General features: G+C 39.3%; 62 protein-coding genes (1 of these 62 only partly in view). 44 read left to right on the top strand and 18 right to left on the bottom strand.

Features of this window, described 5'->3' with window-relative positions; all coding sequences use genetic code 11:
* On the top strand, positions 1-998 hold the 3' portion of the coding sequence (gene gcvP, locus ABD769_RS21700; protein ID WP_344853452.1) for an aminomethyl-transferring glycine dehydrogenase. The gene continues 1,879 nt to the left of window position 1, outside the view; 998 of the gene's 2,877 nt are visible here — the last part of the coding sequence; the start codon falls outside the window, past its left edge; its stop codon occupies positions 996-998.
* A gap of 328 nt (positions 999-1,326) precedes the next feature.
* Here gcvP and ABD769_RS21695 read toward each other — a convergent pair whose 3' ends face one another.
* The gene (locus tag ABD769_RS21695; protein WP_344853451.1) at positions 1,327-1,776 is read right to left on the bottom strand and encodes a hypothetical protein; all 450 of its coding nucleotides are present in this window, start codon (positions 1,774-1,776) and stop codon (positions 1,327-1,329) included.
* A gap of 297 nt (positions 1,777-2,073) precedes the next feature.
* Between ABD769_RS21695 and ABD769_RS21690 the strand changes: the two genes are divergently transcribed.
* Positions 2,074-2,661, top strand: coding sequence for a YceI family protein (locus ABD769_RS21690; protein ID WP_344853450.1), 588 nt, complete (start codon positions 2,074-2,076; stop codon positions 2,659-2,661).
* Between the two features lie 316 nt (positions 2,662-2,977).
* Here ABD769_RS21690 and ABD769_RS21685 read toward each other — a convergent pair whose 3' ends face one another.
* Positions 2,978-3,745, bottom strand: coding sequence for an MBL fold metallo-hydrolase (locus ABD769_RS21685; RefSeq protein WP_344853449.1), 768 nt, complete (start codon positions 3,743-3,745; stop codon positions 2,978-2,980).
* 113 nt (positions 3,746-3,858) lie between these two features.
* Between ABD769_RS21685 and ABD769_RS21680 the strand changes: the two genes are divergently transcribed.
* The 11 genes from ABD769_RS21680 (at position 3,859) to ABD769_RS21630 (ending at position 13,526) form a co-directional block, all read left to right on the top strand.
* Complete coding sequence (locus ABD769_RS21680) at positions 3,859-5,184, top strand: sulfatase-like hydrolase/transferase (protein WP_344853448.1); 1,326 nt, start codon at positions 3,859-3,861, stop codon at positions 5,182-5,184.
* 102 nt (positions 5,185-5,286) lie between these two features.
* Positions 5,287-6,987 (top strand): single-stranded-DNA-specific exonuclease RecJ, encoded by a 1,701-nt coding sequence (gene recJ / locus ABD769_RS21675; RefSeq protein WP_344853447.1) that lies wholly within the window; start codon positions 5,287-5,289, stop codon positions 6,985-6,987.
* 81 nt (positions 6,988-7,068) lie between these two features.
* Entirely contained in the window at positions 7,069-7,809 is a 741-nt protein-coding gene (gene lptB / locus ABD769_RS21670) for an LPS export ABC transporter ATP-binding protein (protein WP_316824582.1), read from the top strand.
* Positions 7,810-7,999: 190 nt separating this feature from the next.
* Positions 8,000-9,517 (top strand): GH3 auxin-responsive promoter family protein, encoded by a 1,518-nt coding sequence (locus tag ABD769_RS21665; RefSeq protein WP_344853446.1) that lies wholly within the window; start codon positions 8,000-8,002, stop codon positions 9,515-9,517.
* Between the two features lie 296 nt (positions 9,518-9,813).
* The gene (locus ABD769_RS21660) at positions 9,814-10,221 is read left to right on the top strand and encodes a hypothetical protein (RefSeq protein ID WP_344853444.1); all 408 of its coding nucleotides are present in this window, start codon (positions 9,814-9,816) and stop codon (positions 10,219-10,221) included.
* On the top strand, positions 10,222-10,848 hold the full coding sequence (locus tag ABD769_RS21655; protein WP_344853443.1) for a DUF2306 domain-containing protein: 627 nt from the start codon (positions 10,222-10,224) through the stop codon (positions 10,846-10,848). It begins immediately after the preceding gene.
* Positions 10,849-10,871: 23 nt separating this feature from the next.
* A complete protein-coding gene (locus ABD769_RS21650; protein ID WP_344853442.1) occupies positions 10,872-11,756 on the top strand; it encodes a YARHG domain-containing protein in 885 nt (294 codons plus the stop codon).
* Positions 11,757-11,774: 18 nt separating this feature from the next.
* Positions 11,775-12,209, top strand: coding sequence for a YkvA family protein (locus ABD769_RS21645; protein ID WP_344853441.1), 435 nt, complete (start codon positions 11,775-11,777; stop codon positions 12,207-12,209).
* The gene (locus ABD769_RS21640; RefSeq protein ID WP_344853440.1) at positions 12,190-12,510 is read left to right on the top strand and encodes a DUF2752 domain-containing protein; all 321 of its coding nucleotides are present in this window, start codon (positions 12,190-12,192) and stop codon (positions 12,508-12,510) included. Before ABD769_RS21645 ends, ABD769_RS21640 begins: the two co-directional genes overlap by 20 nt.
* A gap of 8 nt (positions 12,511-12,518) precedes the next feature.
* Positions 12,519-13,010, top strand: coding sequence for a CCC motif membrane protein (locus ABD769_RS21635; RefSeq protein ID WP_344853439.1), 492 nt, complete (start codon positions 12,519-12,521; stop codon positions 13,008-13,010).
* 105 nt (positions 13,011-13,115) lie between these two features.
* Complete coding sequence (locus ABD769_RS21630) at positions 13,116-13,526, top strand: BrxA/BrxB family bacilliredoxin (RefSeq protein ID WP_025145566.1); 411 nt, start codon at positions 13,116-13,118, stop codon at positions 13,524-13,526.
* A gap of 244 nt (positions 13,527-13,770) precedes the next feature.
* Here the strand turns inward: ABD769_RS21630 and cdaA are convergent, their stop codons facing one another.
* Both cdaA and folP read right to left on the bottom strand, forming a co-directional pair.
* On the bottom strand, positions 13,771-14,562 hold the full coding sequence (gene cdaA / locus ABD769_RS21625; RefSeq protein ID WP_025145565.1) for a diadenylate cyclase CdaA: 792 nt from the start codon (positions 14,560-14,562) through the stop codon (positions 13,771-13,773).
* A 205-nt stretch (positions 14,563-14,767) separates the two neighbouring features.
* Positions 14,768-15,619, bottom strand: coding sequence for a dihydropteroate synthase (gene folP, locus ABD769_RS21620; protein WP_344853438.1), 852 nt, complete (start codon positions 15,617-15,619; stop codon positions 14,768-14,770).
* A 99-nt stretch (positions 15,620-15,718) separates the two neighbouring features.
* Here folP and ABD769_RS21615 point away from each other — a divergent pair, with 99 nt between their 5' ends.
* From ABD769_RS21615 to ABD769_RS21595, 5 genes are read left to right on the top strand one after another with little or no spacing between them, the layout of a single operon-like run.
* Positions 15,719-16,264 carry a DUF1599 domain-containing protein gene (locus tag ABD769_RS21615; RefSeq protein WP_344853437.1) on the top strand — a complete coding sequence of 182 codons (546 nt, stop codon included), beginning with the start codon at positions 15,719-15,721 and terminating at the stop codon, positions 16,262-16,264.
* 40 nt (positions 16,265-16,304) lie between these two features.
* Positions 16,305-17,456, top strand: a complete 1,152-nt coding sequence (locus ABD769_RS21610) for a BT_3928 family protein (protein WP_344853436.1) — start codon at positions 16,305-16,307, stop codon at positions 17,454-17,456.
* 1 nt (position 17,457) lies between these two features.
* Positions 17,458-18,513 carry an ABC transporter permease gene (locus tag ABD769_RS21605; protein WP_344853435.1) on the top strand — a complete coding sequence of 352 codons (1,056 nt, stop codon included), beginning with the start codon at positions 17,458-17,460 and terminating at the stop codon, positions 18,511-18,513.
* 3 nt (positions 18,514-18,516) lie between these two features.
* Positions 18,517-18,963 carry a DinB family protein gene (locus ABD769_RS21600; RefSeq protein ID WP_344853434.1) on the top strand — a complete coding sequence of 149 codons (447 nt, stop codon included), beginning with the start codon at positions 18,517-18,519 and terminating at the stop codon, positions 18,961-18,963.
* Positions 18,964-18,983: 20 nt separating this feature from the next.
* The gene (locus ABD769_RS21595) at positions 18,984-19,487 is read left to right on the top strand and encodes a shikimate kinase (protein ID WP_344853432.1); all 504 of its coding nucleotides are present in this window, start codon (positions 18,984-18,986) and stop codon (positions 19,485-19,487) included.
* A 238-nt stretch (positions 19,488-19,725) separates the two neighbouring features.
* Here ABD769_RS21595 and crtD read toward each other — a convergent pair whose 3' ends face one another.
* Entirely contained in the window at positions 19,726-21,213 is a 1,488-nt protein-coding gene (crtD, locus tag ABD769_RS21590) for a 1-hydroxycarotenoid 3,4-desaturase CrtD (protein ID WP_344853431.1), read from the bottom strand.
* Positions 21,214-21,252: 39 nt separating this feature from the next.
* Between crtD and ABD769_RS21585 the strand changes: the two genes are divergently transcribed.
* Positions 21,253-22,245: a virulence RhuM family protein/type II toxin-antitoxin system death-on-curing family toxin gene (locus ABD769_RS21585; protein WP_344853430.1), complete on the top strand. Its 993-nt coding sequence runs from the start codon at positions 21,253-21,255 to the stop codon at positions 22,243-22,245.
* Position 22,246: 1 nt separating this feature from the next.
* Here the strand turns inward: ABD769_RS21585 and ABD769_RS21580 are convergent, their stop codons facing one another.
* Together ABD769_RS21580 and ABD769_RS21575 are read right to left on the bottom strand one after the other, a co-directional pair.
* On the bottom strand, positions 22,247-23,950 hold the full coding sequence (locus ABD769_RS21580) for a M28 family peptidase (RefSeq protein WP_344853429.1): 1,704 nt from the start codon (positions 23,948-23,950) through the stop codon (positions 22,247-22,249).
* A gap of 44 nt (positions 23,951-23,994) precedes the next feature.
* On the bottom strand, positions 23,995-24,453 hold the full coding sequence (locus ABD769_RS21575; RefSeq protein ID WP_344853428.1) for a DoxX family protein: 459 nt from the start codon (positions 24,451-24,453) through the stop codon (positions 23,995-23,997).
* 213 nt (positions 24,454-24,666) lie between these two features.
* Here ABD769_RS21575 and ABD769_RS21570 point away from each other — a divergent pair, with 213 nt between their 5' ends.
* The 3 genes from ABD769_RS21570 to ABD769_RS21560 all read left to right on the top strand — a co-directional run bounded on the left by ABD769_RS21570 (position 24,667) and on the right by ABD769_RS21560 (position 26,929).
* The gene (locus ABD769_RS21570) at positions 24,667-24,777 is read left to right on the top strand and encodes a hypothetical protein (protein WP_025145553.1); all 111 of its coding nucleotides are present in this window, start codon (positions 24,667-24,669) and stop codon (positions 24,775-24,777) included.
* A gap of 198 nt (positions 24,778-24,975) precedes the next feature.
* Complete coding sequence (gene rlmD / locus ABD769_RS21565) at positions 24,976-26,415, top strand: 23S rRNA (uracil(1939)-C(5))-methyltransferase RlmD (protein WP_344853427.1); 1,440 nt, start codon at positions 24,976-24,978, stop codon at positions 26,413-26,415.
* Between the two features lie 100 nt (positions 26,416-26,515).
* Complete coding sequence (locus ABD769_RS21560; RefSeq protein ID WP_344853426.1) at positions 26,516-26,929, top strand: hypothetical protein; 414 nt, start codon at positions 26,516-26,518, stop codon at positions 26,927-26,929.
* Between the two features lie 149 nt (positions 26,930-27,078).
* Here the strand turns inward: ABD769_RS21560 and ABD769_RS21555 are convergent, their stop codons facing one another.
* A complete protein-coding gene (locus ABD769_RS21555) occupies positions 27,079-27,783 on the bottom strand; it encodes a head GIN domain-containing protein (RefSeq protein ID WP_344853425.1) in 705 nt (234 codons plus the stop codon).
* A gap of 195 nt (positions 27,784-27,978) precedes the next feature.
* On the opposite strand from ABD769_RS21555, the gene ABD769_RS21550 reads away from it, so the two are divergent.
* The 11 genes from ABD769_RS21550 to ABD769_RS21500 all read left to right on the top strand — a co-directional run bounded on the left by ABD769_RS21550 (position 27,979) and on the right by ABD769_RS21500 (position 35,516).
* Positions 27,979-28,485, top strand: a complete 507-nt coding sequence (locus ABD769_RS21550; RefSeq protein WP_344853424.1) for a phosphoribosyltransferase family protein — start codon at positions 27,979-27,981, stop codon at positions 28,483-28,485.
* Positions 28,486-28,757: 272 nt separating this feature from the next.
* The gene (locus tag ABD769_RS21545) at positions 28,758-29,381 is read left to right on the top strand and encodes a 1-acyl-sn-glycerol-3-phosphate acyltransferase (RefSeq protein ID WP_344853423.1); all 624 of its coding nucleotides are present in this window, start codon (positions 28,758-28,760) and stop codon (positions 29,379-29,381) included.
* Positions 29,378-30,475 carry a glycosyltransferase family 2 protein gene (locus tag ABD769_RS21540; RefSeq protein ID WP_344853422.1) on the top strand — a complete coding sequence of 366 codons (1,098 nt, stop codon included), beginning with the start codon at positions 29,378-29,380 and terminating at the stop codon, positions 30,473-30,475. Before ABD769_RS21545 ends, ABD769_RS21540 begins: the two co-directional genes overlap by 4 nt.
* Positions 30,445-31,119 (top strand): carotenoid biosynthesis protein, encoded by a 675-nt coding sequence (locus tag ABD769_RS21535; RefSeq protein WP_344853421.1) that lies wholly within the window; start codon positions 30,445-30,447, stop codon positions 31,117-31,119. The genes ABD769_RS21540 and ABD769_RS21535 overlap by 31 nt, the downstream gene beginning before the upstream one ends.
* Before the next feature lie 32 nt (positions 31,120-31,151).
* A complete protein-coding gene (locus tag ABD769_RS21530) occupies positions 31,152-31,358 on the top strand; it encodes a DUF2683 family protein (RefSeq protein ID WP_344853420.1) in 207 nt (68 codons plus the stop codon).
* A gap of 79 nt (positions 31,359-31,437) precedes the next feature.
* Positions 31,438-31,620 carry a type II toxin-antitoxin system YoeB family toxin gene (locus ABD769_RS21525; protein WP_344853537.1) on the top strand — a complete coding sequence of 61 codons (183 nt, stop codon included), beginning with the start codon at positions 31,438-31,440 and terminating at the stop codon, positions 31,618-31,620.
* A gap of 16 nt (positions 31,621-31,636) precedes the next feature.
* Positions 31,637-32,488, top strand: a complete 852-nt coding sequence (locus ABD769_RS21520) for a 4-hydroxy-3-methylbut-2-enyl diphosphate reductase (protein ID WP_344853419.1) — start codon at positions 31,637-31,639, stop codon at positions 32,486-32,488.
* A 158-nt stretch (positions 32,489-32,646) separates the two neighbouring features.
* Positions 32,647-33,321, top strand: coding sequence for a fatty acid desaturase (locus tag ABD769_RS21515; protein ID WP_344853418.1), 675 nt, complete (start codon positions 32,647-32,649; stop codon positions 33,319-33,321).
* A gap of 208 nt (positions 33,322-33,529) precedes the next feature.
* Entirely contained in the window at positions 33,530-33,877 is a 348-nt protein-coding gene (locus ABD769_RS21510) for a hypothetical protein (protein WP_344853417.1), read from the top strand.
* A 107-nt stretch (positions 33,878-33,984) separates the two neighbouring features.
* Entirely contained in the window at positions 33,985-34,995 is a 1,011-nt protein-coding gene (hemH, locus tag ABD769_RS21505) for a ferrochelatase (protein ID WP_344853416.1), read from the top strand.
* Between the two features lie 14 nt (positions 34,996-35,009).
* Complete coding sequence (locus ABD769_RS21500; protein ID WP_344853415.1) at positions 35,010-35,516, top strand: gluconokinase; 507 nt, start codon at positions 35,010-35,012, stop codon at positions 35,514-35,516.
* Here the strand turns inward: ABD769_RS21500 and ABD769_RS21495 are convergent.
* Entirely contained in the window at positions 35,494-36,720 is a 1,227-nt protein-coding gene (locus tag ABD769_RS21495; protein WP_344853414.1) for a 3-deoxy-D-manno-octulosonic acid transferase, read from the bottom strand. The genes ABD769_RS21500 and ABD769_RS21495 overlap by 23 nt on opposite strands.
* A 136-nt stretch (positions 36,721-36,856) precedes the next feature.
* Here ABD769_RS21495 and ABD769_RS21490 point away from each other — a divergent pair, with 136 nt between their 5' ends.
* Genes ABD769_RS21490 through ABD769_RS21470 form a run of 5 tightly spaced genes read left to right on the top strand, consistent with a single transcriptional unit; the run spans position 36,857 to position 41,571 of the window.
* On the top strand, positions 36,857-38,170 hold the full coding sequence (locus ABD769_RS21490) for a UDP-glucose dehydrogenase family protein (RefSeq protein ID WP_344853413.1): 1,314 nt from the start codon (positions 36,857-36,859) through the stop codon (positions 38,168-38,170).
* Positions 38,171-38,214: 44 nt separating this feature from the next.
* A complete protein-coding gene (locus ABD769_RS21485; protein WP_344853412.1) occupies positions 38,215-39,234 on the top strand; it encodes a UDP-glucuronic acid decarboxylase family protein in 1,020 nt (339 codons plus the stop codon).
* A 1-nt stretch (position 39,235) separates the two neighbouring features.
* Entirely contained in the window at positions 39,236-40,258 is a 1,023-nt protein-coding gene (gene galE, locus ABD769_RS21480; protein ID WP_344853411.1) for a UDP-glucose 4-epimerase GalE, read from the top strand.
* Complete coding sequence (locus tag ABD769_RS21475) at positions 40,259-40,816, top strand: hypothetical protein (protein ID WP_344853410.1); 558 nt, start codon at positions 40,259-40,261, stop codon at positions 40,814-40,816.
* 17 nt (positions 40,817-40,833) lie between these two features.
* Positions 40,834-41,571 carry a tyrosine-protein phosphatase gene (locus ABD769_RS21470; RefSeq protein WP_344853409.1) on the top strand — a complete coding sequence of 246 codons (738 nt, stop codon included), beginning with the start codon at positions 40,834-40,836 and terminating at the stop codon, positions 41,569-41,571.
* 197 nt (positions 41,572-41,768) lie between these two features.
* Here ABD769_RS21470 and ABD769_RS21465 read toward each other — a convergent pair whose 3' ends face one another.
* Together ABD769_RS21465 and ABD769_RS21460 are read right to left on the bottom strand one after the other, a co-directional pair.
* A complete protein-coding gene (locus ABD769_RS21465) occupies positions 41,769-42,998 on the bottom strand; it encodes an ABC transporter permease (RefSeq protein WP_344853408.1) in 1,230 nt (409 codons plus the stop codon).
* Positions 42,999-43,157: 159 nt separating this feature from the next.
* Complete coding sequence (locus ABD769_RS21460; protein WP_113950214.1) at positions 43,158-43,511, bottom strand: HesB/IscA family protein; 354 nt, start codon at positions 43,509-43,511, stop codon at positions 43,158-43,160.
* A gap of 92 nt (positions 43,512-43,603) precedes the next feature.
* Between ABD769_RS21460 and ABD769_RS21455 the strand changes: the two genes are divergently transcribed.
* The 3 genes from ABD769_RS21455 (at position 43,604) to dnaA (ending at position 47,850) form a co-directional block, all read left to right on the top strand.
* Complete coding sequence (locus ABD769_RS21455; protein WP_344853407.1) at positions 43,604-44,134, top strand: DUF7935 family protein; 531 nt, start codon at positions 43,604-43,606, stop codon at positions 44,132-44,134.
* 211 nt (positions 44,135-44,345) lie between these two features.
* Positions 44,346-45,896 carry an acyl-CoA mutase large subunit family protein gene (locus ABD769_RS21450; RefSeq protein WP_344853406.1) on the top strand — a complete coding sequence of 517 codons (1,551 nt, stop codon included), beginning with the start codon at positions 44,346-44,348 and terminating at the stop codon, positions 45,894-45,896.
* Positions 45,897-46,419: 523 nt separating this feature from the next.
* The gene (gene dnaA / locus ABD769_RS21445; protein ID WP_025145530.1) at positions 46,420-47,850 is read left to right on the top strand and encodes a chromosomal replication initiator protein DnaA; all 1,431 of its coding nucleotides are present in this window, start codon (positions 46,420-46,422) and stop codon (positions 47,848-47,850) included.
* 131 nt (positions 47,851-47,981) lie between these two features.
* On the opposite strand, the gene ABD769_RS21440 is transcribed toward dnaA, so the two are convergent.
* The 5 genes from ABD769_RS21440 to ABD769_RS21420 form a co-directional block, all read right to left on the bottom strand.
* Positions 47,982-48,530, bottom strand: a complete 549-nt coding sequence (locus ABD769_RS21440) for an NUDIX hydrolase (RefSeq protein WP_344853405.1) — start codon at positions 48,528-48,530, stop codon at positions 47,982-47,984.
* A gap of 39 nt (positions 48,531-48,569) precedes the next feature.
* Positions 48,570-48,959, bottom strand: coding sequence for a hypothetical protein (locus ABD769_RS21435; RefSeq protein ID WP_344853404.1), 390 nt, complete (start codon positions 48,957-48,959; stop codon positions 48,570-48,572).
* Between the two features lie 199 nt (positions 48,960-49,158).
* Entirely contained in the window at positions 49,159-49,935 is a 777-nt protein-coding gene (locus ABD769_RS21430) for a TPM domain-containing protein (RefSeq protein WP_344853403.1), read from the bottom strand.
* A gap of 3 nt (positions 49,936-49,938) precedes the next feature.
* A complete protein-coding gene (locus ABD769_RS21425; protein WP_344853402.1) occupies positions 49,939-50,382 on the bottom strand; it encodes a TPM domain-containing protein in 444 nt (147 codons plus the stop codon).
* 83 nt (positions 50,383-50,465) lie between these two features.
* A complete protein-coding gene (locus ABD769_RS21420) occupies positions 50,466-51,047 on the bottom strand; it encodes a LemA family protein (RefSeq protein WP_187593073.1) in 582 nt (193 codons plus the stop codon).
* A gap of 493 nt (positions 51,048-51,540) precedes the next feature.
* On the opposite strand from ABD769_RS21420, the gene ABD769_RS21415 reads away from it, so the two are divergent.
* From ABD769_RS21415 to ABD769_RS21405, 3 genes are read left to right on the top strand one after another with little or no spacing between them, the layout of a single operon-like run.
* On the top strand, positions 51,541-53,082 hold the full coding sequence (locus tag ABD769_RS21415) for an NAD(P)/FAD-dependent oxidoreductase (RefSeq protein ID WP_344853401.1): 1,542 nt from the start codon (positions 51,541-51,543) through the stop codon (positions 53,080-53,082).
* A 33-nt stretch (positions 53,083-53,115) separates the two neighbouring features.
* Positions 53,116-53,583, top strand: coding sequence for a DinB family protein (locus ABD769_RS21410; protein ID WP_344853400.1), 468 nt, complete (start codon positions 53,116-53,118; stop codon positions 53,581-53,583).
* Between the two features lie 41 nt (positions 53,584-53,624).
* Positions 53,625-53,984 carry a CoA-binding protein gene (locus tag ABD769_RS21405; RefSeq protein WP_344853399.1) on the top strand — a complete coding sequence of 120 codons (360 nt, stop codon included), beginning with the start codon at positions 53,625-53,627 and terminating at the stop codon, positions 53,982-53,984.
* On the opposite strand, the gene ABD769_RS21400 is transcribed toward ABD769_RS21405, so the two are convergent.
* On the bottom strand, positions 53,981-55,090 hold the full coding sequence (locus ABD769_RS21400) for an acyloxyacyl hydrolase (RefSeq protein WP_344853398.1): 1,110 nt from the start codon (positions 55,088-55,090) through the stop codon (positions 53,981-53,983). The two genes, ABD769_RS21405 and ABD769_RS21400, sit on opposite strands and share 4 nt — an antisense overlap.
* Entirely contained in the window at positions 55,090-56,046 is a 957-nt protein-coding gene (locus ABD769_RS21395) for a lipid A deacylase LpxR family protein (RefSeq protein ID WP_344853397.1), read from the bottom strand. The genes ABD769_RS21400 and ABD769_RS21395 overlap by 1 nt, the downstream gene beginning before the upstream one ends.
* Positions 56,047-56,907 lie beyond the last annotated feature (861 nt).

Here is a 56,907-nt window from a genome sequence, read left to right as displayed (position 1 = left end):
TTGAAGATTTAAAAGCTAAAGCAGAATTACACAAAGACAATCTTTCGTGTTTAATGGTAACTTATCCGTCTACGCACGGGGTGTTTGAAGAAAGCATTATCGAAATTTGCGAAACCATCCACGCTAATGGCGGACAGGTTTATATGGATGGTGCAAACATGAACGCACAGGTGGGTTTAACAAGCCCGGCTAATATTGGCGCCGATGTTTGTCACTTAAATTTACACAAAACTTTCTGTATCCCTCACGGTGGTGGTGGTCCGGGTATGGGCCCTATTGGTGTAGCTAAACACCTGGTGCCTTATCTTCCTGGTCATGCCGTGGTTGATATCGATAAAGGAAAATCAATTTCTGCAGTTTCATCTGCGCCATGGGGTTCGGCTTCAATCCTGATCATTTCTCACGCATACATCGCGATGATGGGTGCTGAAGGTTTAACCAATGCCACTAAATATGCGATTCTAAACGCCAACTATATGAAAGCGCGTTTAGAGCAACATTACCCGGTACTTTATTCAGGTGCTCAGGGCCGTTGTGCACACGAGATGATTTTAGATTGCCGTGCTTTTAAAGCATTCGGAATCGAAGTGACTGATATTGCAAAACGTTTAATGGATTATGGTTTCCACGCACCAACCGTATCATTCCCGGTTGCAGGCACTTTAATGGTTGAGCCTACAGAATCGGAGCCTAAACATGAGTTAGACCGTTTCTGTGATGCCTTAATCGCTATTAAAAACGAAATTTCTTCGGTAGAGAACGGAACTTTAGATAAAACAGATAATCCTTTAAAAAATGCTCCTCATACGGTGTCGGTAATTACCGCTAACGAATGGGATCATGCTTATAGCCGTCAAACTGCTGCTTTCCCGCTTCCATATGTGTTAGAGCGCAAGTTCTGGCCGTCGGTTGGTCGTGTTAACGATAGTCATGGCGATAGGTCATTGATCTGTGCCTGTCCTCCGGTAGAGAGTTATTTAGAAGAGATCGTACCGTAAGGCTCCTTTTTTCGTCATTGCGAGGAGGAACGACGAAGCAATCTATTTGGATAGATCATCTGCAAGTTTTATAAATTTATTTTATAAGGCTTGCAGATTTTTTTTTTGGAAATGAATGTCGGTTTTTCATCGGAGGCTGCAGCCCTGCCATTCGCCTCAATCTTTTTGTGGGTACTGCTTTCGTTACCATCATTGCGAGGAGGAACGACGCCGCGATCTTTAAAGACGGAGGCAAAACAAAAAGGATTTTCGCTGCTATCAGGTTTAAGAATGGAGGGCTTGAAGCGGTATTTAACTTTGAGGAAGCAATAAAGATCTTCTATATCAGCTATTTATACATGCCTTCCGAATTAATATTGTAGCCTAATATTTTAATCTGGTTATTTTCGGCAGTTAAAGTGATCGTTTCTTTCGATTGAAATTTTGTTCTTTCTACGATATAATAAAGTACATAATTAGCTGTAGCATTAGAGCCTTTTACCACTTTGGATTCCCAGTGATCTAATTTTTTACTTTTTATTTCACCAAGTTTATTTGTGGTGGCAACTAAAAATTCGTTAAGTTTTTCAGGTTTGGTAACAGCTGTAAAGCGGGGACTAAAAAATGGAGTTAGTTTGCCAAATTCTTTTTTCTCCAGCACCTTGTAAAACTCATTCGTTACTTTTTCAGCATCTTTTTTATCTTCTTCGCGGTTTAGGTAAGTACTGTTAAAATTGCAGCCGGTTAAGATTAATAACAAACACGACAGGTACAGCGCAACATAAATTTTATTTTTCATAAGTGCTTTTAGCGTTTATTTTTTAAATATAATATTTTTTGTCAACCGGTAATAGGAACCAAATTAAGTATTATAAATATTAATTACGCTCTTTTTCAGGCTACAGCAGGGAAACTTTTTGCCTAAAACCTTTTACCTTCCACCTTTTCCGTTAACCCGATTAAACCTTAACATAATCCTTCAGTCAATAGAATGATTTTAAATAAATCCGATTATTTTTGAAAAAACTTAACATAGGTCAACAACAAGAGATCGGTAGTTAATCTATATTTGTATCAAATTTTAAAAAACCAGAAAATGAAATTAAAAATCAGCTCAATTTTTTTATTAGTGGCAGTAGTAGCGTTGTCAGCTTTTAAAAACCCTACCAAACCAGTAACTTATACTGTAGATGCAGCAAAATCAACCATTACCTGGGTTGGTAAAAAAGTAACAGGTTCTCACAACGGAACTGTAGCTTTACAATCAGGTAGCTTAGCCGTTAATGGCAAAAGTGTAACTGGCGGTACTTTTGTAATCGATATGACTTCAATTAAAGATGCTGATGGAAGCGCTAAATTAGAAGGTCACTTAAAAGCAGACGATTTCTTTGGTACAGCTAAATTCCCAACTTCAACTTTCGTAATCACTAAAGTTGCCGGTTCAGGTGCTAACGTAACCGTATCAGGTAATTTAACCATCAAAGGTATCACTAAACCATTAAGCTTCCCTGCAACTGTAACTGTTAATGCAGATGGTACAGCTTCAGCTTTAGCTGGTAAAATTGTTGTTGACAGAACTAAATATGACATCAAATACGGTTCAAAATCATTCTTCGATAGCATTGGCGACAAAGCAATTGATGATAACTTTGAATTAACTGTGAAATTGGTAGCTAAGAAATAAACCCCACCCAACCCTCCCCTACATGGGAGGGCTAAAAGGTATAAGCCTCGGCATTCGTCGGGGCTTTTTTTGTTTTATGCCAGCTGAAGCAGGCAGCGATGAATAATCATAGCGTAAATTAGATGACGATAAATTCATTGTGGTTCGGCTTTAGCCAACCACAACTTAAGAAAATAATAAATCGGTTTTTGAGCCTTAATTCATACTAAATCCTCTATGAACCTGTTCGCACTAATGACTAATGACTAATGACTAATGACTAATGACTAATGACTAATGACTAATGACTAATGACTAATGCCTAATGACCAATAAACTACCTTATTTTAAACCCACCCTCTACAGCATCTACAAAACCAGTTGCAGCGCTTTTGCCATGATAGAATAAACATTCCCAGTTTTCTTCGGCAGCTCTTTTACCAAATTCTTTTCGTAATTCCATTGCCTTGCGGCCATCGAAATCGTATTTAGCAATAAAATTTTTAACCAGTTCTTCAGGTTCAGGTAAAACATCACCACCGAAAAATACTTTTTGATTACCTTCTGTTAAAAGGAAAACCTGGTGATTAGGACAGTGTGCACCTGTAAATTCGTATGCAATGGTTTCATCCAGCGCACCATCGCCTTCAACAAACTTTAACTGCGCATTGCGCTGAACGAAATCAAAAATATCGGTGTGGTAAGACGAAGAAGTGCTGCTGAAAGCGGTTTCCCATTCACCACGGTTAATTACATATTCTGCATCAGGGAAACTCAATTCAACCTTATCGTTTCCTTGTTTGTGAATCATACCACCAGAATGGTCGTAATGTAAATGCGACATCAAAACTTTGGTTACATCAGTGGGGTCGAAACCTGCGTTGCGGATGTTTTTATGTAAAATCAGCTCGCCGTGGTCATCACTAAATCCTAAACCCGTATCAAAAAGTACGAGGTCGTTTTTCAGCTCAACCAAAAAAGGCTGAACATTGATGAATAATGAAGCAGGTCTGTCTTTATAATTGTGTATAGCAGGGTCGAAAGGCACAAATTTCTTTGATGCATCAACTGAGTAGGTTCCTTCGAATAGGGTATGAACTTGCAAAATATAAGTCTTTTAATGTTTCTACAAAGGTAACAATCTAAACTTGTGTATTTGTTTCGGTAAAAGCTTGGATACTTCCTTTTTTTGTAAAATATGATGCTTAAATTTCAGGCATGAATCTCCGAATCTTAATTTTTCTGCTTACTTGCGGCTTCGCATTACAATTAAAGGCACAGCAAAAACCAAACGTAATTATTGTATTGGCCGATGATATGGGTTATGCCGATATCTCTTGTTATGGAAGTCCGCTGATAAAAACCCCTTTTTTAGATGGAATGGCAGCAAAAGGAATAAAAGCCACCAACTTTGTAACCACTTCGCCAACCTGTACACCCTCAAGGGCATCATTGTTAACCGGAAGGTATTGCAGCAGGATGGATCTGCCATGGCCAATTGGTCCCGGCGATAAACGCGGCATACCCGAAGATGAAATTACCATTGCGCAGATGCTTAAACAATCAGGCTATGCCACTGCTTTGGTTGGTAAATGGCATTTAGGTGATTACGGGGTTTCACTGCCGAATAAAAAAGGTTTTGATGAGTTTTACGGCCTTTTATACAGTCACGATTACAGGGCGCCCTATGTAAAAACCGATACCACGATCAAGATTTTCAGAAATACCAAGCCAGAGATTTATAAACCACACGATAGCATTTTAACCAGTTCTTATACCCGCGAATCGATTAAGTTCATTAAAAAAAGTGCTGCAGCAAAGAAACCGTTTTTCCTTTACCTGGCGCAGAATATGCCGCATTTGCCCGTAGCTTTTGCTGCTCAAAAAAGCAGAAAAACATCTTCTGCAGGTGGCAAACTGGGAGATGTGATTGAAGATATGGATGCAGGTCTGGCAGAAATCTGGAAACAGGTAGTTGCTTGCGGACAGGCCGATAATACCATTTTTATCTTCACCAGCGATAATGGTCCGTGGATTAATGCACCACAGCGCATGTATGATGATGGGTTTACCAAATTTTACCATGTAGGCTCTGCCGGGATTTTCAGGGGCTCGAAAGGCATTTCTTACGAGGGTGGTCACCGTGTGCCGTTTATTGTGTATTGGAAGGGCCATACGCTTAACAATACCCAGTTAACCAGGCCGATTTCTAATCTCGATGTTTTCCCAACACTGGCCGAGTGGACCAAAACTAAACTTCCGCAGAAAGTATATGATGGCGAGTCGATCTCGGGTTTGCTCACCAATAAAAATGATCATAAAATGCACCGCCCGATTTATTACCACAATTATGTTTTGGAAGGAGTAAAAGATGGCGATTGGAAACTTCGGATTACTAAAAAAGATAACCAGGAAGTACCCGAACTCTACAATTTATCATGGGATCCGGCAGAACGCGTAAACTTAATTGATGATGTAAAATATGCCGATCAGAAAGCACATTTAATGAAACTTTACGCCGCATACCCTGGAAATTCAAAGTAAAACTTAACGTTTTGTATTTAAGGGAGTTGTTCGTTACTCCATTAAAGTTTGCCGCCATCATATCCAATTAAAATGTATATTTACTGTTCGGAGACAGAATAAATGGAAAAAAGATGGGTGCTGGCATCGGACTGTAATGATGGCACGATAACAAAAATAGCAGAACAACTTAACATAGACCGCTCACTTGCCCAAATACTCGTACAGCGGAATATTTGTGACTTTGATCAGGCCAAAGATTTCTTCAGGCCCGACCTCGGTCATCTTCACGATCCTTTTTTGATGAAGGATATGGATGTTGCTATCGCACGTATCGAAACTGCATTGGCCAATCACGAAAAAATATTAATCTATGGCGATTACGATGTAGATGGTACCACTTCGGTTGCGCTGGCTTTCAGTTTCTTTTCGCAACTCACTAAAAATATAGAATATTATATTCCTGACCGTTATCTGGAAGGTTACGGCATTTCTAACGCTGGGATAGATTATGCCAATGAAAACGGATTTTCTTTAATTATTGCCTTAGATTGTGGCATAAAATCGATCGATAAAATTGATTATGCCAATAAACTCGGTGTCGATTTCATCATCTGCGATCACCATTTACCTGGAGATGAAGTGCCTCAGGCCATTGCCGTTTTAGACCCTAAACGTGCTGATTGCCCATATCCTTTTAAAGAACTGGCTGGCTGCGGTATCGGTTTTAAACTGGCGCAGGCTTATGCCCAGAAACACCAGCTCCCTAGAGAAACTTACCTCCAGTATTTAGATTTAGTGATGGTGAGTATTGCTGCAGATATTGTTCCGGTAGTGGGCGAAAACAGGATTTTGGCTTATTATGGCTTAAAGAAATTAAATTCCAATCCATGCGAAGGTTTAAGGGCTTTGATGGAGGTTTCGGGCAAAACCGAAAATTACAGCATTACCGATGTGGTTTTTACACTAGGCCCGCGGATTAATGCCGCCGGAAGGATAGACCACGCCAAACATGCTGTAGCCATGCTGCTTTGCCAGGTTGATAGTAATTCGCTGGAGCAAAGTGAACTGATCAACCTTAAAAACACAGAACGTAAAACCTACGATCAGGACATTACCCGCGAAGCGCTGGCCTTAATTGGAGAAAGTGAAATCCTCATTAACAGGAAAACCACAGTGGTGTTTAACGAAAGCTGGCACAAAGGCGTAATCGGGATTGTTGCCTCGCGTTTAACCGAAAAATATTACCGCCCAACCATTGTGCTTACCAAATCTAACGGACATGTAGCGGGTTCGTGCCGTTCGGTGGTGGGCTTCGATTTATATGAAGCTTTGAGTGGTTGCGCGCATTTACTGGATCAGTATGGCGGGCATAAATTTGCGGCCGGCTTAACCATGCAGGAACATAATATTGATGCCTTTGCCGATAAATTTGAAGAAATTGTATCCGCAAGCATTACAGAAGAACTGCTTACACCAATGATCAGGATCGATGCCGAAATTGAACTGGCGCAGATTGATGGTAAGTTTTACAGGGTTTTATCACAAATGGGGCCATTTGGGCCGGAAAATATGTCTCCGATTTTTGTTACCCATAATGTTTATCTGGCGCAGCATGCCATGGCTGTAGGCCAAAATCATTTAAAAATTAATATAAAACAACAAAATTCGCCTATTTTTGAAGGCATTGCATTCGGATTGGCCGAATTTCAGAACATTTTACAACCAAAGGTGCCGTTTTCGGTTTGTTATACGTTAGAAGAAAACGTGTGGCGCGATAAAAAACGTTTGCAATTAAATATTAAAGGAATAAAAGTTAATTAAATATTTCCAAGGTGTCATCCTGAGCCTGTCGAAAGACATTTCGACAAGCTTAATGTGACAACGAAGAATATCATTCAATATATGATACTAAAAGCCGAAAATCTGGTTAAAAAATACAAGCAGCGTACCGTTGTAAACAATGTTTCCTTTAACGTAAGTCAGGGGGAAATTGTTGGGCTTTTAGGCCCGAACGGTGCCGGGAAAACAACTTCATTTTACATGATTGTAGGTTTGATCAAACCAAATGAAGGTCGCATTTTCTTGGAAGAAGAAGATATTACAGAAGATCCGATGTACCGCAGGGCGCAGAAAGGAATCGGTTATCTGGCTCAGGAAGCATCGGTTTTTAGAAAACTTACCGTAGAAGATAATATCCTGGCCATTTTGGAAATGAGCAAATTGAGCAAGGAAGAGCAGCGTGATAAACTCGAAGAACTGATCAACGAGTTTAGTTTGCACAAAGTGCGTAAAAACCGTGGCGATTTATTATCAGGAGGTGAGCGCCGCCGTACCGAAATTGCCCGTGCTTTAGCTGCAAATCCTAACTTTATCCTCTTGGATGAACCTTTTGCAGGGGTAGACCCGATTGCGGTAGAAGAAATTCAAAGTATTGTAGCAAAATTAAAACATAAAAATATCGGTATCTTAATTACCGACCATAATGTACAGGAAACACTTTCCATCACCGATAGGGCTTACCTGCTTTTTGAAGGAAAAATTTTAGAACAAGGTGTCCCTGAAGTGTTGGCTGAGAATGAAATGGTTAGGAAAGTGTACCTCGGATCAAATTTTGTATTGAAGCGCAAGAAATTCGATGTTTAAGCATTTAAACAACGATAAATATTTAGATGAACAAACAAAATTTCATTTAATGTGTTGCCTAATCGCGATGTTAAAACAAAAGCTATAAATTATTTACTGTGTATAAAAATCTGTGCGTAACCCTGCGTAATCAATGGGCAAGTATGAAAATCTTTGGTAAAATGAGGCTCATTCACTTTAACATTTAAAGATGGCATTTGTAAATTCAATTTTTACCTGGTTAATGAAAAAGCGGATCCACCAGATCGAGCTTTTTATGAAATACCCGCATGATGTTCAGGAAGAGTGGTTCCATACCCTGATTGATAGTGCCGAAAATACCGAATGGGGCAGGCATTACGATTATAAATCCATCTTAACGCCACAGCAATATCAGGAACGCGTTCCCGTCCAGAATTACGATACCTTAAAACCTTATATCGAGCGCATGCTCAATGGCGAGCAGAATATTCTCTGGCCATCTGATATCAAGTGGTTTGCAAAATCATCGGGTACCACCAGCGATAGAAGTAAATTTATTCCCGTTTCTCCCGAATCATTAGAAGAATGCCATTTTAAAGGGGGTAAGGATATGCTTTCTATTTATTGTAATAACCGTCCTGATAACCAGATGTTTACCGGGAAAGGGTTGGTTTTGGGTGGCAGCCATCAGGTTAACCAGCTAAACGAAGATTGCTTTTATGGTGATTTATCGGCCGTGCTGATTAAAAATCTGCCCATTTGGGCCGAATATTACCGTACCCCGGATATGTCTATTGCCTTGATGGATAATTACGAAATTAAGATGGATCGGATGGCCGAAGCCACCATCAATGAAAACGTAACCAGTATTTCGGGTGTACCCACGTGGACCATCGTACTGGCTAAAAAAGTGCTTGAACTTACCGGGAAACAGAATTTACTGGAAGTTTGGCCAAATCTCGAACTTTACATCCACGGAGCAGTAAACTTTGCCCCTTATCGTGAGCAGTTTAAGCAACTGATCCCATCCGATGACATGTATTATCTGGAAACTTACAACGCTTCTGAAGGATTTTTCGGTATTCAGGACCAGGATAACTCAGAAGAAATGTTGCTGATGCTTGATTATGGCATTTTCTACGAATTTATTCCTATGGAAAACATTGGTGAAGAAAATCCTAAAGCATTGTTGCTTGGCGATGTAGAACTGCATAAAAACTACGCCATTGTAATTTCTACCAATGGTGGTTTGTGGCGCTACATGATCGGCGATACCATCCAGTTTACCTCTCTTTCTCCATACCGCATAAAAATTACCGGGCGTACCAAGCATTTTATCAATGCTTTTGGCGAAGAAGTAATTATAGACAACGCAGAACAAGCCTTAACCAAAGCCTGCCTGGAAACCGGTGCCGAAATAAAAGATTATACCGCCGGACCGATTTATTTTAAAGGAGAAAAAGCTGGTGGACATGAGTGGATCATCGAATTTGATAAACAGCCCAATGATTTTGAAAAGTTTGTCGATATTATGGATGCCACCTTGCGCGAAGTAAACTCCGATTATGATGCCAAACGTTTTAAAGATATGGCACTGGCCCGTCCAAAAGTGCATAACGCGCCCGCAAATACTTTCTATAACTGGCTAAAAGCTAAGAATAAACTGGGCGGGCAGCATAAAGTACCCCGTTTGGCGAATGAAAGAAAATATGTGGATGATATTTTGGAAATGATGAAATTATCTTAAGTTTAATAAGTCTCATTCACGTGTGCCAGTCTGGGGAATAATTTATTTAATAATTAATATTAATGACATAAGAATCCTAGCGCAATGTTAAGCCACCAAATTCGTCATTGCGAGAAGGCTTTTTCAGCCGACGAAGCAATCTTATAACGATCGTTACCAGCTTGCGCATTAAGATTGCTTCGTGCCTCGCAATGACGATCTTACTATTAGATCTGCCAATAGTAGCCTGTCGAAGACTTGATAGGTGATTTCGACAAACTTATTGTGATTCGTATAATTTAATAGCACCACTAACCATGAAAAACATCCTGTTTCTTCTTTTAACCTTAGTATTTTACGGATACCAATCAAAAGCCCAGGTAAAAGAAAGCTATAAAGCACAGATTGCATATAAAATTGTAGAAACTTCGCCACGCTGCAAACAGCTTACCAAAGGCCTTTACGAAAGGGTGGTGAAAAATGGTGGTACCTCATACGGTATTATGCTCGAAAGCAGTCCGAACCCGAAAACTGATCCATCACAGGAATATTCAAAAACCTATAATTTTAACCTGCACGAAAGTTATGCAGATAGAATGCCTGTTGTTGCCCGCTTTGTATTCGACCCTAAAAAGCAGCAGCTTTACGAAGATGATGTGGTAAACGCAACGCTGGTAGCCATTCCTTTCGATAAAAAATTACTTCTGCTTTTTAATAAAAAGTAAATGAAAAACATCAGCTATAAACAGGTAGCCTGGCTATTGTTTTTTGCCTATTTTTTTATGCTGATGGTGCAAATTACCTTGCGTTATATTCCACTGAGTAGCGAGGTTTCCTTTTTGCAGATTAAACAGACCGAAGTATCTGGCATTAAAGCCTACCTGCCCATATTTTATATCCATGTGTACAGCGCTATTTTTGTGCTGCTGGCTGGTTTTACGCAGTTTAACAGCAAAATTTTAGCTAGATACCCTAAAATACATCAATGGTTGGGCTACTTATACGTGAGTTTTGTACTGTTGCTTGCCTCACCATCAGGTGTTGTTATGGGTTGGTTTGCAAATGGCGGCTTAATAGCAAAAACCTCCTTTATCATTTTAGGTGTATTATGGTTCTGGTTTACCCTGAAAGCAACCTTGTTAATCCTGAAAAGGAAAGTAATTGCCCATAAAAAGTTGATGTACCGCAGTTTTGCCTTGGCAACTTCTGCCATCACTTTAAGGCTCTGGAAAGTTATTTTGGTATATTTATTCCATCCGGCACCTATGGATGTTTATCAGATTATTGCCTGGCTGGGCTGGATACCCAATTTATTAATTGCCGAATGGCTGATTAAAAAGAAAATTGTTTGACCTATTAAAACAGATAAAAACCCATGAAAAAAATCTTATTACTCGCTCTGGCACCACTACTAATGCTGTCGTGCAGAGATACAAAAAAGAAAGATGCCGTAAAATCTACGGCAGTGGCTCAGCCGGAAATCCATAAAGAACTGTACGGTTTTTGGGTTGGTGATTTTTACACAGCAGAACAGTTAGAATACGATGGAGATATGCAGGATGCTTTTGAAAAACTGAATATCAACATCAAAAAAATAACAAAAGATACGGTAATCGCTCAGAGTGTAGTTTCGGGCAACAGTCGTCCCTTATTGGGTAAGCTATCTGAAGATGGGGGTAAAATCACTTTTGTTTTAGATGAACCCGGTACCGAAAAATACGACGGAAAATTCGAAATTACACTGGTTGGCGATACTTTAACAGGAAAATGGAATGCCTATAAAAAAGAACTTAAATGGCCTGAGAAAGAATTTAAATTACTCAAAAAAACCTTTGAGTATAATGCAAACCTGATGTTGCCATCAGAATCGAGTTACGTAGACTGGAGTGACCACAAGATGGTGAAAAGGCTGGATACCTTGGAAGATGGAACAGTAGATACCCTTGATGCCAATCCTTTTTTCAGAAGTGCGTCCGATCAGATTTTCAAACTGAATGCTTCAACCACGCTACTTAAGGAGGAAGATGTAAAGAATTTAAGAAAACTTGATCTCCAGATTCTTAAAAATACCATCTTTGCCAGACATGGTTATGCCTTTAAAAAACAGACTTTTAGAAATTTTTTCGATCCGGTAGAATGGTATGTTCCTGTTAAAAACAACGTTGATAATGATTTAACCTCAGTCGAAAATAAAAATATCAAGTTGTTAGACCGCTTTACCAAATATGCCGAAGACAATTATGATGCTTTTGGCCGTTAATTTGTAATAGAATTATCTATGAAATTGAACAGGGAGAAAATATTGGGTTTCTTTAAAAAATCGGAGAGTAAGGCTTCGGTGATTTTAAGCAATAAAACTAAGGCCAGTAAAACCATTAAGGATGCTTTAGGGAAGGCAGTAACAAATAAAGGCGATCTGGAAGGTGTTTGGTCAAAGCTGGTATTGCTGTTTGGTGTATCGAAAGATTATGTTAACGGAGACTACACCGAAATCCCGAAAAGATCAATTATAGCCATTTTAGGCGGATTGATTTACTTTTTATCACCGGTAGATGTAATTCCGGATTTTGTGCCTGTGCTTGGTTTTGTAGATGATATTTATATTTTAAACCTGGTGTATAGGCAGGTAGTTAAAGACTTAGAAAAATACAAAGCCTGGAAAGATGCTCAGGGAAAATTTATTGGTGATATTAATGGCTCAACCGCAACATAGTTTTACCGATTGGCTGGGGAATCATCTGTTCAGCTGCCCGTTTAAAGCACATTTTGGGATAGATTGCCCTGGCTGTGGCTTACAACGTTCCTTTTTAGCACTTTTAAGAGGAGATTTGATCGCCTCATTTAAATTTTATCCCGCAACAATTCCACTCCTTTTTGTGGTCTTATTTACCATTGTTCACCTCAAAGTAGATTTCAAGTTTGGCGCACAGCTCATTAAAATCGTTTTTGCAGGTGTTGCAGTAATTATCTTAATCAATTACATTTACAAAATATATACTCACCAATTGATCTAAATATACCGATGTCAGAAGAACAGGAAAATCCTCAAGAAAATAAACCCATTGATCTTTCAAAGAATCAAAACCCGGAGCCGTCGCCTTTTCAACCCGTTGATCAGGGACCTGTAACGCCACCGCCTTTCCAGCAACCGCCACCATTTCAGCAACCACCACCGTTTGGTCAGTTTGGAGGAGGATTTGGTCAGCAAAACTTACCTAATGCTACCGCTTCATTAGTGCTGGGTATCCTGGCGATTCCCGCTTGTTGCTTTTATGGCATATTCGGATTAATATTCGGCGTAATTGCCTGGATATTGGGTGCTGGCGATATGAAAAAATATCAGATTAACCCAAGTTTGTACACCGAATCATCATACAAAAATGCTAAAGCTGGTAAAATCTGCGGAATGATTGCCACAATATTAAGCGTGTTGTTTATTGTGATCGTGATTTTAGTTATAGTTGGGGCAATTGCCAATCCAGATATGTACAATAAAATTTTTAGAGGAATATAATATTACCCGATATTAATTTTACCTTAAAAATATAAATCGGATGGTGCATGCCATTCGATTTTCTTATTTTTGTATCATTGAAATTGTAAATAAAAAACTAAGATAATGTATCCAGAATATTTAGTAGAGCCAATGCGTAAGGAATTAACTAACGTGGGTTTTCAGGAATTAAAAAACGCAGCAGACGTAGATCAAGCCATTAAAGGCGAAGGTACGGTGTTGGTAGTAGTAAACTCGGTTTGTGGTTGTGCGGCAGCAAATGCACGTCCGGCGGCCAGAGCAGCAGCAGCACACGAAAAACACCCGGATAAATTGGTAACCGTTTTTGCAGGTATGGAAAAAGAGGCAGTAGATCAGGCCAGAAATTACATGATGCCTTTTCCTCCATCTTCTCCGGCAATGGCTTTATTTAAAGATGGTAAACTGGTTCATATGATCGAGCGTCACCAGATTGAAGGCCGTCCTGCCCAAATGATCGCTGATAACCTGATTGGCGCTTTCGAGCAATATTGCTAAAGATTGATTATACAGATTGAAGGATTACATTGATGGGTAATTCTGAATAATATAGAGATGGCGAGTGGAAACATTCGCCATTTTGTTTTTTTGAGATACCATCATTTCGAGCGGCAACGCAGTCGGGAACCCGAAGGTTCTGCGAAGCAAAATTTGTCCCGAGATTAGATCTCTCTCCCGAATATTCGGGACTACACTTCAGTCGAGATGACGACACTTGGTTTAAATCCTCTTAATCTGTGCCTTAAAAATCTTTATTTAATAACTTCTCCAGCTCCCCAAACGAAACGTTCATCCTTACGCGGCCTTGTTTGGCATAGGATATTTCTCCGGTTTCTTCAGATATGATTACCGCAACAGCATCAGTGGTTTCGGAAACACCAATCCCTGCACGGTGCCTTAAGCCAAACTGCGATGGCAACTGGTCGTTATCCGTTAGAGGTAAAATACAACTGGCACTTTTAATTTTGTTTTCAGAAATCACTACAGCACCATCATGTAGCGGACTGTTTTTCTGAAAAATACTTTCCAGCAAACGTTTTGATATTTTGGCATCTACAATTTCGCAGCTATTGGCAAAAAACTGTTCATCGTAAAATTTCACAAACACCATTAATGCACCCGTACGGGTTTTTTTCATGGTTTTGCAGGCATCTATAATGGGTTTTATCCTTGTTAAATTATTCCTTTCAATTTCTTTTCTGCCAAATAAATAACCCCACCAGGCTTTGTTTTTCTGTAAAAAGGCATTCTTCCCGATCAGCAAAAGGAAACGCCTGATTTCGGGATGGAAAATTACAATCAGCGCAATAATCCCTACGCTCATAAACTTGTCTATGATGGCGGTTAGCAGTTCCATGTGCAGGGCCTTTACTATCCAGTAAAAAACTGTGATAATAAACATCCCAACAAGCAGGTTAACAGCTAGTGTATTGCGGATTAGGGTATAAACGTAGTAAATTAATAAGGCAACCAGGATGATATCAACGATATCAGTTGGCGATACTTTAAGGAAGTCAAAATCAAAACCTTTCATTTAGTGGCAAGATAGCAAAACGGATTTCAGTTTACAATATTGGTTTACTGTTTAGTTGCAGGTTAATTGTATAAATTGGTTAGTTGTTGGGATTAGGTTAATTGTATAAATTGGTTAACTGGTTAATTGTAGGGATTAGGTTAATTGTTTATTTGACAAAATATTATGGATGTATTAAAAACGCTAATCGCTATACGCCAGCCACTCAACCTAACCTTTCTACCAGCCTCACGCACTCCACCGCTTCCCTTACATCATGCACCCTTAAAATACTTGCACCCTTTTGCAGCGCAATCGTATTCAATACAGTGGTTCCATTTAGTGCTTCTGCTGCGGTAGTGCCGAGGGTTTTATAAATCATTCCCTTGCGGGAGAAGCCAACCAAAACCGGGAGTTTGAATATTTTGAAGGCTTCCATGCGGTTAAGTAGTTCGTAATTATGATCAGTTGTTTTTCCGAAACCAAAGCCCGGGTCGATAATAACGTCGTGGATATGTAGCGCTTTAAGTGCTGCCACTTTTTTCGCCAGATAATCAATAACTTCTAAAAGTACATTATCATAAACCGGATTCTGCTGCATGTTTTGTGGGGTACCCTGCATGTGCATCATTATATAGGGCACCTGTAATTTGGCTACTGTTTCAAACATTTTCTCGTCCATATCGCCACTGGCAATATCATTAATGATGTGCGCACCTGCTAAAATGGTTGCTTCGGCCACTTTTGCCCTAAAGGTATCAATAGAAATTACTGCTTCCGGAAATTCCTTTGCTAAAACTTCAACCACCGGAACTAAACGGTCTGTTTCTTCATCTTCTGAAATATCTTTGGCTCCCGGACGTGAAGAATATCCACCGATATCAATAAAAGTAGCCCCTTCATTTAAAAATTGGGCGGCTTTGTTTAAAGCTTCATCTATGGTTTTTGTACGGCTGTTGCTGTAAAAAGAATCGGGGGTAATGTTCAAAATCCCCATTACTTTTGGTGTACTTAAATCGATAAGTTTACCGTTGACGTTTAAGCTTTGTTTGGGCTCAAAAAAGTTTTTTTCTGCCATAATAAACCCTTTCGGGATTTGGGTTTCGCTTTAAAAATGTATCTTTAGCTTTTGTTTTTTCACGACAAAAATACACTAAAAACTAAATAATTATTGGCTTTGGCACAAACAAATACCTCTACAGAATTTGATGAAGTGATTGCGGTTTGCAGATCATTATTTTTAAAAAAGACTAAAGATTACGGCACTGCATGGCGGATTTTAAGACCAAGTTCGATCACCGATCAGATTTTCATCAAGGCGCAGCGTATCCGTACCTTAGAAGAAAAAAAAGTTAGTAAGGTAGGAGAGGGCGTAGTATCCGAATACATTGGTATTGTAAACTATTGTGTGATTGCAATGATGCAGCTCGAACTGACTGAAAGCGACCCCAACGAAATGCCTTATGCTGAAGTTGAGAAACGGTTTGAAGATAAAGTAACGGAGACCAAAGATTTAATGTTTGCCAAAAACCACGATTATGGAGAGGCCTGGCGCGATATGCGCGTTAGTTCCTTAACCGATCTCATTTTGATGAAAATTTTTAGGGTTAAACAGATTGAAGATAATGAAGGACAGACCCTGGCTTCTGAAGGTGTAAAAGCGAATTATCAGGACATGCTGAACTATTCGGTTTTTGCGTTGATTAAGTTAGGTGTTAAATAAAATGAAGTTGCCTCATCACCACTAGAAAACAATTATACTGATGCAAAACGTACTTTTAAGATTTTCCCGATTTTTTGTAGGTGCCTTATTCATATTTTCAGGATTGATTAAAGCAAACGATCCGTTGGGCTTTGGCTATAAACTGCAGGAATATTTTGAAGTTTTTCACATGAATTTCCTCAGTGGAATGGCTACTGGCATTGCCATTTTACTCTGTACTTTGGAAATTGTACTGGGTGCATTATTGTTACTGGGTTTCTGGAGCAAAAAAGTTGCATGGGGTTTATTGCTGCTGATTATCTTTTTTACATTGTTAACATTTATTTCTGCCGCATTTAAAGTGGTTACCAGTTGCGGTTGTTTTGGCGATGCCATTCCGCTTACCCCCTGGCAGTCATTTAGCAAAGATCTGATTCTATTGGCGCTGATTATAATTATTTTCTTGAAAAAAGATCTCATTCAGCCATTATTCAAAAAAGAAGCCACACAAAGAAATATTGCTCTTGCAGTAACGGCAGTTTCTCTAGGTTTTGGCTTGTACACATACAATGTGCTGCCCGTTATCGATTTTCTGCCTTATAAAGTTGGTGCACATATTCCATCATTAATGGTGATCCCCCCGGGAGAAAAGCCTGATGAATTTGAGATTATGTACCACCTGAAGAACAAAAAAACGAAAGAAGAGAAGGATATGAGCGATAAGGATTACCTTAAAACCGAAATCTGGAAGGACAGCAATTGGGAAATTATAGGTGAGCCTACAAAAAACCTTGTAAAAAAAGGATTTGAACCTAAAATAAAAGATTTAAACATTACCGATGCTTCTGGTACCGATTATACCAAAGAACTGATCGAAAATCCATACTATAATTTAATTTTTGTGGCTTACGATCTTCATAGTACAAATGAGGCAGCCATAGGTAAATTAAATGCCCTGGCCATCAATGCTACGCAGCAGTTTAATATCCGTACTGTGTTGCTTACTTCTAACTCTGCACAGGATGCACAGGCTTTTATCAAAAAAAACAACTTATTTTCTGAAGTGTTTTATGCCGATGCCGTTCCCTTAAAAAGCATGGTAAGGGCCAATCCTGGTATTTTGCTGATGAAAAATGGAGTGGTGATTAATAAATGGCATTTTCATAATGTGCCAACTTTCGATCAGTTGAGCAGGAAATATTTCGATAAATAGTATGATCGGATACGCACTAAAAAAACTAATGTACGGACTACTGGTAATGAGTGGTGTGATATTGGTTGTTTTTGTGCTCTTCAATATTTTACCCGGTGATCCGGCACGGATGACGATGGGACAGCGGGCAGATGTGCAATCGCTTGAAGCTGTTCGGAAAGAGTTTGGTTTAGACCGCTCCAAACCCGTCCAGTTTGTTTTGTATATCAATGATTTATCGCCAATCAGTATTCTGGATAATGATAGCACCAGTAAGCAGAAATATCATTATGCAAGGCTGATTGCTTTTGATAAAAAAGTGCTGGCATTAAAATGGCCTTATCTTCGCAGTTCATACCAAACCAAACGCGATGTTACTGCAATTCTTTCCGAAACGGTACCCAATACCTTTATCCTGGCGCTAACGGCAATGATTTTCGCAACTATTATCGGCGTGTTTTTAGGCGTTTTATCAGCAGTGTATAAAGATTCATGGATTGATAAATCGGCCAATGCATTTGCGATTTTAGGGATTTCCTCTCCTTCATTTTTCGCCGGGATTATCATTGCCTGGCTTTTTGGATTTGTACTGAGCAATTATACAGGCTTAAAAATGAGCGGGAGCTTATATTCTTACGATCCGTTTAATGGAGAAGTTCTCACGCTTAGAAATTTGTGGTTGCCAATGATTACTTTGGGTTTAAGGCCCCTGGCCATTATAGTACAGCTTACCCGGAGCGCCATGTTAGATGTGCTGGCACAGGATTACATCCGCACCGCACGTGCTAAAGGGTTAAGCAGAAATGCCATTATTTACAAACATGCTTTAAAAAACGCCATGAATCCGGTCATTACAGCCATTTCAGGATGGTTTGCCTCTCTGCTGGCCGGTTCCTTTTTTGTAGAATATATTTTTGGCTATAACGGGCTGGGAAGGACGACGGTAACTGCTTTAGAAATGTCTGATTTCCCGGTGGTAATGGGCTCTATTCTTTTTATTGCTTTTGTATTTGTGGTGATCAATATCCTCGTTGATATTTTATATGCCTATGTTGATCCAAGGGTTAAATTAAATTAAACAATGCAGGAAGCGGAAATCATCAAATATACCGAGCTTGCCGATGGCAGGATTATCGAAATATTTAAACTGGCAACAGTTGAACTGCCCGATGCTGAACGGTTATTTAGTCATGTGCTCAATGCACAGCATATCTGGGCACAACGGATATCGGGTAAAAAACCGCTTTTTGGCGTTTGGGATATCCACCCAAAAGAAAATTTTGAAAGCCTTTCGGCTGATAATTTTAAACTGATCAGGGCAGTGTTGAACAATCATCCTTTAGATAAACTGATTTTCTATAGTAACTCAAGGGGCGATCAGTATGAAAACCGGATAGATGAGATTTTATTTCATTTATTTAATCATTCTACTTATCATCGCGGACAGGTTGTAACTTTGTTGAAAAAGGCAGGTTTTACGCCGCCTGTAACCGATTATATAATGTTAAAACGCGACCATTTATTATAGGTTGGATATAAGAAACACACATGAAAATTTTCCTTATCGGATATATGGGCTGCGGTAAAAGCACCAAGGCAAAACAGTTGGCGCATCGTTTAAATTGCCCCGTAATTGACCTGGATGCCGAAATTGTTTCGAAAACAGGTAAAACCATTGCCGAATATTTTGCAGCGTTTGGAGAAAGTGGTTTCAGGGATTATGAAAGCGAAATGCTTAAAACATACGATTATCCTGAAACATGCGTGGTAGCTACCGGAGGTGGTTTACCTTGTTTCTTCGACAATATGGAATGGATGAATGCGCATGGCGAAACGGTGTACCTGCAAATGGAGCCTGCAGCTTTGGTGTCGCGTTTACATAACCGCCAAAAACGCCCCTTAATTAAAGATCTGGATGATGAGCAACTTTTGGTCTTTATAAAAGAAAAACTTCAGGAACGTGATCCCTTTTATACTCAGGCAAAAATAATTGTAGATGCATTTGATCTGGATGGAGAAAAGCTGGAGGAAGTGATTAAGGGAAGTCGTTAGTCTGCAGTCCAGAGTCTATAGTCGATTGGCTTGCTAAGTCGGGCGTTTGGAGTCAATTCACCGATTTAATAATTCACCATCAAATAGTCAGAAGTCTAAGATTCGAAGCCAGTAAACGGCTTGTCTATAGTTTGACCATTAAGAAGTTAAGAAAATTAAGGTCTGGCGATCACTTTAAGCCATGACTATTTAACTAATAAGCTATGAACCACTAAACTATTGACCAATGAACCAATGACTAACGAACTACTGAACTAATGTCATCATCAATTATCTTCGCTGATAACAATGCAAGCGGAATTCCTCCTCCTGGATGTACACTGCCTCCACAGAAGTATAGATTTTTAACTTTTGAGCTAAAATTAGAGTGCCGTAAAAAGGCAGAAAATTGATTGTTTGAGCTGTTGCCGTACAAAGATCCCTGATACGATCCTGTTTTATTTTCGATGCTCCTGGGATCAAGAATCTGCTCGCAAATGATATCTCTTTCGATATTACGGTTTAAAACCCGGCTGATTTTTTTGATAATATTTGTTTTCGCCTCTTTAATTAATTGATCCCAGTTTTGCCCCGTATTTGCTGGTACATTGATCATTACAAACCAGTTTTCGCCATCTGCAGGTGCATCACCTCTAATATGCTTAGCACTGATATTAATGTAAACAGTAGGGTCATTACAAATGGTTTTATCTTTCCAGATGGCATTAAATTCCTTTTGATAATCTTCAGTGAAGAAAATATTGTGTAAACCTAAATCACTGTAATTGCCATCCATACCCCAGTAAAAGATCAACGCTGAGCTGCTGCGCTCCTGATTTAATAATTTTTTAGGCTCAGGTATGGTTTTAAGCAGATTTTTATAGGTAAACCAGATATCAAGGTTAGAGATCACCACATCCGCTTTATAAGTTTTGTCGTTAACTTTTACACCATTTATTTTTGCTTTGCCTTCATTAGTGCATAAAATTTCTTCTGCTTTTTGGTTGTAATGAAACCTGATGCCCAGCTCTTCAGCCAATTTAATTAAAGCCTTAACAATGCCATACATCCCTTCTTTTGGAAGAAAGGCGCCGAAATGATACTCGAAATGTGGAATTACATTCAATGTAGCTGGTGCCTGATAGGGGTCTGAACCGTTGTAGGTAGCATAACGGTTAAAAAGCTGCGTAATCCGGTCATCTTTAAAAATTGATTGGTTGGCTTTCGCCTGTGTTCTAAAGGCATCAATCTGACCAAAACGAAAGGTCGATTTTAAAGTATCCCAGTGCAGGTAGCTTTTAAGTTTATGCAAACTTCTTTCTAAAAATACCCGATGGGTAACCTCGTAGATCGTTTCGCTTTTTTTTAAATATCGCTGGACTTCTGCTGCAGTTGAATTTGTTTTTTCTTCTATGTCTTTTGCAAATTTATCAAGATCGGAGCTGGCACTTAGCCTTAAACCATCTTCATAAAAATAACGGCAAACTTCTTTTAGTTTGATGTATTTAAAATAATCTTCAGGATTTTTACCTGCCAGTTTAAAAAGTTCATCCACATATTGTGGCATGGTAAACAGGCTCGGGCCGGCATCAAACCTGAAACCATTCATTTTTATTTCACCCAGTTTGCCCCCGGGTTTTGAGTTGGCTTCGAAAACATCAACTTCATAACCTTTTACGGCGAGGCGGATAGCAGATGCAATTCCCGCAATTCCGGCACCGATAACTATGGCTTTTGGTTTAGGCATAATGCGAAAATAGAATAAATATTTTACTAACTTAAGGCAATGACAAAAGATGAAATTATAATTTATAAAAATGAAGAGGGGCTGCCGGCAATAGAAGTAGCTTTCGGTAATGATACTGTTTGGCTTACCCAACAGCAGATGCAACAGCTTTTTAATAAGACTAAGCAGAATATAAGTCTCCACATTAAGAATATATTTAATGAAAATGAACTGAATAAAAGTTTAACTGTCAAGAAATCCTTGACAGTTCAAAAAGAAGGCAATAGATCAGTTAACAGAGAAATCGAATTTTATTCTTTAGATGTAATTATATCGGTTGGCTATCGGGTAAAATCTGTTGAGGGAACAAAATTCCGCATATGGGCCAATCAGATTTTAAAAGATTATCTGATAAAAGGTTATGCCTTAAATCATAAAAAATTACAGGAACAAACCCAGCAACTTATAGAATTAAAGCAGGCGATTAAATTGGTTGCTACTGTTCAAAACAACCACTTGCTTAATAATGATGAGCTAAAGGATACTTTTAAAATTCTTACAGACTATGTTTATGCTTTAGATGTTCTTGATCGTTACGACCATCAACAACTGGAAAATGAAGTTTCTAACCATAAAGGCGATTTTAAAATAGATTACGATTCTGCACTTGAAGCCATAGATGATTTGAGGGTAAAATTTGGTGGAAGCAAACTTTTTGGCAATGAAAAAGACCAATCATTTAAAAGTTCATTATACACCATTTATCAAACATTTGATGGAGAAGAACTTTATCCGAGTATGGAAGAAAAGGCGGCCAATCTATTATATTTCGTCGTAAAAAACCATTCATTTTCTGATGGAAATAAACGGATCGCTGCCTTTTTATTTGTCTGGTTTCTGGATAAAAACAAAATGCTCTATCGCGAAGATGGTACAAAAAGAATTGCCGATAATGCACTGGTTGCGCTTACCTTACTCATTGCAGAAAGCGATCCTAAAGAAAAAGAGATGATGGTTAAAGTAGTGGTTAATTTAATCAACTATAAAAACTAAACTACTTCAACTCATCCAGGTACACTTTCGTTTGCTTTTCAATCTCGTTGGTGGCAAATTTAATGGCTGAACCTACTCTGGTGGTTTCTGGTTTTACAGGCATTTTATTAATGGTTGCTAAAGCATCAATATACCATTTGCACCAAACTTCGATAATATGTTTCTCATCATTTGCGGCTTTTCCATCGGCAATGGCTTTTCTGCTCAATTCAAATTCAGTTTTTAAGCGAATTAAGGCGTCTGCTTTCACTTGCGAAACAGTAGCTATAGCTGTGTTTTCATCAGCAGAAATTAAAGTATAAGCTGCAGTTAAACCACTTATGCCAACGTTTTTCATTTCTGTGGCCGAAACTTTATCAATCCGGTCATTATCAGTATGGTAAAATACATCCGTAAAGTGCCACATCAATAATCCCGGAATTTTATGCTGTAAAAATGGCGTATGGTCACTACCGCCTTCAAAAGGGTTATAGTTAACTGTCCAGTTCGCAAATTTTCCCTGTGCCTTGCAGATGTCGAAAATAAAATCGTTAAAATAATGTGGGAAAAGGTCTTTTTCTCCAAAATCGCCAGCGCCCCATTCGGTATGTTTATCTGCTCCCCTTGTCCAGATAGCAGATGGATCAGGCATTTTTTCAATCAGAAAAGAACCACCTGTTTTTTTGGTGTCTTCGCCAACCATATCCAAACTCATTCCCCATAAAATGCCTTTAGCGCGGGTGGTATCTTCCGTAATATATCGTCTCGTAGATACAATTTCGTCACCCCATAAAAAGGTTAAAGTACGCTTCGGACTGATCTTTTTTGACTGAAATAATTCTGCAGTTAGCCTCGCCATCTCAGCTAATGTACCCACTCCGCTCGCATTATCGTTCGCCCCTGGCTCCTGTACATGTGCACTGAATACAAAACGCTCGGTAGGGTTTACACTGCCCTTAACATTTGCTACAATGGTTAATTCTTCTGAAGGGTAAATTTTAGTCTGGATGTTTACTTTCAATTTCGTTTCGCCTTTTAAACAGGCTGCTTTTAACTTTTCTTTAGCAGCGTAAGAAAGAAGCAAAGTCCAAACTTCACTATTGGCTTTCATGCTTCCAAACTGAATGGAAGTTTGATGTACTTCTGGCTGGGTGTACTTTGGCATCGAATAACCTAAAACACCAATTGCGCCTGCCTTGGCAGCAATTTGAAGTAATCGTGATGGATTGTTTTCTGAAAACAGGATTTTCCCTTTCAGGTCTATTTTTTCTATTTCCGCTTGATTTATTTTCTCAATAAAAACAACATTGGCTGTAACGCCACCAACAGCGGTTGAACCGCAATTAATCGGAATCATATTGCGGTTGGTTTTAAAAGAAATGAGTGGCTGGGTTTCTCCTAAAATATCAATATTGGCATCAACAGGCTCCCAGGTATTGTTTTTCATCGCTCTTTTTTCGATGCGATAAGTTAATGGGGCTTCAAATTCGTTTTGTTTCTGTTCTACAAAACCAGCTTTTTTAAGGATGTTTTCCACATAATGAATGCTCGCATTGAAGCCTGTATTACCGGGCACACGAAAATATTTTTCTACGAAAGCGGTGGTTTCATAAGCGTTTTTTTCGTTAAAACCTGTACGTGTTAATTTGAAATAATCGTCGGTAGAGGTTTGAGCGTAACCCGACAATCCCGCAAAAAGCAGTATAAAAAGTATCTTCGTTTTCATGATTCTGTATAAAAACGAAAGATACTAAGAATATTTAATGTTGGTTAAGCGTAACGCTTTCCTATTTTGTTTTTTAATCCTTCATCAACAGATAACGGGCCCGAACCTACCACCCAGAACATAATGAGCAGAAACAACACGAGTACCGAAAACCACAATTCCGAATTTGGCGTAGAGAAACCCGGGGTAAGGTTAATAAAAAACACAGCGAATAGTAAGATCGGGATCTGGATGACCACGGCAAAGCGAGTAACCAGGCCCAGGGTAATCAAAATACCGCCAACCAAATGTGCAAAGGCCACAACATGAATGGCTACACTGATCAACATCCCTGAAAAACCAAATACATTGTTTTGTGTGATCATATTCTGGAGTACCGAGGTGTCGCTGATAAAAGATACACCTTTTCCAAAAATGACAAGGCCAAGGATAATGCGCAGATAATCCAGCCATTTCGAGTGATGAACATCTCCCCAATATTCAATTTTACGGATAACGTTCATAATGAACCTCCATTTTTATGTGAATGATATATTAAGTTACGGATTTATATTTATTTATCAAATAAATTACTGAAAATCAGAGCTATTATAACTTAGTTTTAAAATAAGGTACGCATTTACCCTTTGATGTAAAATTAACACAAAATTAATCTGTACCATTTTAGTTTTCGGTATGAATTTTGTATTATTGCTTAAATAGATAGGTTTTTTATCATGAGCAAAGAAATATTAGAGTTTTCTGTACAGGTAGATGAAAAATTTGACCTAAAATTTAACTGGTTAGATGGCTTCTGGGGAGCAGCATTTAAATTTTTCGGAAAATAATTTTAACATCTGAATTTTAAAAACGGACAAATCTTGGTTCGATCAGGATAATATTGTTTGAATTTTTATATTGGGGACTTTAATCTTCAAGTTCTTTACCCTCCACTTTAAGTCTTGTTCAACTGAATTATTTGTATTCATTCTGACCTAAGCTTTCCACTTTAGTCTTTCAGCCTTTTGCCTTATCTTTGCAAAATAATGAGTAGAAGAAAACCCGGTACGGTAACAATAGTTCCAAACGTACAAATAATCGATATTGCTGAAGAAGGAAAAGGTGTTGGCAAAGCCGACGAATTGGTTATTTTTGTTGACAAAGCCGTTCCTGGCGACGTAGTTGATGTACGCCTGACCAAAAAGAAAAAGAATTTTGCGGAAGCGATTATTGAGCAGTTGCATGAAAAATCTGCATTGCGTACCGATCCTTTTTGTCCTCATTTCGGAACCTGTGGTGGTTGCAAATGGCAGCACATGGGTTACGATGCTCAATTGAAATTTAAACAAAAAAATGTTGAGGCTGCTTTACAACGCCTTGGTAAAATAGACACCTCTAATACGGAACCGATTTTAGGTTCAGAAAAAAACAGGTATTACCGCAATAAACTTGAATTTACTTTCTCTAACAAACGCTGGCTGGAGAAAACTGATGTGGAGCGCGACGAAGATTTCGATATGAATGCATTGGGTTTTCACGTACCGTTACGTTTCGATAAAATTTTAGACATCGAACATTGTTATCTTCAGGATGAACCTTCCAATTCTATCAGAAATTCGGTACGTAAATATGCATTGGAAAATGGTCTGTCTTTTTACGATTTACGCAACCACGAAGGTGTTTTACGTAACCTGATTATCCGTACATCTACTACGGGCGAAGTGATGGTGGCGGTGGTATTCGCTTATCCGGAGCAAGCACAGGTGGATGGCTTAATGAATTTCCTTAAAACCGAATTCCCTCAGATTACTTCACTTTTATATATTGTTAACCAAAAGAAAAACGATACCATTTTCGATCAGGAGGTAGTATTGTTCTCAGGTCGCGATCATATTTTTGAAGAAATGCCTGCCGGACTAACAGGTGAGGATGTAGTCCGCTTTAAAATCGGGGTAAAATCTTTTTACCAGACCAATTCTGAACAGGCTTTCGAACTTTATAAAATTACAAGGGATTTTGCCGGATTTAAAGGTGACGAACTGGTTTACGATTTATATACCGGTGCAGGAACCATTGCAAATTTTATTGCAAAAAATGTGAAACAGGTGGTAGGGGTAGAGTATGTGCCAACGGCTATTGAAGATGCAAAGTTTAACTCTGAGCTGAACGGGATTGATAATACAATCTTTTATGCCGGAGATATGAAAGATATCCTGACTGCTGAATTCATTTTAGCACACGGTAAGCCTGATGTGGTAATTACCGATCCGCCACGTGCCGGGATGCATGCTGATGTAGTACAACGTTTACTGGAAATGGAATCAGAAAAGATTGTGTATGTAAGTTGTAATGCCGCTACACAGGCCCGCGATTTGGAACTGTTAAAAGAAAAATACGATGTTGTTCGCATTAAACCAGTTGATATGTTTCCGCACACGCAACATGTAGAAAACGTGGTATTGTTAAAGTTAAATAACAATAATTGATTGAATGAGACAACGATTGAATGAGACAATGATTGAATTAAAGAATGGGCTAACTGCTTATAAACATTCATTCATTCAAAATTCAATAATTTAATTAGGTATGGATAGAGAAGAGTTATTACACGCAACACCGGAAGATAGCAGAGAACCGCAGAAGAAACAGGAAAGTCCGCTGGTAAGTTTAGAAAAAGACCTGGAGTTTTATGCTGACGCGATTAAGGAAGTAGCCATCGAAATCATGGTTGAAGGCATTTCCGCTCACCCGATTTTTATTGCTCATCAACATGAGGTAAATATTGGCGAAATGATTTTAAATAAGGAAGAACTCAATACCGATTGGACCATCCAGGCTTCTACATTAGAAGAATTTGTAGAAAAAGGAATTATCAGTAAGGAAAGAAAAGAACCCTTTTTAAAGGTTTATAAAAAGCCAGAGGATTTTATGTGTGTATTCGTAATTGTTCCTGAAGGTGCAAACTTTATTTACTATCCGTACAAAAAAGGTAGAAGGTAGTTTTTTAGTTTAAAGTCTTTAGTCTCAAGTCGGAAAGTCAGAGGTTGGAATTTGGTGCGTATAAAGTACCGTCTGTAAAAATCCTTTTATAAAGACAACGCCGCTTTGCATCCACAAAGCGGCGAGTTATCATTAACTAAACTAAAGTCTTAATTTACGTGGTGTACATCGCCGCTCTTAGAGTTGGATGTTTTCTTAAGCGAAGCATTTCCTTTATAGCTCACATCGCCACCGCCACTTGCTGCCGCTTCCAGGCCTTTATTTACATGTACATTTACATCAGAACCGCCGGAAGCCTGCACTTTTGCGTATTCAGTAATCAGTTCGTAAGCATCAATATCACTGCCTCCGCTCGATTGGATGGTCATATTTTCAGCTTTACCTTTTAAATCAATATCGCTGCCACCACTCGATTGTACGGTAAGGTCGTTACAAACTACTGTTAATTTTAAGTCAGAACCACCAGAAGAACGGATGGCAAGCTTATCAGTTTTGATTTGGTTTTGGGTAAATACATCCGATCCGCCTGATGCAGCCAGTGCATTTAATGTTTTAAAGTTTACATAAGCTTTAATTTCGCGGTTTTTAAACATTCCGCTCCATTTAATGCCATCTCTGAATTTGATGTTAACATTGTTGCCATTTTGCTCAACAATAATATCTTTTAAGGTTTCCGCATCCGATTTAATGCTTACACTTTCGCTATTGCCTTGGGTGAGGTATAAATCTATTCCGCTGCTTACACCTATACTACTGAAATTTTTTACCGGGAAACTTTTCGTATCCTGTGCTTTAGCCATGTAGCTGGTAACCACTATAAATAAAATGGCGGATGATTTAATAAGGATTTTCATAATTGTATTTCGTTAAATGATTGTGAAGCTATCTTTTCGCAAATGTTCTGCGGAATGATGTTTCGTGATTTTGTGTTTTGGTTATTCATTAGACGCATCTCTGCCTGAAACGTTGCAAACAATCGAAATTATTTTTCAAATAGTTTGAATTTCAGCCTTAAAATCGTTCTTTTTGTATTCAATCCTTTTTATACAATGGCATCGCAATTACTTATTCTTAACAAGAAACAGATTCAGCAGAAAATAGACCGTATCGCTTATCAGATTTTGGAAGATAACCTGAATGAGAAAGAAATTGTACTGGCCGGTATCTGGGACCGTGGCTACAAATTGGCACTAAGATTAGAAAAGGTGCTGAAAAAAATCTCTGATTTTAAATTAACCTTACTGCGCATCGATCTGCAAAAAGAAAGCAGCAAACTGGTTGCTTCAACCGATCTGGATGAAAGTTATTGGAAAAATAAAGTGATCATTATTGTGGATGATGTGCTGAACAGCGGTAAAACTTTAGCTTATGGCTTGGGCGTTTTCTTAAATACCCCACATAAAAAAATACGAACCGTAGTTTTGGTAGACCGTAGCCATAAAATTTTCCCTATCGCAACTGATTTTGTTGGCCTTGAACTGGCCACTATTTTAAAAGAACATGTTGATGTGGTAATGGATGTGGAAGGCGAAGAAGACAGGGTTTATCTGAGCTAGTGAGGATGTAAGATGGAAGAAGTAGAATGGGAAATTTTTTTCTATAATCGAAATTTTCATAATTAGACAGTTTCCCTCCGAGTTACCGCCATTTCGAGCAGAGTGCAACGTAGCCGGAAAATCTGTCTGATAGATTTCTCTCCCGAAAGTTCGGGACTACGCTTCAGTCGGGATGACGACCCGTTTTAATGAAAACTATCCAATGATAGCTTTTTTAACCTACAACTGTACCAAAATTTGCAATTAAGCCCAATTTTTTGCAATTTCCCGACATGTATCATCCGAGAAAAAATAACCTGATCTTTAACTTTTTCTCCTGGTACATCCAGTTTATCATCAAAAAAGATTTTGCTGCGTTCAATTACGACCAGATTGAAGTTAAATCAGATGCTTCTATATTGGTTTTAGCCAATCATTTTAGCTGGTGGGATGGCTTTTTCCTGTTTTACATCAACAAAAAAGTTTTTAAAAAACAGTTTCATGTTTTAGTGAATGCCGAAAATTATAATAAAGTAGGTTTTCTGAAATATCTCGGTGCTTTCGCGGCCGAAAACAAAGGAAAAGATGTATTGGCAACATTAGATTATGCAGGTAAACTGTTAGATGATCCTGCAAACCTTGTGTTGGTTTTTCCTCAGGGCAAACTGTATTCTAACCATCTGAAAAATATCAGCTTTGAAAAAGGAGTAATGCAAATGATCAATGCCAGTCAGAAAAAGATTAACATTATTTTTGCAGCTACTTTTATCGATTATTTTGCAAAGAGGAAGCCATCAGCTTATACTTATCTGCAACATTGGGAAAATGAAGAATACGTAAGCTTGCAGTTGTTAAAAAGCGCCTATAATAAACATTACGATCAATCGGTTGTTAAACAAAATCAGATTATTGAATGACAATTTTTATTTACGCGGTTTTAATTTTCCTGGTGATCAGGTTTTCGGTTACTGTATTTAATTTCCTTTCCAATCCGAAATTGCCGCGGGTGGTTAAACATTACCATGATAAAGTTTCGATCTTAATTCCTGCCCGTAATGAAGCCGAAAATATACGCGAACTGCTCGTTTCCATAAAAGATCAGGATTACACCAATTACGAAGTTATCGTTTTAGATGATAACAGTAGCGATAATACCTTTACCATAGTTGAGGATTTTTGCCTTACTAACCCGCAGTTTAAGGTGGTAAAGGGAAAGGAACTTCCGCCAGACTGGCTGGGTAAAAACTATGCTTGTCATCAGCTAAGTGAATTGGCTTCAGGTAAATATTTCCTTTTTATAGATGCTGATGAATCCATCAAAAGGGGATTGATTAACAGTTTAATTGCGAGGATGGAAGTTGGAAACCTTGCTTTACTAAGTGTTTTTACCAACCAAACCATGAAATCGATAGGTGAGCGCTTAACCGTTCCACTGATGCATTTTATCCTGCTAAATTTATTGCCCCTGCGTTTGGTTAAACTTTCAAAAAATCCGGCATTTGCGGCGGCCAGCGGACAATGCATGTTTTTTAATGCCAATTTATATCAGGAAAACCAGTGGCACGAAAAGGTTAAACGCCAGGTTGTGGAAGATGTGGAAATTATGAAACTGGTAAAACAGGAAAAATTAAATGCCGAAGCGCTTTTGGCCAACGGACTGATCTATTGCAGGATGTATAAAAACTTAGGTGAAAGCTTAAATGGCTTTGGTAAAAATTTACTTGCAGGTTTTGGTAATAACATCATAATATTACTATTTTACCAGCTTTTGGTAACCATAGGACCGGTAATTTTAATTTTAAACTTTAATATTGCTTTACTTGTATTACCATTAACTTTAATAGTATTGAGCAGAATTATGATCTCTTTTTTATCGGGGCAAAATGTTTTGATAAACCTGATTCTACATCCATTTCAGATGTTGTTCTTCTTAATCATATCAATCATCTCTATAACAAAGCATATTTTTAAAACAGGCACATGGAAGGGCAGAACGATCAGAACGATTTAAAGGTTAAAAAGATTGCAGTTGCAGTTATTATCGTTTTTCATTTGGTTGGTTTGCTTGGCTTTTTAATCCCGGTTGCACAACCATACTTTATCAAACTGGTTCCTTTTCATTTGCTATTGATGTTTGCCGTAATTGTTTTTGCCTATAACGCAGATGTTAAACGGTTACTGTTATTTGTTTCAGGCGTTTTTCTCTGTGGCTTTTTGGTCGAGGTTTTAGGCGTAAGCACCGGAAAGATATTCGGCAGTTATTATTACGGCAATACCTTAGGTTATAAAATTGCTGCGGTGCCTTTACTTATGGGCGTAAACTGGGTAATTCTGATTTTTAGCGTGGGCCAGATGCTTAAAAGTATGAAAGTGAGAAACAGCATTTTAGCATCGCTTACCGGTGCGCTTATACTTGTTGGTTTCGATTTCTTTTTAGAACCGGTAGCCATGAAATTTGATTACTGGCATTGGGACTGGCACGAAATCCCCGTTCAAAATTATGTGGCCTGGTTTATTGTTTCAGTAATTTTGTTGAAATTTTATTACGCCCTGGGTTTAAAACAGCAGAAATATATCGGTACAGTGATGTTCGTTTCGCAGTTAATCTTTTTTGTTGTCTTATACATGACAACCGGAGCAAATATTTTTGCTTAATTTTGTTGTAGTATTTTAATTAACTTTATAATATGGAAACACTAATCGTACAGCCTAAAACTAAAAAGCAACTTTTGGCAGTTGAGGCCGTGTTACAAGCCTTGAACGTAACTTTTAAAAAAGAAAAAAGCTACAGTCAGGCATTTATAAATGAAATAGCTAAAGGAGAAGAGGATATAAAAAATGGACGTTTAACAAGGGTTAAAGATGTTCAGAATATATGGGAAAGTATTTTGTAGATATTACCGATCAGGCAAAAACGCAACTGGCGGCTATCCTTAAATCAGGCGATAAAGCTTCCATAAAAAAACTCCGGCAATTTTTATAGAATTAAGTATCCATCCGGCATCAGGTGTTGGTAAGCCTGAAAAATTAAAATTCGGATTTTCTGGATATTGGTCAGGACAAATAAATAAAAAAGATAGGTTAGTCTATAGAATCGATGAAGAGATTATTACAGTATTTGTAATTTCTGCAAAGGGACATTATGACGATAAATAACTAATCCTAAACATAAATGAGCAGTTTAAATTTACAGGTTAACATCGATAAATCATCAGGCTTCTGCTTTGGCGTAGTGTATGCCATAGAAATGGCCGAAGATATTTTGGATAACGAAGGTTATTTATATTGCCTCGGCGATATTGTGCATAATGATGAAGAGGTAGAGCGTTTAACCAACCGCGGATTAAAAATAATTGATCACGAAGTATTAAAAAACCTGCGTGATGAAAAAGTGTTAATCAGGGCGCATGGCGAGGCACCTTCAACTTATCAACTGGCCTTAGAAAATAACCTGACTTTAATAGATGCTTCCTGCCCTGTGGTACTGAAACTGCAGAACAGGATCAAAAACTCGCACGATGATGACGAGCAGGTGCTTATTTTTGGGAAACATGGGCATGCCGAGGTAATTGGTTTGCAAGGGCAAACAGATGGCAAGGCAATCGTTTTTCAGGATTTAGCTGAATTAGATAACGTTGAGCTTCCTGCTAAATTCACTTTATATAGCCAAACCACCAAAAGCACAGATAAATTCTACCACATTAAAGATGAATTATTGAGCCGTGGCTACGAAGTTAAAGCGAATGATACCATTTGCAGACAGGTATCTAACCGTTACGAGGAACTTGAAGATTTTGTAGGCCATTACGATCGTATCGTTTTTGTTTCGGGCAAAAAATCGTCGAACGGAAAGGTACTTTACGATGTTTGTAAAAAACACAATGACAATTCGTACTTCATTTCTAATGTAGAAGAGCTGGACCAGGCCTGGTTTAACGAAAATGATAAAGTAGGTATTTGTGGAGCTACTTCAACACCGATGTGGTTAATGGAGAAGGTAAAGGCAGCGCTGGAGCAGTATTAGATTGTAAGAAAATCTGAATAAGTAATAATGATAGATTTATATATTAGGATCGTCATCTCGACTGGAACGTCCCGAATATTCGGGAGAGAGATCTGCTTTCATAGATCTCTCGACTTCGTTGCACTTCGCTCGAGACGACGGTCATATAGTAATATAAATTGAAAAAGATAAACCCACATACCGGAATCCTGGTTGCGTTAACCGTAATTACCTGCTGGTTTATTTCTCTTTTTTTTCTGTTAAACTGGCATTTTAACTGGAACAATCCACTGGTTTACCTGATGGTTTTTGTACAGATGCATCTTTACACCGGTTTGTTTATCACTGCGCACGATGCCATGCACGGCACCATATCTCCAAACAAAAAAGCAAATAATTTTATCGGTTACCTTGCTGTTTTTTTGTATGCAGGTTTCTTTTATAATCGTTTGTATGCTAAACATCACCAGCATCACCGCCATGTACATACCGAAAAAGATCCTGATTTTGCACCACATGGTTTTTGGAAATGGTATTTCCGCTTTATGCTAAATTATGTTACGGTAATCCAGTTAATTATTATGGCTGTGGCTTATAATGTGCTCAAAATCTGGGTAGATGAACGAAATTTGTTGTTGTTTTGGGTTCTTCCATCATTATTAAGCACTTTCCAGTTGTTCTATTTTGGTACCTATTTACCACACAAAGGTGAACACGATAACGAATACCATGCTACCACTTTACCGAAAAACCATTTTATTGCTTTTATTACCTGCTACTTTTTTGGGTACCACTTAGAGCATCATCAAAAACCGGCAATGCCCTGGTGGCAGCTTTATAAAGCAAAAGAATAAACTCATATTCCTGCATGATAACGAGCGACTTCACTTAGTTGTTCTCAGGTTTAAAAACGTTCGAAACCTGCACAAAACCATGTTCATAAACCTGACTGTACGAAAATCCTTTTTGTGGCATAAATGTTAAAAATGTATTACCGGTCCCAAAAAGATTGCAGGCAAGGCAGGACTATACTTAAACAGGGTTTCTGTATTTGCTTTTCTAATGATACAATCAATTCTTTCTCCTGTTGAAAAAGATTTAGCCTGTTTTTACGGTGCGTTAATGAAGTTTAACCGTGTCAATCCGGAGATTACTCATGATTTATCGCTGCACAGTGCAGGAGGCTTTCATGACCCTCATAGTTTGTCGCTGCGTACTGCAGGAGGCTTTTATGATACTCATGATTTGTCGCTGCACATTGCAGGAAGCTTTCATGACCCTCATGATTGGTTGCCACCTGCTGAAGGAAGCTTTCATGTATATTCGTTGTGTAAGATGCCACCAACAGACATTTACCCTAAAACTTCCGGAGTTTCCTTTGTGTTGGTACCATTAAAACTTCGGAAGTGACTGAATACAGGTTTTTTTGACTAAAAAATGTTCTCTATCACATTTTTACCATAGGTAAAAAACAATAAAAAGGCGATATTTGCGCCACGTAACATATATTGTATTAAATGAGCAAAAAGGGAATTTTACTGGTAAACTTAGGAACACCTGATAGTCCGGCAACTGCCGACGTTAAAAAATACTTGGATCAGTTTTTAATGGACGAAAGGGTAATTGATATTCCGAAGTTAAACAGGACTTTGTTGGTAAAAGGTATCATCGTGCCTTTCCGTAGCCCTAAAACCGCTAAATTATACAAAGAAATCTGGAATGAAAACGGTTCTCCGTTGTTGTTCTACAGCAGGTTGCAGGCTAAAATGCTGCAGGAAAGGCTTGGCGACGATTACCATGTAGAACTGGCGATGCGTTATCAAAGTCCATCCATTGCATCGGCCCTTGCCAATTTAAAAGCAGGTTTGGTAGAAAGCATCCAGGTGATTCCGATGTTTCCGCAATATGCTTCAGCAAGTACCGGTTCGGTAATGCAACTGGTAATGGAGCTGGTGAGTAAATGGCCAACCGTTCCGCCGATATCGTTTGTAAATTCATTTCATGATAATGATTTGATGATTAAAGTTTTTGCTGAAAATGCCAGAAAGCACAATGTAGCAAGCTATGATCATGTATTGTTCAGCTTCCATGGTTTGCCTGAGCGTCAGTTATTAAAATGCGATCATACCGGAAGTTATTGTTTAAAAAGTGCCGATTGCTGCCAGACTTTGAACGACACCAATAAATTCTGCTATTCAGCCCAGGGGCACGATACAGCCAGGTTAATTGCAAAAGAATTAAACCTGTCTAAAGATCAATATACTGTTTGTTTCCAATCGCGTTTAGGTAAAGAGCCCTGGGTACAGCCATATACTACTGATGTATTGAAGAAACTAGCTGCCGAAGGTAAAAAGCGTTTGCTGGTGTTCAGTCCGGCTTTTGTGGCCGATTGTTTGGAAACCCTTTACGAAATCACTGTAGAATACCACGAAGAATTTAAAGCATTGGGTGGCGAACATGTTCAGCTGGTAGAAAGCCTGAACGATAGCCCGGTGTTTATTGAGGCACTTGCCGGAATGGTTAAATAATTTTAGATTTAGAAATGGCGAATTTTATCATTTTAATGGGCGTTTCTGGAAGTGGTAAAACGGTTATCGGAAGGGCTTTAGCTCCAAAGATGAATGCCGAATTTATAGATGGCGATAACCTGCATTCGCAACGGAATGTAGATAAAATGGCTGCCGGAATCCCTTTAACAGATGCCGACCGTTTAGATTGGTTACAGCTGATTGCTAAAGTTGGTCGCGAGCACGCCGCACACGGTACCACCTGCATTATTGCCTGTTCTGCATTAAAAAAATCATACCGCGATCTGCTTCGGGAAGATAATGCGTCCATCCGCTTTGTATATTTAAAAGGAAGTTTTGATCTGATCCACGATCGGATTACAAAGCGTTCGCATCAGTACATGCCTTCCAGTTTACTGGAGAGCCAGTTCGAAACGCTTGAAGAACCACAGGCCGATGAAACAGATGTATTTACGGTATCCATCGATCAAAGTATTCCTGAAATCGTGGAAGAAATTGCTAAGGCCGGTCTGCTTTCGTAATCATCGAAACTATCTGACCGGTTGCCCCTTTTTTATCTGTTACATATTTCCTGGCCAGGTCAGCAGCATTTTTATCCTCCGCAAAACTTTCAAAAGCATTGATTAATTCGTCGGTTGAGCTGATACTCTTTGCTGCACCAATGGCAATTAAATCTTTCGCCTCCTGAAATTTATCATATTTAGGTCCGAAAATTACCGGTAACCCAAAGGCTGCAGCCTCTAAAGTATTATGGATACCCGTTCCGAAACCGCCGCCAATATAGGCCACTTTTCCATATTGATACAGGGAAGAAAGCATGCCGATGTTATCGATGATTAAGATTTGAGATTTCAGATTTGAGAGCTGAGAACTGAAAACTGAAAACCGCACACTGTTAACTGAAAACTGTTTCTCTATGCTTTCGATATGGCCTTCATGAATCTCATGTGGGGCGATAATAAACTTCCAGTCAGGATATTTTTCCGGTAAAACCGATAATATTTTTTCATCTTCCGGCCAGGTACTTCCGCAAATCAAGGTTGGCGAATTGCCAATAAAATTTTCGATAACGGGGAGTTGCTTTGGTGTTTGCGCATTTTCGTAAACACGGTCGAAACGCGTATCGCCATTGATGGTTACATGATTTATACCGATGGATTTTAAAAGATTTTCACTTTCCTGATTCTGAACAAAGAAATAAGTAACCGACTTTAAAATATCGCGGTAAAAACCACCGTACCATTTAAAAAACGCCTGACTTTCCCTAAAAATACCCGAAATTACATATAATGGAATATTGCGGTTTTTCAATTCCGTAAAATAAAAATGCCAGAATTCGTACTTGGTAAAAATGGCCATTTCAGGATTAATACTGGTGATAAAACGTTTTGCATTTGCAGCGGTATCCATCGGGAGGTAAAATACATCTGCCAACGCATAGTTTTTCCTGATTTCATATCCCGAAGGCGAGAAAAAAGTAACTACAATTTTCTTGTCGGGATAAAGCGTTTTCAGTTTTTCTAAAACCGGCCTGCCCTGCTCAAATTCGCCCAATGATGCAAAATGGAACCAGATATGCTTTTCGGCAGGATTAATTTTTTGTGCTATTAAGTTGTAGATATTTTTGCGCCCGTTTATAAACAATTTAGCCTTAGGATTAAATAATGAGAATATCCTGATGAGTAAAGTATAGGCCCGGATTCCGATGATGTAAAGTAATTTCATATCTTCGTGCCAAGATAAAAGGAATATATTTAAAAAGCTTAAAAATATATGGATCCATCTGGATTTTGCTTCATATTCAACTGAATAAAAGGCTTCGATGATTGCTCCATAGCAGCTAAAAATAAAATAAAACAGAATGAAGATAGCCGTTATTGGTACCGGATATGTAGGTTTGGTTACCGGAACCTGTTTAGCCGAAACAGGAAATGATGTAATTTGTGTTGATATTAACGAAGCAAAGGTAAAACAGATGCAGGCCGGCGAAGTGCCGATTTACGAACCGGGTTTAGATCTTTTGTTCCACAGGAACATCGAGCAGGAACGGTTAACCTTTACCACAAACCTTGCTGATGCCGTAAAAGAAGCACAGATTATTTTTATGGCTTTGCCAACGCCTCCGGGAGGTGATGGTGCAGCCGATCTTTCTTACATTTTAGGTGCTGCAAAAGATATTTCAAAACTCATTACCGAATATAAGGTCATCGTAAATAAATCAACCGTTCCGGTAGGCACTGCCGATAAGGTAAAAGCTGTTTTTGCCGAAAATACTTCGGTTGAGGTGGATGTGGTTTCGAACCCTGAGTTTTTAAGGGAAGGTGTAGCGGTTGACGACTTTATGAAACCCGACCGCGTAGTTTTAGGTACCAAAAGCGAAAAGGCTAAAAAATTAATGACCGAGTTGTATGCACCTTATGTGCGCCAGGGAAACCCGATCCTTTTTATGGATGAACGTTCCTCTGAGCTGACCAAATATGCAGCAAACTCTTTTCTGGCCACCAAAATTACCTTCATGAACGAAATCGCCAACCTTTGCGAACTGGTAGGTGCCGATGTTGATGCGGTGAGAAAAGGAATTGGCTCTGATGAGCGTATCGGTAAACGTTTTCTTTTTCCGGGTGTAGGTTATGGCGGTTCATGTTTCCCCAAAGATGTGCAGGCGCTGGTAAAATCATCTGATGATTATGCCTACGATTTCCAGATTCTGAAATCGGTAATGGAGGTTAACGAAAGACAAAAAACAATCCTGGTTGATAAAGTACTTAAATATTACAAAGGCGATATTAAAGGCAAGCATTTTGCTTTATGGGGACTGGCTTTTAAACCGGAAACGGATGATATCCGCGAAGCACCGGCTTTGTATATTATCGATGCGCTGGTTAAAAATGGCGCAACGGTTACCGTGTTCGATCCGGAGGCGATGAGCAATGTAAAAGGTGTAATCGGCGATCAGGTAAATTATGCCAGAAACCAGTACGAAGCTTTAGAAGGTGCTGACGCCCTGCTAATTGCAACAGAATGGTCGGTGTTCCGCAACCCTGATTTTGATAAAATAGATCACATCTTAAAAAATAAAGTGGTTTTTGATGGCCGGAATTTATACGATCTGCAAAAAATGATCGATCTTGGCTATTATTATAACAGTATCGGTAGAAAATTATTAACCCCATAACCCCACAGCGGGTGAGTTGTAAGCCAACTTTAACAGAAGGAAGAATGAACGAGATAAATACAAATACCCCTTCGGGGAGTAGGGGTCGGATATTGATTACAGGTGCAGCTGGCTTTTTGGGGTCGCACCTTTGCGACCGCTTTATAAAAGAAGGCTATCACGTTATCGGCATGGATAACCTGATTACGGGTGATATGGCAAATATCGAACACCTGTTCAAACTGGAAAATTTCGAGTTTTATAACCACGATGTTTCCAAATTTGTGCACATTCCAGGTACACTTGATTATATCTTACATTTTGCTTCTCCTGCAAGTCCGATCGATTACCTTAAAATCCCGATCCAGACCCTTAAAGTAGGTTCATTAGGTACGCATAACCTCTTAGGTTTGGCCCGCAGTAAAAAAGCAAGGATGCTGATTGCTTCCACTTCTGAAGTTTATGGCGATCCAAGTGTTAATCCACAGCCCGAAGAATACTGGGGCAATGTAAATCCTGTTGGCCCGCGTGGTGTTTACGATGAAGCAAAACGTTTCCAGGAAGCGATTACCATGGCTTACCACACTTTCCATGGGGTAGAAACGAGGATTGTGAGGATTTTTAATACTTACGGACCAAGAATGCGCCTGAATGACGGTCGGGTTTTACCAGCCTTTATCGGGCAGGCGCTAAGAGGAGAAGATTTAACTATCTTTGGTGATGGCAGCCAGACCCGTTCTTTCTGTTATGTGGATGACCTGATTGAAGGGATTTACCGTTTATTGATGAGCGATTATGCCCAGCCGGTAAACATTGGTAACCCGGATGAAATTACCATCAGGCAGTTTTGCGAAGAAATTATCAAACTTACGGGTACCACACAGAAAATTGTGTACAAAGAGCTGCCCCAGGATGATCCGAAACAACGCCGGCCGGATATTACAAAGGCAAGAGAGATACTGGGCTGGGAACCTAAAATCGGACGTGCAGAAGGATTAAAAATTACATACGAATATTTTAAATCATTGCCTGCAGAGGCTTTGGAGAAAATAGAACATAAAGATTTTACCACATTTAACCGTTAAAATGGCAAAAATATTAGTTACTGGTGGAACAGGATATATTGGTTCGCACACAGCTGTAGAGTTACATAACGCAGGATACGAAGTTGTAATTATCGATAACCTTTCTAACTCGAATATCAAGATTTTAACCCAGCTGCATGCCATCACCGGCAAATGGTTCGATTTTCATGAAATCGATCTTCAGGATGATAAAGCCGTGCAGGAATTTGCAGAAAACCACAACGATATCGACGGAATTATTCATTTTGCTGCCTATAAAGCGGTTGGCGAATCGGTAGAACAACCTTTAAAATACTATCGGAATAATTTCTACAGTTTAATTAACCTGTTGACCTCGTTTAACAGGAAAATTAATTTCGTGTTTTCTTCATCATGTACCGTTTATGGCCAGCCAGAAACTTTGCCGGTAACCGAAGCTGCACCTGTACAGAAAGCCGAATCGCCTTATGGCAATACCAAACAGATTGCCGAAGAAATTTTGGCTGAAACCGCTGCGGTAACCCCTGATTTAAATGTAATTGCTTTGCGTTACTTTAACCCCGTTGGTGCACACGAAACTGCTTTAATTGGCGAGTTGCCAAATGGTGTGCCTGCAAACCTGGTTCCTTTTATTACCCAGTCGGCCATTGGTAAACGCGGCCCGATTACGGTTTATGGTGATGATTACAATACACCAGATGGTTCGGCCATCCGCGATTATATCCACGTAGTAGACCTTGCAAAGGCGCACGTTGCTGCCATTAAAAAATTAGAAAACGGAAACCCTAACGGTAATTACGATGTTTTTAATATCGGTACCGGTAAAGGATCTTCAGTTTTAGAAATTATTGCTGCCTTCGAAAAAGTGAACGGTGAGAAACTGGATTATAAAATTGGTCCGAGGAGGGCAGGAGATATTGTTCAGATTTATGGCGATGTGCAAAAATCGAACAACGAACTGGGCTGGAAAGCCAATCTCGATATCAATGAAATGATGCGCTCGGCTTGGGAGTGGGAAAAATACATTAAGGCTAACCCTTTTTAAATGAAGTTATCTGAGCACAAAGATTTAAAAACCGCCATTACAGAACTGTCTGTTAAAGAAAAAGACAAGCTGTTGCTGCGTTTGGTGGCCAAAGATAAAGTGCTTACCGAACACCTTCATTATAAATTATTAGAGGACGAAACCGATCTGGAAGACCGGAAAGAAAGGATTAAAGCCGATGTGGATGAACAGATTGCTGAACTTAAAAAACTAAATGCCAAAGAGGCATTGGTGAAAGTAAGAAAGATGATTACTTCGGTTAACCACTTTTATAAAGTTACCAAAGATCCTGTTGGCGAGGTAGAACTGAAACTGTTTATCCTCAATGCTATTCCTTTTGATTATAAAAAATCAATTTTTGGTTACCGCGATTTTATGATGCTTTTTAGTATATACTACATCAAAACGGTTGCGGTAACCATTAATAAATTCAAAAAACTGCACGAAGATCTGCAGTTCGATTTAAGTGAAGATCTGAATCAACTGCTCCTCAAAATATATTCCTCTAAATTAGCAGGTGCTGCCGAAGCCAGTAATTTACCAAAGGAGATCAGTTAAAATTATAACCCATCATTATGTTCGGATTATTTAAAAAGAAAAAAATAGCGCCCGAATTTAATTTCTCCGGTATTAAAACCGATATGCACTCGCACATCATTCCGGGGATTGATGATGGCGCACAAAACCTTAAAGATGCCTTGCTGCTTGCCAAAAAGTTTAAAGCTTTAGGTTATCAGAAACTGATTGCTACGCCACACATTATGGCCGATTATTTCCGCAATACGCCCGATACGATTAACCGTGGATTGGATATTTTGAGAAAAGGCCTCGAAGAAAATGAAATTGCTTTAGCAGTTGATGCGGCTGCAGAATATTACCTGGATGAAACTTTAGAAAAGAAAATCAGACAAAAGGAAGTGCTTACTTTTGGAGAAAATTACCTGTTGTTCGAATTGTCTTACATCAATCCGCCCCAAAACCTGCCCGATTTTATTAAAACTATACAGGATGCTGGTTATAAGCCGGTTTTGGCCCATCCCGAAAGGTATCCATACTATTATAGTTCTTTCGAAAGTTACCATCAGATCAGAGAAACAGGCTGTTTGTTGCAGTTAAATTCGATTGCTTTAACCGGTTATTACGGTTCTGGAGCGAAAAAAACAGCGGAAGAAATGGTAGAGAACCACCTGGTCGATTTTTTGGGCAGCGATATGCACCACTTAAAACATGCCACCGCTTTGGAAGATAGCCTCAGTACAGCCTTAATGCAGCAGTTGCTTACGCAACATCAGCTTAATAATGCATTGCTATAGAAGTGTTCATTTGTTCATTTGCCATTAGTTCATTGGTTTGCAAATTGCCAATAGCCCTAACGGTCATTGTCGTTCAATTTAACCGAATACCCATCCAGGCTATCAACCATGAACTATCAACCAATTAACCTGTGAACTATGCCATATCCCGGACCTTAACTAATAGACCATTGACTAATGAACCAATTAACCCCTCCCTATTCGTACCTCAACGCCTCTACCGGATCCAGTCTCGAAGCTTTTTTAGCTGGGTAATATCCTGATAAGATGCCTACCAGCACGCAAAGCACAAAGCCGCCGATAATAAACAGCCATGGAATTAAGAATGAACCACCCATGGCAAGGGAAATCAGGTTACCTAAAACAATCCCGAGGAAAATACCAAATACGCCACCCATTAAACAGATTACTACTGCCTCAATTAAAAACTGACGACGGATTACTTTTGGATTGGCACCAATGGCCTTACGGATCCCAATTTCGCGGGTACGTTCCGTTACCGATACCAGCATGATATTCATTAAGCCGATGGAAGCACCGATTAACGTAATAATTCCAATCGCTACACCACCAATGGCAACAAAAGCCAGGTTTTCGAATAAAGTTTGGGCTATGGCATCACTCTTTGTGATTTCGAAGTTATTGGTTTCGTTCACCTTTACCTTACGGATATTCCTGAACAAAGCGGTCGACTCACCAATGATATTTTCCTGCATTTCATTGCTCGGAACCATCACCGTTATCGTATAAGAAGGATTGGCATTGGCGTTAATCTGTTTTGCTTTCAGCAACGGAACATAGACAGCCCTATCGCCACTAAATCCCATACTCGATCCTTTTTTCTCCAGTATGCCTACAATTTTAAAACGGTTGTTACCAACATTAATTAGTTTATCCAACGGGTCGGCATCTTTGAATAGTTTTTCAACTACTTCTCCACCAACAATACAAACATTGCTTCCCAACTGTATTTCAGAAACACTAAAATTTCTTCCCTGTGAAAGATTTAAACCCTGCGAGGCTAAGCCATTTTCATCAATCCCCTGTACATTGATATTGGGATTGGTTTTTAAACTGCCGTATTTCACGGTAGAACCACCACTGGCAAAAACACTTACCGCAACAGTAGCCGGAGTATTCAGGCTATCTTTAAACTTCACCGCATCCTCATAACGGATCGCCTTGAAAGGTTTTGGCCTTTTACCATTTCCAATCCTGATTCCCGTACCCCGGTTCCTGATCGTGAATGAATTGGCACCCATGCTACTAAAAGCATCCGTCATACTTTTCTTTACAGCATCAAGCGTGGTTAAAATCCCAACTAAGGCCATTAAACCGATGGCAATAATTAAAGCGGTTAGCATGGTACGCAAGCGGTTAGCTTTAATAGATTCTAATGCCAGTCTGATGTTTTCTCTGTAATTCATTTATATTAAGTACCAAGTCAAGTATTGAGTATCAAGTATTGAAGATGGGATTAAACCTTACACCCTACACCTTTTGCCTTAAACCTTTATGTGTAAAAATAAAAAAAGTCCCGATGTTTAGACAAGGGGACCGCACTATATGTTACAATAATATTTTATTTATGCCGAGAAACTCGTGCCACAGCCACAGGTGCTGGTTGCATTCGGGTTAACAAAGGTAAAACCACGAGAGTTTAAGCCATCCTGCCAGTCGATCATCATGCCCATTAAGTACATCTGGTGTGCTTTGTTCATGAAAACTTTAATGCCGTCAATGAAATATTCCTGGTCGCCATCTTTTTTCTGGTCGAAACCTAAAACGTAGTTCATACCAGCGCAACCACCGCCCTCTACGCCAACGCGTAATCCGTAATCCTCACCGATCTCCTGCTGATCCTTTAATTTATATAACTCTTTAGCTGCTCCTTCCGAAAAAGTAACCGGTGCAAATGCTGTATCAACTGTTGTGCTCATGTTATTTAAATTTTATCTGTTACAAATATAAATAATAATGCACATTTTTGCTTTTAACGGTCCGTTAATATTACCGTATTTAAACAATACTTATGAATACCCAACAGATTTTAATTGATGTAGTGATCTTATTTGCAGGCATTTTCGCGGCGCTAATGGCCGTTTATTATATTTTAAAGCGCGATATTCAACGTTTTTTCGATCTCAAAACCATCGAACTGAATAAAGAAAGCAGGGCGCAAATTTTACCTTTAAGGTTGCAGGCGCACGAGCGTTTAATTATATTTATCGATCGCATTAACCCGCCAAACCTGCTTGTACGTTTACACCAGCAGGGCATCAGCATCGCTGTTTTACAGGCAGGCATCTTAAATGAGGTTCGTTCAGAGTATCAGCATAACGTTACCCAGCAGTTATATCTAGATAGCGTAACCTGGAATGTAGTGCGTAAATTAAAAGACGATACCATCGCGATGATCAATAACGCGGTGCAGGGTTTACCTGCTGATGCAAACGGAATTGAACTGAGTAAAGCCATTTTACAGCACATGGCCAGTATAAATGAAAACCCATACGATTTAACCATTGAGTTAATTAAGAAGGATATCCATAGGCTATTTTAGGGTTAATTGTTTTAAGAAAGGTTAACTGGTTAATTGTTTAAATCGGTTAATTGAAATCCGTTCCATAGCTAATTTACAGTTAACCAATTAACCAGTTTCAGCAATTAACCAATGGCGGCAGTTAACCAATTAAACAGTTCCAACAATTAACCACATATACAACATGTCCGTCCAAATGAACTAATGGCTAATGAACCAATAAACCAAATATATGAGCGATAAAAAACATACCACCACTTCGGGCATTGAAATTAAGCCGCTGTACACCGAGGCAAAGCCGATGGATGAGCGCCCTGGCAAATTTCCTTTTACCAGGGGGATCCAAAAAGATATGTACCGTGGCCGTTTGTGGACCATGAGGCAGTATGCCGGTTTTTCTACCGCCGAAGAATCGAACAAGCGTTATCATTATTTATTGGCTCAGGGAACCACAGGTTTATCGGTTGCATTTGATCTCCCTACACAGATTGGTTATGATTCCGATCATGAAATGGCTGATGGGGAAGTAGGGAAGGTTGGGGTAGCCATCGATTCGTTAAAAGATATTGAGATTCTGTTTGATGGTATTCAGCTGAAAGATATCACCACCTCGATGACTATCAATGCTACTGCTTCCATTTTATTGGCCATGTATATTGCTCTCGCAAAAAAGCAGGGGGCAGATTTGAAACAAATTTCGGGCACTATCCAGAATGATATATTAAAAGAATACGCCGCCCGGGGGACCTATATTTACCCGCCCAAGCAATCTATGCGGTTAATTACCGATATTTTTGAGTTCTGCAGCAAAGAAGTGCCCAAGTGGAATACCATTTCCATTTCAGGCTACCACATCCGGGAGGCAGGTTCAACAGCGGTGCAGGAACTCGCTTTTACATTAGCCAATGGAAAAACTTACCTTAAAGCCGCGTTAGACAAAGGTTTGGATATTAATGTTTTTGCCAAACGTTTATCGTTCTTCTTTAACTGCCACAATAATTTTTTCGAAGAGATTGCCAAATTCAGGGCAGCAAGGCGGATGTGGGCCAAAATTACCAAAGATTTAGGTGCAACAGACGAAAAAGCCCAGATGCTGCGATTCCATACACAAACCGGCGGCTCAACATTAACTGCACAACAACCCTTAAATAACGTAATCAGGGTAAGTAACCAGGCCATGGCTGCGGTTTTAGGCGGTACCCAATCTTTGCATACCAACGGATATGATGAAGCACTTTCACTGCCAACAGAATCGGCCGCGAAGATTGCTTTACGTACCCAACAGATTATTGCTTTCGAGAGTGGGGTTACCGATACCGTAGACCCTTTGGCTGGATCATTCTTTATAGAAAACCTTACCGATGAGGTTGAGGCAGCCGCCTGGGCTTATATCGACAGGATAGATGCAATGGGCGGTTCGGTTAATGCCATCGAAAGCGATTACATGCAAAATGAAATTGCCGGCGCTTCTTATCAATACCAAAAGGAGATCGAAAGTGGCGAACGGATCTCAGTCGGGGTAAATAAATTTACACAGGAAGAAGAAGGCTTGACAGAAGTTTTCAATATCGACGATTCGATCCGTAAACTGCAATCTGAAAAACTTGATCATTTAAAATCAACCCGCGATCAGGTTGCGGTAGAAAAAGCTTTACAACAATTGGGCGAGGCTGCCAGGGGCGAAACCAACCTGATGCCTTTGATTATAGATGCCGTTGAAAAATATGCCACACTGGGCGAAATAGGCAATGTGTTCAGGGCAAGTTTTGGTGTGTACCAATAGTTGTGGTTTAATAGGATATAACAAAAATTGCCTGCTGAAACTTGTTAAACATGTTAAATAAGTCTTTTAATGATAATTCATATAACAGGCCTTAAGCCGTCGTAAAATTCATACAAATACACAACATATTGTGTGTGTTGATATGGTTAATTAATAGTGTAATTAAAAAGATGTGCAATTATTTTAATTATGGGTTTGATTTTCAGTTGATTCGGAATTGAATCCTGCTAAAATGCTTATGTAGAGGCTAAAATGGCTCAGAATTTGCTTTTTAAAAGCGATTTGAAATTAAAAGGAAAGAATCGTGTTAAATAATTGTAATGTGGATAACCAGTGTTAATAAATAGTTATCAACATAAAAAATTGAGGTTAAGCAGGCTACCATATTCCTTATCAGTACGTTACGATTTATTTGAAATTTTTATTTAAAATGTTGATAATTTTGTCAATATTCGTAGTCCCTAAACGGACCATCCCTTTAATTCGAATAGGCACTGTAAACCAATAAATTATAGAAATCGCAATGGAAAAAACTTGTACAGAAGTGTGGAAGAACTGTCTTCAAATTATTAAGGATAATATTCCGAACCAAAGTTTCAAAACCTGGTTCGAGCCGATAACGGCCCTTAAATTGGAAGGCAAGGTTTTAACCATACAGGTGCCAAGTTTGTTCTTTTACGAATGGCTTGAAGAACATTATGTAGGCTTGCTACGTAAGACTGTAAAAAAGCAACTTGGAGAGGATGGCAGGTTGGAATATAACATCGTTGTAGATAAATCATCGAACAGCGGTAATCCTTATACTACCAATATGCCCTCAAATGGAAATGGAGCGGAGGCAAAGGTACAATCGATGCCGATTCCGGTTTCCATTAATAAGGATATTAAAAACCCTTTTATTATTCCCGGATTAAAGAAATTAAATGTTGATCCACAATTAAACTCTAACTATACTTTCGAAAATTATATTGAGGGAGATTGCAACCGATTGGCGCGTTCTGCAGGTTACGCTGTGGCTGCTAAACCAGGAGGTACGTCTTTCAACCCATTAATGATTTACGGTGGAGTAGGTTTGGGTAAAACCCACCTGGCGCAGGCAATCGGTAATGAGATTAAACGCAGCATGCCAGATAAACTGGTGATCTACGTAAGTTGCGAGAAATTCTGTCAGCAATTTGTAGACTCATTAAAAAACAACACCATTAACGATTTCGTTAACTTTTACCAGGCAATGGATGTAATCATCATGGATGATGTGCACAACTTTGCGGGCAAAGAAAAAACACAGGATATTTTCTTCCATATTTTTAACCACTTACACCAATCGGGCAAACAGGTAATTTTAACCTCTGATAAAGCACCTAAAGATTTGGCAGGTTTGGAAGAACGTTTGTTAAGCCGTTTTAAATGGGGTTTATCTGCTGATCTGCAGATTCCTGACCTTGAAACGCGTATTGCCATTTTAAGAAAGAAAATGTATGCCGATGGTATCGAATTACCTGGCGAAGTTGTAGAATATGTTGCACACAACATTGATAACAACGTGCGTGAGCTTGAAGGTGCAATGGTATCGCTTTTAGCGCAGGCTACTTTGAATAAAAAAGAAATTGATTTAGCCTTAGCTAAACAGATGCTGAAAAACTTCATCAAAAATACTTCTAAAGAAATTTCAATGGAATACATCCAGAAATTGGTTTGCGAGTATTTTGAGGTTCCGGTTGATATGGTTAAATCTCAAACACGTAAACGCGAAATTGTTCAGGCCCGTCAGATTTCGATGTACCTTTCAAAAAGCCATACCAAATCATCATTAAAAACAATTGGCGCTTTCTTCGGTGGCCGCGATCACAGTACTGTAATCTACGCTTGCCAAACCGTTGAAGATTTAATCGATACCGATAAAAAGTTTAAAGCTTACGTACACGATATCCAAAAGAAATTAAAAATGAGCTAAACTTAAGTTCAGGAGCAGAAAGATAGAAGGGTTTAAATTAAAATCTTTCCTTCATGTTCGAAAGTTGAAGCAATAACAATAAAGGCCCGATATTTTATCGGGCCTTTATTGTATATTAATTTGCTGCAATATTAAAGTTTTTCTATTTCGGCAAGGCCATACAATAAAGCTGCAACATGGAGTGCCTGTGCAATTTTATTATCCTTAATAAATTGTTTTACTTCCTCAACTGTATATTCTTCCACATTTAAAATTTCGTGTTCATCTAAATGCTGTTCATGAGTTTTTACACCGCCCGTTAAAAAATAGGTAAATGTTCTGTTGTTCGATGTTGCCGGATTGGGATATAGCTCTGCTATAAATTTGCAGGTTTTAAAACTGTAGCCGGTTTCTTCTAAAAGCTCGCGTTTAACCGCAAATTCTGGTGATTCATCACCATCCATTACACCACCCGGCACTTCGAGCGAAACAATATCTGCCGCATGGCGGTACTGCCTCACCATAATTATTTTTCCTTCAGCCGTTAACGCAATGGCATTTACCCAGTTCGGGTATTCCAGTACGTAATAATCATCCTTTACAATCCCATCCGGAAGTTTAACTTCATCTACCCTTAAGGTAGCCCACTTTTCTCTTACCAAATATTTAGAAGCAAGTTTTTGCCACTTTTCTATAATCATTTATCTATTTTGTTTTGTTTGGCGCTGGGCGCTAAGCGCTTAGCGCAGGTATTGCTGTATTGTTTTCTGACGGTGCAGATTTACCAAATGTACAATCTTATGCTGATCTGACAAATATTGGTAAACCAAATTAAGTTTTGGGGCAATCAACAGGTTTCTTTCAGCACTGATCCCAAGCTCATAATATAAAAATTCGCTTAAAGAATCGAGTTTTTCTGGCGGAAGCTTATCGTCATTTAACCAGTTTTCAAAAACAGACAAATCCTCACTCTCCAGAATTTCTTTGGGCAAATGAAAACCACTTTCCATCGTTTCATCGAAAAGCTGACTGGCCTCAGCCAATTTACCTTCTAATTTCAGTCCCATTATCCGTGCCAAAACCTGGGCAAGTTTCTGTATTTCTGCTGTGATTAAATCTCTTCTGTACATGGATGTTGTTGTAAAGTTGAAATGTTGTTTTAAGGTTAAAATGTTGTTCTGTCCGGGGTTGCAGGGTTTGGCTCAAAGCCGGTTTAACCAATGGCCAATAAACCAATGACAAGTTTGATGTATTGCATCGATTAATTTACAGTTAACCGGTTTAAACAATTAACCAGTTAACCAACCACTTAATGGCTAATAAACCAGACTACCAGCTTCCGCTTGATCCACCGCCTCCAAAGCTTCCGCCGCCGAAACCACCAAATCCTCCTCCGCCACCGCCAGATGAACCGCCTCCCCAGCCACTATTGCCGCCTCGGCCACCGCCACCACTGCCAAAAAGCATCGCCCAGAATAAAGCGTTAGATGCACCACGACCACCAATTACCTGACTGCCGCCGCCACCTCCTTTTAACATGATAATAATGATGACAATGATAATAATAATGATGATGATAATGCTTCCCGAGCCACCATTGCTTTGAGAAGCTTTTGGGTTGTCGTTCTTGTATTCACCGCGTGTGTATTTAATAATCGAGGTTGTTGCCTCATCCAGTCCGGCATAATAATTACCTGCCTTAAAGTTGGGTTTAATATCATTATCAATAATCCGCTTGGTGTAAATATCAGGCAGAACACCTTCTAAGCCATAGCCGGTTTGTATCGAGATTTTTCTATCACCAACCGCTACAACAATCATAATACCGTTGTTTTTGCCATTTTGCCCAACCCCCCATTTTCTGCCCAGCTCTACTCCATATTCGTTAATATCATAATCACCAACCGATTTTAAAATGGCAATGGCAATTTGGGTGGAAGATGAATCGTTAAAAGTTACCAGTTTGCTTTCGAGCGCCTGTTTTTGACCGGCCGATAAAACATTGGCATAATCATTAACCAGGGTATTTGGTTTTTCGGGAAAATCCTGTGCAAATGCAAAATTAAACAACAGGCTAAAGAGCGATAACAGGAATATTTTCTTCATCGCTTATTTATTTTCTAAATTATCCATAAAAACAATATCATTCGGCAGTTCGTTAATATCGCCTTTTTGCGGTGGGAAGAACAAGGCCAGTTTTTCTCCTGCCAGGGCAACACCCGCAATAATACCATCGGCTAAATTGCCTTTGGCAAAATGGGCAGTCATGGCAATTTTGGTCGTTTCCCAGAAGTTTTCCGGTACCCGCTGATTAATACCTACATCGCCGATGATGGCAAATTTATGGTCGGCATGTGCAAGGTAAATCAGTACACCATTTCTTCTGGCCGTTTTATCCATGTCCAGTTTGGTGAAATATTCAATGGCTTTTTTGTAAGGATCGCCTTCGCAAAGCTTGTCAATAGCAATCCTGATCTCTCCCGAAGTGGCTTTCTCCGCATCAGCTATCGCATTTGCGATTTTTTCTTGTTCAATATCTGAAAATAACGGCATGTGCTTATTTTATAAGAAGTAAAAAGGGTAATAAACGTTTAATTTATAAACATCCATTACCCTCAAATGTTATCGATGGAGTATTAAAACTCTACTTTAGGCGCATTTTTTGCAGATGCATCAGCCTCGAAATATCCTTTTGGTTTAAAACCGAACATTCCGGCTGTTAAATTGGTAGGGAACGACCTGATTTTGCCATTATATTCCTGCACCGCATCATTAAAATCTTTACGTGCAACTGTAATCCGGTTTTCGGTACTTTCGAGCTGTGCCGATAAATCGCTGAATTGTTGTGTCGCTCTTAATTCAGGATAATTTTCTGTAATCGATAATAATTTACCCAAAGCCTGAGATAATTCTCCCTGCGCCGCCTGGAATTTTTTGATGTTTTCCGGCGATAAATCATCCGTACTCACCGTCATCTGGGTTGCTTTTGCGCGTGCTTCAGTCACCGCTGTTAAAGTACCTTGCTCAAATTTGGCCGCACCTTTTACAGTTGCTACCAGGTTCGGAATTAAATCTGCTCTTCTCTGATACTGGGTTTGTACCGTTCCCCATTTAGATTTAACGTTCTCATCAAGTTTAACCATGCTGTTATACCCGCATGAACTTAAAGTGCTTACTGCAATTACTGCAGCTAAAATTCCAAATATTAATCTTTTCATTTTTATGGTTTTTGTCTTTTTAGTCAAACTGAATTATGATTCAATTTACGAATTAGATATCAAATTGCATGCCTTTGTTACAATTTGGGAATTTCTCTGTCAGGTTGACAAGCGAAGCGTTGATTTTAACAAGGTTAAATTTGGTTTTGAAGCGCAAGTCATTCGCTTTTTTTAACTTTTGTTCCCGCTCTCCGCTTTACTTCGTGTCCGCTCCGATCGGGGCTAAAAACTTTGGGCTGTGGCACAGAAAAACCGGCATAGTTGCAGAAAAATAACCCCATTAAACCCGATCGAACGGATGCCCCCAATTTTTCATTGGGGCAGAAGGAAGAGCGGGAAGAAAGTGACCTATAGAATACTGCAATTGCTTTCCAAAAAAAAACATAGAGTCCTTACATTAGTCCGCTAATAGTTTTTATTCATATGCTGAAATCATCGAATATGCTATAAGATGTTTATCTTTGTACCATTCGGGATAAAAACCCGACCAGATATGCAAAAAGACATCGAAATTACTTTGCTCCCGCACCAGGTTGAGCAAACTGAAGTTATTAAACAGAAACTTGCAGAAGGGTTAAAACTCTCAGAATCGCGTATTAAAGGTTACGAAATTCTAAAAAGATCGATTGATGCGCGCTCCAGAAAGGTGATTTTTCGTCTGCAGGTAAAGGTCTTTGTGGATGAAGAAGCCATATCCGAAGTTTATACCATCAATTATCCAAACATAAGCGAAGCTAAACCTGTTATCATTATCGGCGCTGGCCCGGCAGGGTTATTTGCCGCTTTGCAATGCATCGAAAATGGATTAAAGCCGATCATTATCGAACGTGGCAAAGATGTTAAACAGCGGAGAAGAGATTTAGCCGCGATAAATAAGCAGGGTTTGGTCAACACCGAATCTAATTATTGTTATGGCGAAGGCGGTGCCGGAACCTATTCTGATGGTAAATTATATACCCGCTCCAATAAACGTGGCGATATTAATAAAGTGCTTCAGGTTTTTGTAAACCATGGCGCTGAGCCTGACATTGCCATTGATGCCCGTCCGCATATCGGCACCAATAAACTTCCGCATATCATTACTTCTATAAAAGATACAATTTTGAATGCCGGTGGAGAAGTAATGTTCGATAGCCGGATGACCGACATTTTAATCGAATTTGGAAAGGTAAAGGGAATTGAGATTAATTTTGAAGAAAAACTGCTGGCTGATGATATTATCTTGGCAACAGGTCACTCCGCCAGAGATGTGTACGAATTGCTGAACAGTAAAAACATACTGATCGAAGCAAAACCTTTTGCTTTGGGTGTGCGGATTGAGCATCCGCAGGAAATTATCGATTCGGCACAGTACCATTGCGATATCCGGTCAGAGTTTTTGCCCCCGGCGTATTACAGCCTTGTTGAGCAGGTAGGGGCCAGGGGCGTATTTTCTTTTTGTATGTGCCCCGGCGGCATTATTGCGCCCTGTTCTACCGGCGAAAATGAAATTGTAGTAAACGGCTGGTCGCCATCCAAGCGGAATAATCCTTACGCCAATTCAGGCACGGTGGTTCAGGTTACTTTAAACGATGTTCAGGGTTACGATCCGCTGAGGATGTTAAATTTTCAGTCCGAAATTGAAAAAGCCGCTTTCGAAGCTGGTGGCGGAAACCTGGTTGCGCCTGCGCAGCGTATGGTCGATTTTGTAAACAATAAATTATCACTCGATCTGCCAAAGAATTCTTATCTGCCCGGTACCAAAAGTTCGATGCTCGACAATATCCTTCCCGAATTTGTATCTGATAGTTTGCGTGCAGCATTGCCTTTATTTGGAAAAAAAATAAGGGGTTACTATACCAATGAAGCCATTTTAGTAGGGGTAGAGAGCAGAACTTCTTCTCCGGTAAGGATTCCGAGGGATAAAGAAACCTATCAGCACCCACAGGTTAAAGGTTTATATCCATGTGCTGAAGGGGCGGGTTATGCAGGTGGCATTGTATCGGCTGCGATAGACGGAATCAACTGTGCAAATGCAATATTGAACGCATCATAACAAACTTTATATTGTACCAATTGTTATTTTGGTATGTTTAATATCACGAACGAGATAAAAAAAGCCTTTAACGGCGATGCCTGGCACGGTAACCATGTCATGCAAACATTAAATAATGTGAATCCGGAAAAAGCATTCAGCCATTTTATACCGGGCGCACATTCTGTTGCAGAAATTGCCTTGCATTTAACCGCGTGGACAGAAGAAGTTACTTCGAGATTGACCGGTAAACCAGCTGGTGAGCCTGAAAGAGGCGATTGGCCCGAACCCGATGCAAGAACACCTCAGGCCTGGGAACGGATCATCTTTGATTTTAAAATTGCAAATGAAGAACTTATCCGCCTGTGCGAAAGCCTGAAAGATAACCAATGGAATGATGAAGTAAAAAGTGAGCGAAACCCTGCTTTAGGTACGGGCGTAACCAATGTAGAGCTGGTAAGTGGTTTAGCCCAACATCATGCCTACCATTCCGGACAGATCGCCTTGCTTTCTAAATTTTAATTAATTCGTGTAATCTTTCCATCTGTGTAATCAATTTTAAAATGAAAAAGACATTAATTATAGGCGCATCGCCCGATCCATCAAGGTATGCTTACAAAGCAGCCAATATGCTTAAGCGTTTCAACCACGAAATTGTTAACGTGGGCATAAAAAAAGGAGAAGTGGCCGGTGTTGAAATTGAAAAACCTGGCGAAATCCACAACGATATCGATACTATCACCTTGTATATCGGGCCGGCACTACAGCTACAATACCACGATTATATTCTGGCTACAAAACCAAAAAGGGTAATTTTTAATCCCGGGACAGAAAATTATGAGCTGGAAAAATTACTGGATCAGCATGATATTGAACCTGTTGAGGCCTGTACATTAGTATTATTAAGTACCGGGCAATATTAAAACCGGTACACTACGCCCCAGTTTACGTAATCGGCCTGTGCAAAGTGCATATAGGTTTTTGCCTGTAGGCCCAGGTGCGGAGTAATGTTAAAGGTAGGGCCAAATGTCCAGTACCAGGTTGCTTTCTCCATAAACCTGTTGTAGTGAATATATTTTCCAATTTGTGCCGCAACAGTTATCCGCCATAAATTAATGTCGGCACCAACACTAATCCCTGTACGCCACCTATCATAAGAAGTGCCATAGTTTTGGAAAGTATCGTTAGCATTATTCGGATCATAAACAGTATAATAATAAACTGCATCCGCACCAGCCTTAAGCGACATTACGTCATTCAGGTAAAAATTATAGCCTGCATATAGTCCGCTTTTATACAAACTTTTATTTCTATTCGCAAATACGCCCCTTGCACCTAAGCCTGCACTCAGCTCGATTGAATTTCGCTGTAAAGTTGTATAGGTGCTTTTCCGCTCCACGGTTAATGGTTTCTGGTTATTCAGCTTCAATCCAATATAAACATTTCCCGTATTTAAACCTCCGTTTGGTACCGTTGCTCCACCGTTTGATACATGTAAAAATCCAAAACCCACCAATAAATCAGTGTATTTACTCAATGGTAGCTCCATTCCCAGGTCTGCTTTTATGGTTTCATTAACCGGACTGCCTAAAAACCTGTTTTTGGTATTATTGTAGTAATATTTATTCGTATAGCCCAAACCTACACCCGGAGTGAAATTAATTTTGGCCTTCCCAATTTTAAACAACTGGAAATCCATCTGTGCCACTAAACCATATACCTGCCCGAAAGCGTGGGCAGAGGTATCTTTCGTTCCTTTTAATTTGCTCAGGTCCCTGAAAATAAAACCAATCCCGTAAGATTTAGCACCGCTAACCCCAATCCATTTATCCGCATTCTGACTGATATCTTTAAAATAGGCCGCATCAAAGCCTGTAATCTGATCCTGAAACAAATGGCCCTGGTCACTATTTACATGCGTACCGAAAATAGGTTTAAAAATAATCGAATGATTTTCCGGTGCAATTTGTGCCTTCGCAAAAACGATACACGAAATAAGGATGATCAGGGATAGGGATAATTTTTTCATCAATTTTTACTAAAACGGTAAGCAAGGCTATAAAAAGCATAACGGTATCCGGTAGCACTGTTTTTAACTTCGTTCGAGGTAAAAGTAGCCGTATAATTGGCTGTCCACCTTGCAATGGCAAAAGTTAAACCCACCTGTGTGGTAAAAACAAAAGGTTTTGGTTTAAACGTAATCGGTCCTTTATCATTCAGGAATAAACCACCCTGCAAACTCGAATCAAAAGCTACCGCATGCACCTGCGGGATAACAGAAAGAAAAAGTTCGTATTTGCGGGTAGCTTTATAAGTATTATTATTGCTTACCAAACTGTTAAATGCCGCAGATCCTTCCATATCATTAAATCTGCCCAAACGCAACATTGCGCCAAGGTTAGCTTTAGTAATTACGTTACCAACGGCTGCAGATGCAGTGCCCGTAACATCAAATACCTTATTGTTGGTGGTTACCAAAATTTTGTTGTATTCTGCGCCCAGGTTCAATGTCGGTTCGCTGTTTAAGCCGTATTCCCAACCTTCAATCTGGTTTTGGCCAACCAGTTTATGAAAAGCTTTCTGAAATTTTTCGCCCAGCGCATCTTTTCCCGTAACCCCAATCTGTGCCGAAACCTTTAGCATTTGTTTGTTTTTGTAAAACCGGCTGTAATTTGCCTCTCCATATAAGTATGCCGTAAAAGGCCTGTCGTGTAGAGCCGGGTTAGGTACGAAACTATAATACGGATTGTATATTTTTTGGCCAAGTTCAAAGCCGATAATCTCTTTACTTCTCCCTGCTTTCAGATTTTCTCCATTTAAAGCATGCCTGAATTTAATAAAAGCCCCGTTCGTATAATAGCGGTCGCTGGTGATATCGATATAAGCGTCGTTTTCAGAGATAATAACAAGCTCATTTTTAAAATTTTGAGCATAACCAATTTCTGCAAGGCCAATAAACAGCAGTGTAACGTATAATCTGAGCATCAATTTCATTTATAGGGCATTTTTGAAGCTATAAAAGTATTAATTATTGTTCAAAATCTCTATACATGGCCTTTAGTTAGGCATATAATGCATTTTTTCAGTAAAGCAGGTTTAGTGCTGCTATATAAGTTTGTTCCCGCTTTTCACTACAAGTCCTATCCCGATTGAAAAAATCGGGATGTGGGCTTTCCGTTTCAATCGGGTTTAGGTAGGGAGTGGCAGGGGTTAAATACGAAGTTTCCAAAGGCCTGTGCAACTGAAAGCTTCGCAAGTCTTCAGCCCAAACCTGCCCTAAACACGCAATCCTTCAAAAAGTTTTGCTTCATACAAAACTTTTTATTGCTGTAAACCATCCACTTACAATAAACCTCCCAATTAATAGCAAATATGCTTTGCTTATAAATTAAAAAATCCTACTTTTGCATCCCGCTTCGGAGGAAGGGTTTTAGTTGAAAGGATGGCTTAGAGATACGGAGAGCGATAATTATTTTAAAATAAATATTGCAGGAGAGAAAAAGATTGCTACCTTTGCAGCCCGGTTCGGAAGAACGGAAAGCCGGTTAAAGCTGGCCTATTGAAATAAAGGAAAGAGGAGAAAAAGAAGACGAAAAAAATAAAATTTATTTTATTTGGAAGTTTAAAAAAGATCCTTACCTTTGCACTCCCAACCGAAAGGGAGGGAAAAAAAGAATCAGAACGGCGGATGTCGGGAAGATCATAAAACAAGATTGAAGCGGATGAAACACAGGCTGGACGAATAAGACCAACCGAAACTGAAACCGAAGATATATAAAGATCTGCCGCGAGGTTTATAGATCGATAAGTTCTTAAAAGAGATGTCAATGTAGCGTAGCGGGGTAA

This window comes from Pedobacter jeongneungensis (assembly GCF_039538295.1).
Taxonomy (GTDB): Bacteria; Bacteroidota; Bacteroidia; order Sphingobacteriales; family Sphingobacteriaceae; genus Pedobacter; species Pedobacter jeongneungensis.
The sequence above is the reverse complement of the archived record's forward strand: the minus strand, read 5'-3'. Positions and strand labels throughout refer to the sequence as shown.

What these genes read in the sequence shown, in the direction of transcription:
- ABD769_RS21520 (WP_344853419.1), top strand. Translation starts at nt 31,637, where the DNA reads ATGAGCAGTTTAAATTTACAGGTTAACATCGATAAATCATCAGGCTTC.
- hemH (WP_344853416.1), top strand. Translation starts at nt 33,985, where the DNA reads ATGAGCAAAAAGGGAATTTTACTGGTAAACTTAGGAACACCTGATAGT.
- ABD769_RS21645 (WP_344853441.1), top strand. Translation starts at nt 11,775, where the DNA reads ATGAAATTGAACAGGGAGAAAATATTGGGTTTCTTTAAAAAATCGGAG.
- ABD769_RS21640 (WP_344853440.1), top strand. Translation starts at nt 12,190, where the DNA reads ATGGCTCAACCGCAACATAGTTTTACCGATTGGCTGGGGAATCATCTG.
- lptB (WP_316824582.1), top strand. Translation starts at nt 7,069, where the DNA reads ATGATACTAAAAGCCGAAAATCTGGTTAAAAAATACAAGCAGCGTACC.
- ABD769_RS21540 (WP_344853422.1), top strand. Translation starts at nt 29,378, where the DNA reads ATGACAATTTTTATTTACGCGGTTTTAATTTTCCTGGTGATCAGGTTT.
- ABD769_RS21690 (WP_344853450.1), top strand. Translation starts at nt 2,074, where the DNA reads ATGAAATTAAAAATCAGCTCAATTTTTTTATTAGTGGCAGTAGTAGCG.
- ABD769_RS21595 (WP_344853432.1), top strand. Translation starts at nt 18,984, where the DNA reads ATGAAAATTTTCCTTATCGGATATATGGGCTGCGGTAAAAGCACCAAG.
- ABD769_RS21395 (WP_344853397.1), bottom strand. Translation starts at nt 56,046, where the DNA reads ATGCTCAGATTATACGTTACACTGCTGTTTATTGGCCTTGCAGAAATT.
- ABD769_RS21665 (WP_344853446.1), top strand. Translation starts at nt 8,000, where the DNA reads ATGGCATTTGTAAATTCAATTTTTACCTGGTTAATGAAAAAGCGGATC.
- ABD769_RS21650 (WP_344853442.1), top strand. Translation starts at nt 10,872, where the DNA reads ATGAAAAAAATCTTATTACTCGCTCTGGCACCACTACTAATGCTGTCG.
- ABD769_RS21415 (WP_344853401.1), top strand. Translation starts at nt 51,541, where the DNA reads ATGCAAAAAGACATCGAAATTACTTTGCTCCCGCACCAGGTTGAGCAA.
- ABD769_RS21600 (WP_344853434.1), top strand. Translation starts at nt 18,517, where the DNA reads ATGCAGGAAGCGGAAATCATCAAATATACCGAGCTTGCCGATGGCAGG.
- ABD769_RS21465 (WP_344853408.1), bottom strand. Translation starts at nt 42,998, where the DNA reads ATGAATTACAGAGAAAACATCAGACTGGCATTAGAATCTATTAAAGCT.
- ABD769_RS21560 (WP_344853426.1), top strand. Translation starts at nt 26,516, where the DNA reads ATGGATAGAGAAGAGTTATTACACGCAACACCGGAAGATAGCAGAGAA.
- ABD769_RS21610 (WP_344853436.1), top strand. Translation starts at nt 16,305, where the DNA reads ATGCAAAACGTACTTTTAAGATTTTCCCGATTTTTTGTAGGTGCCTTA.
- ABD769_RS21430 (WP_344853403.1), bottom strand. Translation starts at nt 49,935, where the DNA reads ATGAAGAAAATATTCCTGTTATCGCTCTTTAGCCTGTTGTTTAATTTT.
- ABD769_RS21545 (WP_344853423.1), top strand. Translation starts at nt 28,758, where the DNA reads ATGTATCATCCGAGAAAAAATAACCTGATCTTTAACTTTTTCTCCTGG.
- ABD769_RS21450 (WP_344853406.1), top strand. Translation starts at nt 44,346, where the DNA reads ATGAGCGATAAAAAACATACCACCACTTCGGGCATTGAAATTAAGCCG.
- ABD769_RS21680 (WP_344853448.1), top strand. Translation starts at nt 3,859, where the DNA reads ATGAATCTCCGAATCTTAATTTTTCTGCTTACTTGCGGCTTCGCATTA.
- ABD769_RS21400 (WP_344853398.1), bottom strand. Translation starts at nt 55,090, where the DNA reads ATGAAAAAATTATCCCTATCCCTGATCATCCTTATTTCGTGTATCGTT.
- ABD769_RS21660 (WP_344853444.1), top strand. Translation starts at nt 9,814, where the DNA reads ATGAAAAACATCCTGTTTCTTCTTTTAACCTTAGTATTTTACGGATAC.
- ABD769_RS21460 (WP_113950214.1), bottom strand. Translation starts at nt 43,511, where the DNA reads ATGAGCACAACAGTTGATACAGCATTTGCACCGGTTACTTTTTCGGAA.
- ABD769_RS21510 (WP_344853417.1), top strand. Translation starts at nt 33,530, where the DNA reads ATGATACAATCAATTCTTTCTCCTGTTGAAAAAGATTTAGCCTGTTTT.
- ABD769_RS21470 (WP_344853409.1), top strand. Translation starts at nt 40,834, where the DNA reads ATGTTCGGATTATTTAAAAAGAAAAAAATAGCGCCCGAATTTAATTTC.
- ABD769_RS21695 (WP_344853451.1), bottom strand. Translation starts at nt 1,776, where the DNA reads ATGAAAAATAAAATTTATGTTGCGCTGTACCTGTCGTGTTTGTTATTA.
- ABD769_RS21420 (WP_187593073.1), bottom strand. Translation starts at nt 51,047, where the DNA reads ATGAAAAGATTAATATTTGGAATTTTAGCTGCAGTAATTGCAGTAAGC.
- rlmD (WP_344853427.1), top strand. Translation starts at nt 24,976, where the DNA reads ATGAGTAGAAGAAAACCCGGTACGGTAACAATAGTTCCAAACGTACAA.
- ABD769_RS21405 (WP_344853399.1), top strand. Translation starts at nt 53,625, where the DNA reads ATGAAAAAGACATTAATTATAGGCGCATCGCCCGATCCATCAAGGTAT.
- ABD769_RS21410 (WP_344853400.1), top strand. Translation starts at nt 53,116, where the DNA reads ATGTTTAATATCACGAACGAGATAAAAAAAGCCTTTAACGGCGATGCC.
- ABD769_RS21490 (WP_344853413.1), top strand. Translation starts at nt 36,857, where the DNA reads ATGAAGATAGCCGTTATTGGTACCGGATATGTAGGTTTGGTTACCGGA.
- ABD769_RS21585 (WP_344853430.1), top strand. Translation starts at nt 21,253, where the DNA reads ATGACAAAAGATGAAATTATAATTTATAAAAATGAAGAGGGGCTGCCG.
- ABD769_RS21580 (WP_344853429.1), bottom strand. Translation starts at nt 23,950, where the DNA reads ATGAAAACGAAGATACTTTTTATACTGCTTTTTGCGGGATTGTCGGGT.
- ABD769_RS21475 (WP_344853410.1), top strand. Translation starts at nt 40,259, where the DNA reads ATGAAGTTATCTGAGCACAAAGATTTAAAAACCGCCATTACAGAACTG.
- ABD769_RS21425 (WP_344853402.1), bottom strand. Translation starts at nt 50,382, where the DNA reads ATGCCGTTATTTTCAGATATTGAACAAGAAAAAATCGCAAATGCGATA.
- ABD769_RS21570 (WP_025145553.1), top strand. Translation starts at nt 24,667, where the DNA reads ATGAGCAAAGAAATATTAGAGTTTTCTGTACAGGTAGATGAAAAATTT.
- galE (WP_344853411.1), top strand. Translation starts at nt 39,236, where the DNA reads ATGGCAAAAATATTAGTTACTGGTGGAACAGGATATATTGGTTCGCAC.
- ABD769_RS21435 (WP_344853404.1), bottom strand. Translation starts at nt 48,959, where the DNA reads ATGTACAGAAGAGATTTAATCACAGCAGAAATACAGAAACTTGCCCAG.
- ABD769_RS21635 (WP_344853439.1), top strand. Translation starts at nt 12,519, where the DNA reads ATGTCAGAAGAACAGGAAAATCCTCAAGAAAATAAACCCATTGATCTT.
- ABD769_RS21455 (WP_344853407.1), top strand. Translation starts at nt 43,604, where the DNA reads ATGAATACCCAACAGATTTTAATTGATGTAGTGATCTTATTTGCAGGC.
- ABD769_RS21550 (WP_344853424.1), top strand. Translation starts at nt 27,979, where the DNA reads ATGGCATCGCAATTACTTATTCTTAACAAGAAACAGATTCAGCAGAAA.
- ABD769_RS21655 (WP_344853443.1), top strand. Translation starts at nt 10,222, where the DNA reads ATGAAAAACATCAGCTATAAACAGGTAGCCTGGCTATTGTTTTTTGCC.
- ABD769_RS21555 (WP_344853425.1), bottom strand. Translation starts at nt 27,783, where the DNA reads ATGAAAATCCTTATTAAATCATCCGCCATTTTATTTATAGTGGTTACC.
- ABD769_RS21495 (WP_344853414.1), bottom strand. Translation starts at nt 36,720, where the DNA reads ATGAAATTACTTTACATCATCGGAATCCGGGCCTATACTTTACTCATC.
- ABD769_RS21630 (WP_025145566.1), top strand. Translation starts at nt 13,116, where the DNA reads ATGTATCCAGAATATTTAGTAGAGCCAATGCGTAAGGAATTAACTAAC.
- ABD769_RS21485 (WP_344853412.1), top strand. Translation starts at nt 38,215, where the DNA reads ATGAACGAGATAAATACAAATACCCCTTCGGGGAGTAGGGGTCGGATA.
- ABD769_RS21530 (WP_344853420.1), top strand. Translation starts at nt 31,152, where the DNA reads ATGGAAACACTAATCGTACAGCCTAAAACTAAAAAGCAACTTTTGGCA.
- ABD769_RS21500 (WP_344853415.1), top strand. Translation starts at nt 35,010, where the DNA reads ATGGCGAATTTTATCATTTTAATGGGCGTTTCTGGAAGTGGTAAAACG.
- folP (WP_344853438.1), bottom strand. Translation starts at nt 15,619, where the DNA reads ATGGCAGAAAAAAACTTTTTTGAGCCCAAACAAAGCTTAAACGTCAAC.
- cdaA (WP_025145565.1), bottom strand. Translation starts at nt 14,562, where the DNA reads ATGAAAGGTTTTGATTTTGACTTCCTTAAAGTATCGCCAACTGATATC.
- ABD769_RS21440 (WP_344853405.1), bottom strand. Translation starts at nt 48,530, where the DNA reads ATGATTATAGAAAAGTGGCAAAAACTTGCTTCTAAATATTTGGTAAGA.
- dnaA (WP_025145530.1), top strand. Translation starts at nt 46,420, where the DNA reads ATGGAAAAAACTTGTACAGAAGTGTGGAAGAACTGTCTTCAAATTATT.
- ABD769_RS21575 (WP_344853428.1), bottom strand. Translation starts at nt 24,453, where the DNA reads ATGAACGTTATCCGTAAAATTGAATATTGGGGAGATGTTCATCACTCG.
- crtD (WP_344853431.1), bottom strand. Translation starts at nt 21,213, where the DNA reads ATGCCTAAACCAAAAGCCATAGTTATCGGTGCCGGAATTGCGGGAATT.
- ABD769_RS21535 (WP_344853421.1), top strand. Translation starts at nt 30,445, where the DNA reads ATGGAAGGGCAGAACGATCAGAACGATTTAAAGGTTAAAAAGATTGCA.
- recJ (WP_344853447.1), top strand. Translation starts at nt 5,287, where the DNA reads ATGGAAAAAAGATGGGTGCTGGCATCGGACTGTAATGATGGCACGATA.
- ABD769_RS21605 (WP_344853435.1), top strand. Translation starts at nt 17,458, where the DNA reads ATGATCGGATACGCACTAAAAAAACTAATGTACGGACTACTGGTAATG.